General features: G+C 58.4%; 64 protein-coding genes, 3 tRNA genes and 1 other RNA gene (1 of these 68 cut by a window edge). 16 read left to right on the top strand and 52 right to left on the bottom strand.

Features of this window, described 5'->3' with window-relative positions:
* On the bottom strand, positions 1-437 hold the 5' portion of the coding sequence (locus ACTRWH_RS16115; RefSeq protein ID WP_036206731.1) for an RDD family protein. The gene continues 103 nt to the left of window position 1, outside the view; 437 of the gene's 540 nt are visible here — the first part of the coding sequence; it begins with the start codon at positions 435-437; the stop codon falls past the left edge of the window.
* A gap of 130 nt (positions 438-567) precedes the next feature.
* On the opposite strand from ACTRWH_RS16115, the gene alaS reads away from it, so the two are divergent.
* The 6 genes from alaS to ACTRWH_RS16085 all read left to right on the top strand — a co-directional run bounded on the left by alaS (position 568) and on the right by ACTRWH_RS16085 (position 5404).
* Positions 568-3198 (top strand): alanine--tRNA ligase, encoded by a 2631-nt coding sequence (gene alaS / locus ACTRWH_RS16110; RefSeq protein ID WP_075195260.1) that lies wholly within the window; start codon positions 568-570, stop codon positions 3196-3198.
* A 103-nt stretch (positions 3199-3301) separates the two neighbouring features.
* The gene (locus tag ACTRWH_RS16105; RefSeq protein WP_075195259.1) at positions 3302-4537 is read left to right on the top strand and encodes an aspartate kinase; all 1236 of its coding nucleotides are present in this window, start codon (positions 3302-3304) and stop codon (positions 4535-4537) included.
* A gap of 184 nt (positions 4538-4721) precedes the next feature.
* Positions 4722-4919, top strand: a complete 198-nt coding sequence (gene csrA / locus ACTRWH_RS16100; RefSeq protein WP_007155535.1) for a carbon storage regulator CsrA — start codon at positions 4722-4724, stop codon at positions 4917-4919.
* 149 nt (positions 4920-5068) lie between these two features.
* Positions 5069-5159, top strand: a tRNA-Ser gene (locus ACTRWH_RS16095).
* Between the two features lie 51 nt (positions 5160-5210).
* Positions 5211-5287, top strand: a tRNA-Arg gene (locus ACTRWH_RS16090).
* A 40-nt stretch (positions 5288-5327) separates the two neighbouring features.
* A tRNA-Arg gene (locus tag ACTRWH_RS16085) sits at positions 5328-5404 on the top strand.
* Between the two features lie 43 nt (positions 5405-5447).
* Here the strand turns inward: ACTRWH_RS16085 and ACTRWH_RS16080 are convergent.
* Positions 5448-5984, bottom strand: coding sequence for a DUF2058 domain-containing protein (locus tag ACTRWH_RS16080; RefSeq protein WP_036206740.1), 537 nt, complete (start codon positions 5982-5984; stop codon positions 5448-5450).
* Between the two features lie 115 nt (positions 5985-6099).
* Here ACTRWH_RS16080 and dbpA point away from each other — a divergent pair, with 115 nt between their 5' ends.
* The 4 genes from dbpA (at position 6100) to ACTRWH_RS16060 (ending at position 11129) form a co-directional block, all read left to right on the top strand.
* A complete protein-coding gene (gene dbpA, locus ACTRWH_RS16075; protein WP_462826635.1) occupies positions 6100-7473 on the top strand; it encodes an ATP-dependent RNA helicase DbpA in 1374 nt (457 codons plus the stop codon).
* Between the two features lie 223 nt (positions 7474-7696).
* On the top strand, positions 7697-7948 hold the full coding sequence (locus tag ACTRWH_RS16070) for an OadG family protein (RefSeq protein WP_036206745.1): 252 nt from the start codon (positions 7697-7699) through the stop codon (positions 7946-7948).
* A gap of 42 nt (positions 7949-7990) precedes the next feature.
* Positions 7991-9781 (top strand): sodium-extruding oxaloacetate decarboxylase subunit alpha, encoded by a 1791-nt coding sequence (oadA, locus tag ACTRWH_RS16065; RefSeq protein WP_075195257.1) that lies wholly within the window; start codon positions 7991-7993, stop codon positions 9779-9781.
* A 13-nt stretch (positions 9782-9794) separates the two neighbouring features.
* A complete protein-coding gene (locus ACTRWH_RS16060) occupies positions 9795-11129 on the top strand; it encodes a sodium ion-translocating decarboxylase subunit beta (RefSeq protein WP_369810904.1) in 1335 nt (444 codons plus the stop codon).
* An 80-nt stretch (positions 11130-11209) separates the two neighbouring features.
* On the opposite strand, the gene ACTRWH_RS16055 is transcribed toward ACTRWH_RS16060, so the two are convergent.
* The 49 genes from ACTRWH_RS16055 to ACTRWH_RS15815 all read right to left on the bottom strand — a co-directional run bounded on the left by ACTRWH_RS16055 (position 11210) and on the right by ACTRWH_RS15815 (position 50069).
* On the bottom strand, positions 11210-14329 hold the full coding sequence (locus tag ACTRWH_RS16055; RefSeq protein WP_462826634.1) for an error-prone DNA polymerase: 3120 nt from the start codon (positions 14327-14329) through the stop codon (positions 11210-11212).
* Positions 14329-15747, bottom strand: a complete 1419-nt coding sequence (locus ACTRWH_RS16050) for a Y-family DNA polymerase (RefSeq protein ID WP_462826633.1) — start codon at positions 15745-15747, stop codon at positions 14329-14331. Before ACTRWH_RS16050 ends, ACTRWH_RS16055 begins: the two co-directional genes overlap by 1 nt.
* An 8-nt stretch (positions 15748-15755) precedes the next feature.
* A complete protein-coding gene (gene imuA / locus ACTRWH_RS16045) occupies positions 15756-16445 on the bottom strand; it encodes a translesion DNA synthesis-associated protein ImuA (protein WP_151981891.1) in 690 nt (229 codons plus the stop codon).
* Between the two features lie 194 nt (positions 16446-16639).
* Positions 16640-18517, bottom strand: a complete 1878-nt coding sequence (locus ACTRWH_RS16040; RefSeq protein ID WP_288074583.1) for an SGNH/GDSL hydrolase family protein — start codon at positions 18515-18517, stop codon at positions 16640-16642.
* A 2-nt stretch (positions 18518-18519) separates the two neighbouring features.
* On the bottom strand, positions 18520-19113 hold the full coding sequence (locus tag ACTRWH_RS16035; RefSeq protein WP_288074582.1) for a YmfQ family protein: 594 nt from the start codon (positions 19111-19113) through the stop codon (positions 18520-18522).
* Positions 19101-20162, bottom strand: a complete 1062-nt coding sequence (locus tag ACTRWH_RS16030) for a baseplate J/gp47 family protein (RefSeq protein WP_288074581.1) — start codon at positions 20160-20162, stop codon at positions 19101-19103. The genes ACTRWH_RS16035 and ACTRWH_RS16030 overlap by 13 nt, the downstream gene beginning before the upstream one ends.
* Entirely contained in the window at positions 20163-20612 is a 450-nt protein-coding gene (locus ACTRWH_RS16025; protein WP_288074580.1) for a phage GP46 family protein, read from the bottom strand.
* Positions 20609-21331, bottom strand: coding sequence for a phage baseplate assembly protein V (locus ACTRWH_RS16020; RefSeq protein ID WP_462826632.1), 723 nt, complete (start codon positions 21329-21331; stop codon positions 20609-20611). Before ACTRWH_RS16020 ends, ACTRWH_RS16025 begins: the two co-directional genes overlap by 4 nt.
* Positions 21328-22368 carry a phage baseplate assembly protein gene (locus ACTRWH_RS16015; protein ID WP_462826631.1) on the bottom strand — a complete coding sequence of 347 codons (1041 nt, stop codon included), beginning with the start codon at positions 22366-22368 and terminating at the stop codon, positions 21328-21330. The genes ACTRWH_RS16020 and ACTRWH_RS16015 overlap by 4 nt, the downstream gene beginning before the upstream one ends.
* Positions 22369-22510: 142 nt before the next feature.
* Complete coding sequence (locus ACTRWH_RS16010; RefSeq protein WP_462826630.1) at positions 22511-23674, bottom strand: DNA circularization N-terminal domain-containing protein; 1164 nt, start codon at positions 23672-23674, stop codon at positions 22511-22513.
* A 33-nt stretch (positions 23675-23707) separates the two neighbouring features.
* The gene (locus tag ACTRWH_RS16005) at positions 23708-25537 is read right to left on the bottom strand and encodes a phage tail tape measure protein (protein ID WP_462826629.1); all 1830 of its coding nucleotides are present in this window, start codon (positions 25535-25537) and stop codon (positions 23708-23710) included.
* Positions 25538-25644: 107 nt separating this feature from the next.
* Positions 25645-26025: a phage tail assembly protein gene (locus tag ACTRWH_RS16000; protein WP_462826628.1), complete on the bottom strand. Its 381-nt coding sequence runs from the start codon at positions 26023-26025 to the stop codon at positions 25645-25647.
* Positions 26025-26378, bottom strand: a complete 354-nt coding sequence (locus ACTRWH_RS15995) for a phage tail tube protein (protein ID WP_462826627.1) — start codon at positions 26376-26378, stop codon at positions 26025-26027. Before ACTRWH_RS15995 ends, ACTRWH_RS16000 begins: the two co-directional genes overlap by 1 nt.
* A gap of 48 nt (positions 26379-26426) precedes the next feature.
* Positions 26427-27917 carry a phage tail sheath subtilisin-like domain-containing protein gene (locus ACTRWH_RS15990; RefSeq protein ID WP_462826626.1) on the bottom strand — a complete coding sequence of 497 codons (1491 nt, stop codon included), beginning with the start codon at positions 27915-27917 and terminating at the stop codon, positions 26427-26429.
* A gap of 3 nt (positions 27918-27920) precedes the next feature.
* Positions 27921-28133 (bottom strand): DUF2635 domain-containing protein, encoded by a 213-nt coding sequence (locus tag ACTRWH_RS15985; RefSeq protein WP_462826625.1) that lies wholly within the window; start codon positions 28131-28133, stop codon positions 27921-27923.
* 5 nt (positions 28134-28138) lie between these two features.
* Complete coding sequence (locus ACTRWH_RS15980; RefSeq protein ID WP_462826624.1) at positions 28139-28675, bottom strand: phage protein Gp37; 537 nt, start codon at positions 28673-28675, stop codon at positions 28139-28141.
* A complete protein-coding gene (locus ACTRWH_RS15975) occupies positions 28672-29133 on the bottom strand; it encodes a phage virion morphogenesis protein (RefSeq protein ID WP_462826623.1) in 462 nt (153 codons plus the stop codon). The genes ACTRWH_RS15980 and ACTRWH_RS15975 overlap by 4 nt, the downstream gene beginning before the upstream one ends.
* Positions 29130-29546 (bottom strand): phage protein Gp36 family protein, encoded by a 417-nt coding sequence (locus ACTRWH_RS15970; RefSeq protein ID WP_462826622.1) that lies wholly within the window; start codon positions 29544-29546, stop codon positions 29130-29132. The genes ACTRWH_RS15975 and ACTRWH_RS15970 overlap by 4 nt, the downstream gene beginning before the upstream one ends.
* Position 29547: 1 nt before the next feature.
* The gene (locus ACTRWH_RS15965) at positions 29548-30039 is read right to left on the bottom strand and encodes a hypothetical protein (protein ID WP_462826621.1); all 492 of its coding nucleotides are present in this window, start codon (positions 30037-30039) and stop codon (positions 29548-29550) included.
* 84 nt (positions 30040-30123) lie between these two features.
* A complete protein-coding gene (locus ACTRWH_RS15960) occupies positions 30124-31044 on the bottom strand; it encodes a Mu-like prophage major head subunit gpT family protein (RefSeq protein WP_462826620.1) in 921 nt (306 codons plus the stop codon).
* 11 nt (positions 31045-31055) lie between these two features.
* Positions 31056-31457, bottom strand: coding sequence for a hypothetical protein (locus ACTRWH_RS15955; protein WP_462826619.1), 402 nt, complete (start codon positions 31455-31457; stop codon positions 31056-31058).
* On the bottom strand, positions 31457-32476 hold the full coding sequence (locus ACTRWH_RS15950; protein ID WP_462826618.1) for a phage protease: 1020 nt from the start codon (positions 32474-32476) through the stop codon (positions 31457-31459). The genes ACTRWH_RS15955 and ACTRWH_RS15950 overlap by 1 nt, the downstream gene beginning before the upstream one ends.
* Positions 32477-32749: 273 nt before the next feature.
* Positions 32750-34024 (bottom strand): phage minor head protein, encoded by a 1275-nt coding sequence (locus ACTRWH_RS15945; RefSeq protein ID WP_462826617.1) that lies wholly within the window; start codon positions 34022-34024, stop codon positions 32750-32752.
* Positions 34024-35592 (bottom strand): phage portal protein family protein, encoded by a 1569-nt coding sequence (locus tag ACTRWH_RS15940; protein ID WP_462826616.1) that lies wholly within the window; start codon positions 35590-35592, stop codon positions 34024-34026. The genes ACTRWH_RS15945 and ACTRWH_RS15940 overlap by 1 nt, the downstream gene beginning before the upstream one ends.
* A complete protein-coding gene (locus ACTRWH_RS15935) occupies positions 35592-37106 on the bottom strand; it encodes a hypothetical protein (protein ID WP_462826615.1) in 1515 nt (504 codons plus the stop codon). The genes ACTRWH_RS15940 and ACTRWH_RS15935 overlap by 1 nt, the downstream gene beginning before the upstream one ends.
* Positions 37103-37654 carry a phage protein Gp27 family protein gene (locus tag ACTRWH_RS15930; protein ID WP_462826614.1) on the bottom strand — a complete coding sequence of 184 codons (552 nt, stop codon included), beginning with the start codon at positions 37652-37654 and terminating at the stop codon, positions 37103-37105. Before ACTRWH_RS15930 ends, ACTRWH_RS15935 begins: the two co-directional genes overlap by 4 nt.
* A 3-nt stretch (positions 37655-37657) precedes the next feature.
* Positions 37658-37957 carry a VpaChn25_0724 family phage protein gene (locus tag ACTRWH_RS15925; protein WP_462826613.1) on the bottom strand — a complete coding sequence of 100 codons (300 nt, stop codon included), beginning with the start codon at positions 37955-37957 and terminating at the stop codon, positions 37658-37660.
* Positions 37954-38340, bottom strand: coding sequence for a hypothetical protein (locus ACTRWH_RS15920; RefSeq protein WP_462826612.1), 387 nt, complete (start codon positions 38338-38340; stop codon positions 37954-37956). Before ACTRWH_RS15920 ends, ACTRWH_RS15925 begins: the two co-directional genes overlap by 4 nt.
* Entirely contained in the window at positions 38340-38564 is a 225-nt protein-coding gene (locus tag ACTRWH_RS15915; protein WP_462826611.1) for a TraR/DksA C4-type zinc finger protein, read from the bottom strand. Before ACTRWH_RS15915 ends, ACTRWH_RS15920 begins: the two co-directional genes overlap by 1 nt.
* Positions 38565-38569: 5 nt before the next feature.
* Positions 38570-38884: a hypothetical protein gene (locus tag ACTRWH_RS15910; protein WP_462826610.1), complete on the bottom strand. Its 315-nt coding sequence runs from the start codon at positions 38882-38884 to the stop codon at positions 38570-38572.
* On the bottom strand, positions 38881-39267 hold the full coding sequence (locus ACTRWH_RS15905) for a hypothetical protein (RefSeq protein WP_462826608.1): 387 nt from the start codon (positions 39265-39267) through the stop codon (positions 38881-38883). Before ACTRWH_RS15905 ends, ACTRWH_RS15910 begins: the two co-directional genes overlap by 4 nt.
* The gene (locus ACTRWH_RS15900) at positions 39255-39887 is read right to left on the bottom strand and encodes a transglycosylase SLT domain-containing protein (RefSeq protein ID WP_462826607.1); all 633 of its coding nucleotides are present in this window, start codon (positions 39885-39887) and stop codon (positions 39255-39257) included. The genes ACTRWH_RS15905 and ACTRWH_RS15900 overlap by 13 nt, the downstream gene beginning before the upstream one ends.
* Positions 39888-39889: 2 nt before the next feature.
* Positions 39890-40192 (bottom strand): putative holin, encoded by a 303-nt coding sequence (locus tag ACTRWH_RS15895; RefSeq protein WP_462826606.1) that lies wholly within the window; start codon positions 40190-40192, stop codon positions 39890-39892.
* 147 nt (positions 40193-40339) lie between these two features.
* On the bottom strand, positions 40340-40543 hold the full coding sequence (locus ACTRWH_RS15890; RefSeq protein WP_462826605.1) for a hypothetical protein: 204 nt from the start codon (positions 40541-40543) through the stop codon (positions 40340-40342).
* 297 nt (positions 40544-40840) lie between these two features.
* Positions 40841-41557: a GDSL-type esterase/lipase family protein gene (locus ACTRWH_RS15885; RefSeq protein WP_462826604.1), complete on the bottom strand. Its 717-nt coding sequence runs from the start codon at positions 41555-41557 to the stop codon at positions 40841-40843.
* 61 nt (positions 41558-41618) lie between these two features.
* Positions 41619-42014 (bottom strand): Mor transcription activator family protein, encoded by a 396-nt coding sequence (locus tag ACTRWH_RS15880; protein ID WP_462826603.1) that lies wholly within the window; start codon positions 42012-42014, stop codon positions 41619-41621.
* Position 42015: 1 nt separating this feature from the next.
* Positions 42016-42531 carry a hypothetical protein gene (locus tag ACTRWH_RS15875; protein WP_462826602.1) on the bottom strand — a complete coding sequence of 172 codons (516 nt, stop codon included), beginning with the start codon at positions 42529-42531 and terminating at the stop codon, positions 42016-42018.
* A complete protein-coding gene (locus ACTRWH_RS15870; RefSeq protein ID WP_462826601.1) occupies positions 42528-43127 on the bottom strand; it encodes a phage protein GemA/Gp16 family protein in 600 nt (199 codons plus the stop codon). The genes ACTRWH_RS15875 and ACTRWH_RS15870 overlap by 4 nt, the downstream gene beginning before the upstream one ends.
* A 436-nt stretch (positions 43128-43563) precedes the next feature.
* Complete coding sequence (locus ACTRWH_RS15865) at positions 43564-43977, bottom strand: hypothetical protein (protein ID WP_462826600.1); 414 nt, start codon at positions 43975-43977, stop codon at positions 43564-43566.
* Positions 43974-44318: a DUF4031 domain-containing protein gene (locus tag ACTRWH_RS15860; RefSeq protein WP_462826599.1), complete on the bottom strand. Its 345-nt coding sequence runs from the start codon at positions 44316-44318 to the stop codon at positions 43974-43976. Before ACTRWH_RS15860 ends, ACTRWH_RS15865 begins: the two co-directional genes overlap by 4 nt.
* Positions 44319-44508: 190 nt before the next feature.
* Positions 44509-44571, bottom strand: an RNA gene (locus ACTRWH_RS15855) — hammerhead ribozyme type II.
* On the bottom strand, positions 44570-44818 hold the full coding sequence (locus ACTRWH_RS15850) for a hypothetical protein (protein ID WP_462826598.1): 249 nt from the start codon (positions 44816-44818) through the stop codon (positions 44570-44572). The genes ACTRWH_RS15855 and ACTRWH_RS15850 overlap by 2 nt, the downstream gene beginning before the upstream one ends.
* A gap of 115 nt (positions 44819-44933) precedes the next feature.
* Positions 44934-45155, bottom strand: a complete 222-nt coding sequence (locus ACTRWH_RS15845; protein WP_462826597.1) for a hypothetical protein — start codon at positions 45153-45155, stop codon at positions 44934-44936.
* An 11-nt stretch (positions 45156-45166) separates the two neighbouring features.
* Positions 45167-45781 carry a DUF3164 family protein gene (locus tag ACTRWH_RS15840; RefSeq protein WP_462826596.1) on the bottom strand — a complete coding sequence of 205 codons (615 nt, stop codon included), beginning with the start codon at positions 45779-45781 and terminating at the stop codon, positions 45167-45169.
* A 17-nt stretch (positions 45782-45798) separates the two neighbouring features.
* On the bottom strand, positions 45799-46146 hold the full coding sequence (locus tag ACTRWH_RS15835; RefSeq protein ID WP_462826595.1) for a hypothetical protein: 348 nt from the start codon (positions 46144-46146) through the stop codon (positions 45799-45801).
* Between the two features lie 5 nt (positions 46147-46151).
* Positions 46152-47108 (bottom strand): AAA family ATPase, encoded by a 957-nt coding sequence (locus tag ACTRWH_RS15830; RefSeq protein WP_462826594.1) that lies wholly within the window; start codon positions 47106-47108, stop codon positions 46152-46154.
* Positions 47109-47186: 78 nt separating this feature from the next.
* Entirely contained in the window at positions 47187-49157 is a 1971-nt protein-coding gene (locus ACTRWH_RS15825; RefSeq protein ID WP_462826593.1) for a transposase domain-containing protein, read from the bottom strand.
* A complete protein-coding gene (locus tag ACTRWH_RS15820) occupies positions 49154-49639 on the bottom strand; it encodes a MerR family transcriptional regulator (protein WP_462826592.1) in 486 nt (161 codons plus the stop codon). The genes ACTRWH_RS15825 and ACTRWH_RS15820 overlap by 4 nt, the downstream gene beginning before the upstream one ends.
* A 106-nt stretch (positions 49640-49745) precedes the next feature.
* Positions 49746-50069 (bottom strand): helix-turn-helix domain-containing protein, encoded by a 324-nt coding sequence (locus tag ACTRWH_RS15815; protein ID WP_462826591.1) that lies wholly within the window; start codon positions 50067-50069, stop codon positions 49746-49748.
* 170 nt (positions 50070-50239) lie between these two features.
* Here ACTRWH_RS15815 and ACTRWH_RS15810 point away from each other — a divergent pair, with 170 nt between their 5' ends.
* Genes ACTRWH_RS15810 through ACTRWH_RS15795 form a run of 4 tightly spaced genes read left to right on the top strand, consistent with a single transcriptional unit; the run spans position 50240 to position 51950 of the window.
* Positions 50240-50719 carry a helix-turn-helix domain-containing protein gene (locus ACTRWH_RS15810; RefSeq protein WP_462826590.1) on the top strand — a complete coding sequence of 160 codons (480 nt, stop codon included), beginning with the start codon at positions 50240-50242 and terminating at the stop codon, positions 50717-50719.
* Positions 50720-50739: 20 nt separating this feature from the next.
* Entirely contained in the window at positions 50740-51294 is a 555-nt protein-coding gene (locus tag ACTRWH_RS15805) for a hypothetical protein (RefSeq protein ID WP_462826589.1), read from the top strand.
* A 1-nt stretch (position 51295) separates the two neighbouring features.
* Positions 51296-51643, top strand: a complete 348-nt coding sequence (locus tag ACTRWH_RS15800; protein WP_126810284.1) for a 4a-hydroxytetrahydrobiopterin dehydratase — start codon at positions 51296-51298, stop codon at positions 51641-51643.
* 31 nt (positions 51644-51674) lie between these two features.
* The gene (locus tag ACTRWH_RS15795; protein ID WP_041336773.1) at positions 51675-51950 is read left to right on the top strand and encodes a YrhK family protein; all 276 of its coding nucleotides are present in this window, start codon (positions 51675-51677) and stop codon (positions 51948-51950) included.
* On the opposite strand, the gene ACTRWH_RS15790 is transcribed toward ACTRWH_RS15795, so the two are convergent.
* Complete coding sequence (locus ACTRWH_RS15790) at positions 51947-52939, bottom strand: integron integrase (protein ID WP_051946894.1); 993 nt, start codon at positions 52937-52939, stop codon at positions 51947-51949. The two genes, ACTRWH_RS15795 and ACTRWH_RS15790, sit on opposite strands and share 4 nt — an antisense overlap.
* A gap of 369 nt (positions 52940-53308) precedes the next feature.
* Here ACTRWH_RS15790 and ACTRWH_RS15785 point away from each other — a divergent pair, with 369 nt between their 5' ends.
* A complete protein-coding gene (locus ACTRWH_RS15785) occupies positions 53309-53677 on the top strand; it encodes a bleomycin resistance protein (protein ID WP_076921755.1) in 369 nt (122 codons plus the stop codon).
* 72 nt (positions 53678-53749) lie between these two features.
* A complete protein-coding gene (locus ACTRWH_RS15780; RefSeq protein ID WP_062383255.1) occupies positions 53750-54214 on the top strand; it encodes a hypothetical protein in 465 nt (154 codons plus the stop codon).
* Positions 54215-54286: the final 72 nt, after the last annotated feature.

Here is a 54286-nt window from a genome sequence, read left to right as displayed (position 1 = left end):
GGGATAGTCACGAAGAGAGTCGCTGCGTTCAGGTAATAGGCGCCCAGCAGCGCGACGAACAGGATAGCCGCCGCGGCCACGTATCGCTTCAGGGCCTGTGTCCAGGACACGGACGTGCCGTCCAGGTTTTCAATGCGAATACGCCACACCTGCATGCCGAGTGTCTGGCCGTTTTTGGTCCAGAAGTATCCAAAGAACAGATACAGCGCCAGGAACAGCACAAATGTGAGCAGTGGGTCTGCCTTCAGAGTCCCCGCTTCCGCCATGGCTTCATATTGGTCCCACCCGGTGACCCAACCCGCTACAAGGGTGTACATCCAGGTAGTTACCAGTAGCACCGCTATGCTGATCAACGAATCGTAAATCACCGCCATCAGTCGCTTGATGAATGCAGCGGGAGGAAGGAGTTCCTCAGCGGTATGAAAGCGGCGGGGCATGGCTTCTCCTGTGATGTTTCACGTTTTTCCTGTTCTCGGCGTGTGCTAGAGTAGCGGATTTGCAAGCGCATGTAAGTATGTGTCTTTAAACGCGGACCCGCACGGGTTTATAGAAGGGTATCAAAGGGCTATGAAAACCGCAGAGTTGCGACAGGCGTTTCTCGATTACTTCAAACAGCAGGGCCACACCATTGTGCCGAGCAGTTCACTGGTACCGGCTGACGACCCGACCTTGTTGTTTACCAACGCGGGAATGAACCAGTTCAAAGACGTGTTCCTGGGGCGCGAAGCACGCGATTACAGCCGGGCGACAACCACGCAGAAGTGCGTGCGTGCAGGTGGTAAACACAATGACCTTGAGAACGTAGGCTATACAGCGCGCCACCATACCTTTTTCGAAATGTTGGGTAACTTTAGCTTTGGCGACTACTTCAAGCGTGAAGCCATCAATTTTGCCTGGACCTTCCTGACCGGCGACGACTGGCTGAAGCTGCCAAAGGAAAAACTGTGGGTCACCGTTTACGCGTCCGACGACGAAGCCTTTGATATCTGGAATCAGGAAGTTGGTGTTCCGGCAGATCGAATCGTGCGGATTGGCGACAACAAGGGCGCCCCATACGCATCTGACAACTTCTGGCAAATGGGCGATACCGGTCCCTGTGGTCCCTGTACCGAAATCTTTTACGACCACGGTCCTGATGTGGATGGTGGTCCTCCCGGTAGCCCGGAAGAAGACGGTGACCGCTACATCGAAATCTGGAACGTGGTGTTCATGCAGTACAACCGCCAGGCGGACGGTGAGATGCTGCCCCTGCCCAAGCCCTCCGTGGATACCGGTATGGGTCTGGAACGCATCACCGCGGTGCTGCAGGGCGTTCACAGCAACTACGAAATTGACCTGATGCAGGACCTGCTCAATGCAGCCTCCGACATCCTTGGCGGCGTTGAAACCACAGAAGCGTCGCTACGCGTAGTGGCGGATCACATCCGCTCCTGTGCCTTCCTGATCTCTGACGGTGTCATGCCGTCCAACGAAGGGCGTGGTTTCGTACTGCGCCGTATCATTCGCCGGGCTGCGCGCCATGGCAACAAACTGGGTGCCACGCAGCCTTTCTTCCACAAGCTGACTGGCGCTTTGGTTGAGCTGATGGGCGGTGCCTTCCCGCAACTGGTCAGCAGCCGCAAGCAGATTGAAAAGGTGCTGCTGCAGGAAGAGGAACAGTTTGCCAAGACTCTGGACAAAGGCCTGCGCCTGCTTGAACAGGACATTGCGGCGCTCAAGAGTTCCGAAATTCCGGGCGAAACCATCTTTACCCTGTACGACACCTACGGTTTCCCGGTTGACCTGACCAACGACATTGCCCGTGAGCGTGGCCTGACCCTGGACTACGATGGCTACGAGAAAGCCATGGAGCGCCAGCGCGAGCGTGCCCGCGCGGCGAGCAAATTCGGCATGGATTACAATGCAGCCGGTTTGAACATTGAAGGGTCTACCGAGTTTACCGGTTACGAACATATCGACGGCCACGAAACCATTCGCACCGTGATAGTGGGTGGTGAAGAGAAAACGGCCCAAGCCGGCGATGAAGCGGTTCTGGTGCTGGAACGCACGCCGTTTTACGCGGAGTCAGGCGGTCAGGTGGGCGATACCGGCCTGCTGACCTGGAGCGGTGGCCGCTTCAAGGTGACCGACACCCAGAAAGAGGGCAGCAATCACCTGCATATCGGTACCGTGATTGAAGGCGAGTTGTTCCCGGGGCTGGAAGTGGATGCCCGCATCGACCACGCTCGTCGAGAGCGGACCAAGAAGAACCACTCCGCAACCCACCTGATGCATGCCGCGCTCCGTAATGTGCTGGGTGAGCACGTTACACAAAAAGGCTCGCTGGTAGATCCTGACAAACTGCGGTTCGACTTCTCCCACTTTGAGGCGGTAACACCGGAACAGTTGCGGGAAATCGAGCGTCAGGTTAATGAGCAAATATTGGGTAACACCCCGGTTGAGACCGAAATCACCGATATGGAACAGGCCCAGGCCAAAGGTGCCATGGCGCTGTTCGGTGAAAAGTATGGCGATACCGTCCGAGTCCTGAGCATGGGCTCGGACGCATACTCCGTGGAACTGTGCGGTGGCACCCATGTGGCGCGTACCGGCGACATCGGGCTGTTCCGTATTACATCGGAGAGCGGTATTTCATCGGGCGTTCGCCGTATCGAAGCCGTCACTGGGTTTGGCGCTCTGGAATGGGTTGAGGAGACCGAGCAAACCCTGCGGGAAGCTGCAAAGCTGGTCAAAGGTTCGCGTGAGTCTCTGGTCGAGAAAGTTCAGCAGACGCTGGATCGTAATCGACAGCTGGAGAAAGACATCAATGCTCTCCAGGCGAAGCTGGCAAGCTCTGCTGGTAGCGATCTGGCCAGTTCTGCCGTGGATGTGGCTGGCCTTAAAGTGGTGGCCTCTGAAATGGAAGGCGCGGATCGCAAAGCGCTGATGGAAACCGCCGACCAACTCAAGAACAAGCTGGGCGAGGGTGTTGTGGTGCTGGCCAGTGTTGAAGACGGCAAAGTGACACTGGTGGCCGGTGTCACCAAATCGGCGACTGGCAGGATCAAGGCCGGAGATTTGATGAAGCATCTGGCGGCTCAGGTTGACGGTAAAGGTGGCGGTCGTCCAGATATGGCCCAGGGTGGCGGAAACGACCCATCAAAACTGGCGGATGCCCTGGCAGGTGTTCCTGCCTGGGTTGAGAAAAATATTGCATAGATAACTGTATCCAAAATGGGCAGGTGTATATAATCTCGCCCATTTGGTCGTCTGAGGTGGGGCGCTGCCCCGCTGTCTGTCCACGTTTGGTATCGGGAAAGAAATGGCGCTCTTGGTTCAAAAATTCGGTGGCACTTCGGTGGGCACCACAGAACGGATTGAAGCGGTTGCAGAAAAGGTATGCCGCTTCCGCAAGGAAGGTCATGACGTGGTGGTTGTGGTATCTGCCATGAGTGGGGAAACCAACCGTCTTATTGGTCTGGCCAACGACATCATGGAAGAGCCCACGCCCCGGGAAATGGACGTGCTGGTCTCGACCGGGGAGCAGGTGACCATTGCTCTGTTGTCCATGGCGTTGCAAAAGCGCGGCTGTGATGCGCGCTCTTATACCGGTGCCCAGGTTCGAATTCTGACCGACAGCAGCCATACCAAGGCGCGCATCAAGCAGATTGACGAGCAGCGCATGCGGGAAGACCTCAACGCCGGTCGTGTGGTTGTGGTTGCCGGTTTCCAGGGCATTGACGAGAACGGCAGCATTACCACCCTTGGTCGTGGCGGGTCCGATACTACTGCTGTTGCTCTCGCTGCGGCATTGAAGGCTGACGAGTGTCAGATCTACACTGATGTAGACGGTGTCTATACCACTGACCCACGGGTAGTGGACAGCGCGCGCCGGCTGGAGCGAATTACGTTTGAAGAAATGATTGAGATGGCCAGCTTGGGCTCCAAGATTCTTCAGATTCGCTCGGTGGAATTTGCAGGCAAATACAATGTTCCTTTAAGGGTGCTCTCCAGCTTTGAGGAAGGCGAAGGTACCCTGATTACACTTGAGGATGAAAACGCCATGGAACAACCGGTTGTCTCCGGCATAGCCTTTAACCGTGATGAAGCCAAACTGACGATCGCCGGTGTGCCGGATACCCCGGGCAGCGCCCTGCGTATACTTCAGCCGATCAGCGATGCCAACATTGAAGTCGACATGATCGTACAGAACGTGGGTGCGGATAACCGCACGGATTTCACCTTCACCGTGCATCGCAACGACTTCAAGCGTGGCCAGGCCATTCTGCAGCGGGTGTCCGACGAACTGGGTGCCCGTGAAGTTAGCGGCGACAGCAAGATTGCGAAGGTCAGTATTGTGGGTGTGGGTATGCGGTCTCATGCCGGCGTTGCAACTAAAATGTTTGCAGCACTGTCTAATGAAGGAATCAATATCCTGATGATCTCCACGTCTGAGATTAAAATCTCCGTGGTGATTGACGAAAAATATCTTGAGCTGGCCGTTCGGGCACTGCATAGTGCGTTCGAACTGGACAAGCCCGGGGTAGAGGAAGCCTGAAAATACGCGAACATAAAAGCCGGTTCGCATTGGTTTTCCGAAAAAAGGGCATCATTTGCAGGCTTTTGCTTTTATAAGTACGTATAAGTGATTGTGCGGCTTTTGATTGGCAAGTGATCCCACTATAAAAGTAAGCAGTATACATTTGTCGGAACAGGTAGCTCTGGATAAGGGAGTAAAGGACATGTTGATATTGACCCGCCGTGTTGGCGAAACCCTGATGGTCGGTGATGAAATCACCGTAACCGTCCTTGGGGTGAAGGGGAACCAGGTTCGCATTGGTGTAAACGCCCCCAAAGAAGTGGCGGTTCACCGCGAAGAAATCTATCAGCGAATTCAGAGCGAGAAAGGCTCTGAAGAGCCGGAGCCCGGCAACAGCTGAGAGTGACAAAAAGCCGTTCGAGGGAAACCCGAACGGCTTTTTTGTGTCTCCCGAACGGCTTTTCTGAACCTATGGGAGCGCGGTTCGAAAAAACTCGTGTCAACCCTATGAAATCAGAAAAATTATGGTAGTATACGCCCCGTTCTCAAGGAGAGGTGGGTGAGTGGCTGAAACCAGCTCCCTGCTAAGGAGCCATACGCATTGCGCGTATCGAGGGTTCGAATCCCTCCCTCTCCGCCATTTCTTTTCGGAGAAGAAAGAGAACATTGCTGAATCTGGAAGTATGAATGCGCGGCTGTAGCTCAGCTGGATAGAGTACCTGGCTACGAACCAGGCGGTCGGAGGTTCGAATCCTCCCAGCCGCGCCACTTATACCAAGTTCGCCATTTTCAGTAGGCACTGTTTTTAGCGGCTGTAGCTCAGCTGGATAGAGTACCTGGCTACGAACCAGGCGGTCGGAGGTTCGAATCCTCCCAGCCGCGCCATATTAAACAAAAAGCCCCGCCGAGAGCGGGGCTTTTTGTTGCCTTACCACATTAGATCGTCGGGGATCTCATATCCGGCATAAGGGTCATCATCCCCCTGATCGTCACTCTTGCGGTCATGCAACACCACCACGGCACTTTCGTCCCGCTCCATGATCTTGCGGGCTACGCCCTCGGCTACCACTTCGTAGGCGTCGTTCACGAAGACAATAGCCAGCCTTCCCCGTGACAGTTGATCCACCATGGTGTCGTCCACAAAGAGCTTCTTGATTTTCTTGTCGTGGACAAACTGATAAGAGGTCTCACCCCGCGAGCGATCAAGACGATTGGTTTCCACCAGTTGCCTGATCTGGGCCTGGATGGCCTTTTTCTCAGCCTGCTTCTGGCGCTCAAGGTTTAATTGCCGATCCCGTTCTGCTTTCTCTTCCCGTGCCTGGCGGGCACGAATTTCCGCTTCATTGACCTCAACCGCTCCCTTGGGCTGTTGTTTGCGCTTTTTATGCTTCTCGTTGCGAATGGCTTTGGCCTTTTTCTCGTCGGCCAGGCCGGCTTTCAACAACTGATCCTGTAGTGATGGCATGAACGGCTCCGTGAGTGTCTGCAATTTCTGGTAAACTTGGCCCCAAGTATACGCCCGCAGCGCTGCTGGTCGAACCCATCCTTTATTTATCCATTTGCCCCCGGGAATTTCTTTTATGCCGTCATTCAGTCAGTTGGGCCTTTCCGAGCCAATGCTCGCGAACCTGTCGAGGCTTGGCTTTGAAAATCCGACACCGATTCAGTCCGGCGCCTTGCCTCATGCTATGGCAGGTAAGGACTTGATCGCCATGGCGCAGACCGGAAGCGGCAAGACGGCGGCGTTTGGCATTGGCCTGGTGGAAAGGCTGAATCCGCGACGCTTTTCGGTGCAGGGGCTGGTACTTTGTCCCACACGTGAACTGGCGGACCAGGTGTCGAAGTCGCTGCGTGAGCTGGCAAGGGCCCGTGACAACGTAAAGATTCTGTCACTGTGTGGTGGCGTGGCTATCGGCCCCCAGATTGGCTCCCTCAGCCACGGCGCTCATATTGTGGTGGGTACTCCAGGGCGCATTCAGGATCATTTACGAAAGGGCACTCTGAAGCTGGACCAGCTCACAACCCTCATCCTGGATGAGGCGGACCGGATGCTGGATATGGGATTCCAGGACGCGGTGGAAGACATCATCAGCCAGGCGCCCGCAAAACGGCAGACCCTGATGTTCTCGGCGACGTGGCCCGAGAATATCCGCAAGTTGAGCGAGCAATATCAGCATACGCCGGCTGACGTCAGGATTGAGAGTCAGGCTGTTGAATCCGATATTACCGAGCGATTCTACGAGATCGCGCCCGGACAGCAAGTCCAGGCCGTCGCGGCGCTATTGTCGTTACACCAACCAACGTCCTGCATTGCCTTCTGCACCACGAAACAGCAATGTGATGATGTCGCCAATGAGCTGAACGGCCTCGGGTTTGCGGCGCTTCCGCTTCACGGTGATCTGGAGCAGAGGGATCGTGACAGTGTTCTGGTTCGTTTCGGCAACCAGAGCTGTTCCGTGCTCGTGGCGACCGATGTGGCGGCCCGCGGTCTGGATATAAAATCTTTGCCGTTAGTGGTTAATGTGGAGCCGGCCAGGGACCCGGAAGTACATACTCACCGAGTCGGTCGAACCGGCCGGGCCGGGGAGCAGGGGCTGGCGGTCACCTTCTGCACCCCGTCGCAGGCCCATAAGATTAACCGGCTGGAATCCGGGCGTAAGCAAGCCGTGACCTGGGGGGATACAGACAAGCTGCTGAAAACTGCGTTGCAGCCGCTGGAGCCGACGATGAGAACCCTGTGTATAGCGGGTGGGCGCAAAGACAAAGTCCGGCCAGGAGATGTGCTTGGTGCGCTGACCGGTGAGGCTGGGCTGCCCGGGGCCGTTGTAGGCAAGATCGATCTATTCGATTTTCAGTGTTTTGTGGCAGTGGAGAAGGCATCAGCCGCCACGGCCCTGAAAAGGTTGGAGCAGGGGCGTATAAAGGGCCGGAAAATGCGTGTGCGGTATGCATGAATGAGAATGATTTTTGCCCACTCCAGGCCCGTCAGTACGGGCCAGAGAGCTCGGAAACCACCTATTGAAACCGCCAATTAGGTTGCTCAGTGAGTCGGAAAACGGTAAATTACGCGGGATTTTGCCCCCCGAACTGTCCGAATGGCTGGTAAAACCACGCTCCTGGCGAGGCCTGGCCAAGGGCTCGGGAAAATCAACAACTCAATACAGGTAGCTATTTGTTATGAGTGAGCTAATGTCACAAGCCATCGATCTGATGGTCGCAGGCATGGGGTTTGTCTTCGTATTCCTGATCATATTGGTGTTTGCAACCCTGCTCATGTCAAAACTGGTCCATCGGTTCGGCCCGCCTGAACCCGTTGCTCCGGCCCGTACTCCACGTGCAAGGCCTTCGGCGCCATCGTCGGTCGATCCTGACACCGCTGAAGCGATTAAAAAAGCGATTGCACAATACCGGTCACGCCACAAGAAGTGACCTGGCAGATAGATTAGAACCTTTAAACAGAAGGCTGACACGATGACTGACACAAAGAAACCGCTGGGGATTACGGACGTTATCCTGCGTGACGCCCACCAGTCCCTGCTTGCCACCCGCATGCGGCTTGACGACATGCTGCCCATTGCCGAGAAACTCGACAAGGTTGGTTTCTGGTCTTTGGAATCCTGGGGCGGAGCTACCTTCGACTCCTGCATCCGTTACCTAGGCGAAGACCCCTGGGAGCGCATCCGTGAACTGAAAAAGGCCATGCCTAACACCCAACAGCAAATGCTGCTGCGTGGCCAGAACCTGCTGGGTTACCGTCATTACGCCGATGATGTGGTCGACCGTTTCTGTGAGCGTGCCGCCGAGAACGGCGTAGACGTGTTCCGGATTTTCGACGCCATGAACGATCCGCGTAACCTGGACCGTGCGATCAAGGCCGTTCGTAAGACTGGCAAGCATGCCCAGGGCACCATCGCCTACACCACCAGCCCCGTGCACACCATCGAAATGTGGGTTGAAATGGCGAAAGAAGTGGCCGACATGGGCGCGGACTCCATCGCCATCAAGGACATGGCCGGTATCCTTAAGCCTTACGTAGCTTTTGATCTGGTCAGCCGTCTGAAGAAAGAGCTGGATATTCCCATCCATATGCAGTGCCACGCCACCACCGGCATGTCTACCGCCACCGCCATCAAGGCCGCGGAAGCCGGTATCGATAACGTGGACACCGCCATTTCCTCCATGAGCATGACCTACGGCCACTCGCCCACCGAGGCGGTTGTTGCCATTCTGGAAGGCACAGATCGTGACACCGGCCTGGACTTGACCCTGCTTGAGGAAATCGCCAGCTATTTCCGTCAGGTGCGTAAGAAGTACGCGAAATTTGAAGGCAGCCTGCGTGGCACCGATTCCCGCATCCTGATTGCTCAGGTACCGGGCGGCATGCTGACCAACATGGAAAACCAGCTGCGAGAGCAGAACGCGAGCGACAAGTTCGACGAAGTTCTGGATGAAATTCCCAAGGTTCGCGAAGACCTGGGCTTCATTCCGCTGGTCACTCCGACTTCCCAGATCGTGGGTACCCAGGCGGTACTGAACGTTCTGACCGGTGAGCGTTACAAGTCCATCTCCAAGGAAACCTCCGCCATCCTCAAGGGCGAGTACGGCGCTGCGCCGGCGGCCATGAATAAGGAGCTGCAGGAGCGCGTTCTGGATGGCAAGGAAGTGATGACCTGTCGTCCGGCCGATGTGCTTGAGCCTGAAATGGACAAGCTGACCGACGAGCTGAAGAAGCTGGCGGAAGAGAAGGGCATCAAGCTGGCCGACAATGTTGAGGACGACGTGCTGACCTACGCACTGTTCCCGCAGATTGGCCTGAAGTTCCTGGAAAACCGTAACAACCCGGATGCATTTGAGCCGGTTCCGACCGCTGAAGACGCAGCACCTGCCAAGAAAGCTGAAGGCCCGGAAACCTACACGGTCGATGTTAATGGCAAGAAGTATGTTGTTGCGGTGTCCGAAGGCGGTGAAATCAGCCAGATTCAGGGTGAAGGCGGTGCTGCATCCGCACCTGCTGCTTCCTCTTCCGCGCCTGCACCGGCTGCGGGTGAAGGCGAGCCTCTGGTCGCGCCTCTGGGCGGCAATATCTTCAAGGTTCTGGTATCTCCCGGCGACGCCGTGGAAGAGGGCGATGTGCTGATCATTCTCGAAGCCATGAAAATGGAAACCGAGGTTCGGGCACCGAAAGCCGGTACCATCGGCGAAGTCTTCATCAAGGTCGGTGATGCCGTCTCCCCTGATGATGAAATGCTGACAATCGCATAAGGGCCAGCATTCCATGGATAAATTAATGACACTCTGGACAGGTAGTGGCCTGTTCAATATGGAACTTGGCCAGGTGATCATGATCGCCATCGGCCTTCTTCTTCTGTTCCTTGCGATTCGCAAGGGGTTCGAGCCGCTGCTGCTGGTACCCATCGGGTTCGGCGGTATTCTGGCGAATATTCCGGAGGCAGGGCTTGCCCTGACTGCGGCGGAGAACGCGATTCATTTCGCCCTGAAGAGCGACACTACGCAGGTGCTGGCCGCACTGGCTGCGCCGCTGGATGTTGCTTATCAGGCCGGCCAGGCTATTACCCCTGAGCTGAAAGAAGCCTTCAAGGTGGCGGTCAAAGAGGCCAGCTACTCCGACATGGCGATGGCAAATGCCATTGCCCAGGACTTCGGCTATGGCAATGGCATGCTGTATAACTTCTATTCTGTGGTTATCGGTAGCACCATTGGTCCGCTGGTGATTTTCATGGGTGTCGGCGCAATGACGGACTTTGGCCCGCTATTGGCGAACCCCAAGACAATGCTGCTTGGCGCTGCAGCCCAGTTCGGTATATTCGGAACCGTTTTGGGTGCTGCATTGCTCGATTGGCTGGGTATCCTGGACTTCACCATCCTTGAAGCCGCCGCAGTCGGTATTATCGGTGGTGCGGACGGTCCTACCTCCATTTATGTGTCCAGTGTTCTGGCGCCGCACCTGCTCGGGGCGATTGCAGTTTCGGCTTACGCTTATATGGCGATGGTGCCGATGATTCAGCCGCCGATCATGAAGGCGCTGACCAGCCAGAAAGAGCGGGCCATCAAGATGTCCCAGCTCCGCCCGGTGAGCAAGAAAGAGAAAATCGTGTTCCCGCTGGTGGTACTGATTGCGGTGGTTCTGTTCCTGCCGGACGCTGCGCCGCTTCTGGGTATGTTCTGCTTTGGTAACCTGATGCGCGAGTGTGGCGTGGTCGAGCGCCTGAGCGATACTGCCCAGAACGCACTGATCAATATCACAACGATTTTCCTGGGCCTGTCGGTTGGCTCCAAGCTGATGGCTGACAAGTTCCTGGATGCGCAGACGCTGGGTATCCTGGGCCTGGGTATTGTGGCCTTTGCTGTGGGTACTGCGTGTGGTGTTCTGATGGCGAAGCTGATGAACCGCTTCACCAAGGAAGCTATCAACCCGCTGATTGGTTCCGCTGGTGTGTCTGCGGTGCCGATGGCTGCAAGGGTATCCAACAAGGTCGGCCTTGAGGCCAACCCGCAGAACTTCCTGCTGATGCACGCTATGGGGCCAAACGTGGCCGGTGTTATCGGCTCTGCGGTGGCTGCAGGTGTGATGATCAAGCTGCTTAGCTGATTGTTTCACTTCAGCACCTGAGAGAAGGCCCCGCTTTTGCGGGGCTTTCTTGTTTTAGTCGCCTCCGCAATGGTGCTTCATCAATGAAAATCCCGGGAATTAACCGGTAACGTCTGAATCAGATGGCTCAAATCCGACAGCCTTCCTGCCATCACGTGAACAATATCGCCTTCTCTTTCCAGAATCCCTTTCACATGTAACAACCGGGCCGTTATCAACGGCTTGCGCTGCCGCCGTGCGGTTTCCAGCCAGACCACCACGTTTACGTTTCCGGTTTCGTCTTCCAGGGTAACGAAGGTGACGCCGGAGGCGGAGCCGGGGCGTTGGCGGCCTGTGACAAGGCCAGCAACCTGAACCGGTCGGCCAGGCTGGATATTCTTGAGTTGTTCAGCGTTGAGACAGAACTTCAGGTGCCCCTGTTCCCGGAGCAGGGCCAGGGGATGGCGCTGCAAGGTCAGGCCCTGGCTGGCGTAGTCGGCCAGTACATTCTGGCCTTCCGTGGGTTCGGGCAACTGGTAACAGTGTTCTGGCTGGTAATGAGCCGCTGTCTCTTTGGCAAAGAGCTCCGCGGGCTGTTCGTGCTCAAGCAGTTGCCAGTAAGCCTGATGGCGATTAGTGGTAAACGTTGGCATGGCGTTAGCGCCTGCGAGCCGTTCCATGTCGCGTTGGTTCAGGCCGGCCAGGTGACGTAGTTCGGCGGTGGACCGGTAACCTTCAGCCGGGCGATTGTTGTAAAGGCGCTCGGCGCCGCTGGCAGAGAGGCCCTGTATGAGCCTGAGCCCCAGACGTAAATGACGATTGGGCGGCTCCAGGGTGTGATTCCATTGGCTGTGGTTTACATCCGGTGGTAGCACGGTGACGTCATGACGACGGGCGTCCTGGACCAGTTGGGACGGTGAGTAGAATCCCATGGGTTGGCTGTTGAGCAGGGCGCAGTAGAAAGCGGCTGGGTAGTGGCGTTTAATCCAGGAGGACACATACACCAGCAGCGCAAAACTGGCGGCATGGGATTCGGGAAAACCGTAACCACCGAACCCGCAGATTTGCAGGTATAACCGTTCGGCGAAATCGGCATCGTGGCCGCGTTCCAGCATGCCGTTGATCAACTTGTCCCGAAATGGCGTCAGGTCGCCGTGAGACTTCCAGGCAGCCATCGCACGGCGGAGTTGGTCGGCTTCACCGGCAGAGAAGCCAGCGGCCACCATGGCCAGCTTGATCACCTGCTCCTGGAAAATAGGCACACCCAGGGTGCGCTCCAGAACGTTCCGTACAGCGTCGTTGGGATAGTCCACCGGCTCCAGGCCATGCTTGCGACGCAGATAGGGGTGAACCATGTCACCCTGGATAGGGCCGGGGCGGACGATGGCCACCTCGATCACCAGATCGTAGTACTTTTCCGGTTTCAGACGCGGCAACATGTTGATCTGGGCACGGGATTCCACCTGGAAAACACCGATGCTGTCGCCTTTTTGCAACATGGCATAGGTGGCGGGATCTTCCAGGGGAATATCCTGCATGGAAAAAGGAGCACCCTTTTCCTCACTGATCAGATCCAGGGCCTTGCGGATGGCCGTGAGCATGCCCAGGGCAAGCACGTCCACTTTCATCAGGCCCAGGCTTTCCAGGTCGTCCTTGTCCCACTGTATGACGGTACGGTCCGCCATGGCGGCGTTCTCCACCGGTACCAACTCGGCCAATGGCCCGGCACTGATGACAAAACCACCGACATGCTGGGACAGGTGGCGGGGGAAGCCCAACAGGGTATTCACCAGGGTAAAGAACTGGTCGGCCACTTTCGGGTTGCGGGTGAGGTGTTTGTCGAGAATCTGCTGGCGCCAGTTGCTGGCCTTGTCCCGCCAATCGATGCCTTCCAAAAGCTGTTCCACCATGGCGGGATCAAAACCCAGGGCTTTGCCCACATCCCGGATGGCGCTGCGCGGCCGGTAGCGGATCACTGTGGCGGCCAGGGCTGCGCGTTCCCGGCTGTAGCGCCGGTAGATGTACTGGATAACTTCTTCCCGCCGTTCATGCTCGAAATCCACATCAATATCGGGTGGTTCACCGCGATCCTTTGATATGAAACGCTCGAACAGCAACTCCACACGGGCCGGGTTGACCTCGGTGATGCCCAGGCAATAGCACACGGCAGAGTTGGCAGCCGACCCGCGGCCCTGGCACAGGATGCCTTTGCTGCGGGCGAAGGCGACTATATCCTGAATAGTGAGGAAGTAGTGCTCGTACTTCATCTCTGATATCAGGCCTAGTTCCTTGCGTATCAGCCTCTGAACGCTTGGTGGCGTGCCGTTTGGGTATCGCCGGCGTTCACCGTCGTGGGTCAGTTGTTTCAGGTAGGCCGCTGGCGATGTTCCGGCCGGCACCAGGTCCGGTGGGTATTCGTACCGCAAGCTACCCGGTTCGAAAGTACATTGCTCTGCAATCACCAGGGTTTCCCTGAGCCAGGCTTCCGGAAACAGGCGATCAAGAACCGGTAATGGTCGAAGGTAGCGCTCCCCGTTCTGGAACAGGCAATGGCCGGCGTTCTCCAGGTTGGTGTGGTTGCGCAGGGCCGTGAGCACATCCTGCAACGGTTGCCGCTCGCGACTGTGCATGTGCACCTCTCCGGTGGCGGCTATCGGACAACGCAGGTGGCCTGCCAGCCAGCGTGCCCGTGCCAGTTGCTGCTCCTCTCCGGATTCAAGAGTGCGGGCTGCGGCTATCCAGAGATTCGGCTCAAACAGGCGCTGAAGCCACTCACCACAGGCCAGGGCCTGGTCTGCATCTGCAACAGTGGGTGAGGGTGGCAGCCACAGGCACACACAATCGTCCAGGGAATGGGTCTCGATATCCCGGAAGAATAACCGGTACTGGCCTTTCTCCGCTTGCCGTCGGCCAGTGGTGATCAACTGGCAAAGCTGACCATAACCCTTACGGGTGCGGGCCAGCAGGATGAAGCGGGGAGTAACCGCTCCGGGTGGGGCATCGTCAAGTTCAAACCAGCTGCCGGTGATCAGCTTTACCGGGCTGTCTTTCAGTGCGGCCCAGGCCCGAGGAATGCCAGCCACTGAGCACGCATCTGTGATGGCCAGTGCAGAGTAGCCCAGTTCCAGTGCTTGCTCGGCCAGTTCATGGGGATGTGAGGCCCCGGTCAGGAAGGTGAAATTGCTGAAGCAGAAGAGTTCGGCATAGCTGAAGTTGTCCATCAGCCAAACCAGCCATGCACAAACCAGCCATCCCGCACATCCCGGAACACCCAGGCAAGCTGGCCGGTGGACAGCTCGGCAATGTAATAATCCCGGTGAACCCGCTGGCCATCCCACCAACCTCCACTGATCCGTTCCGGGCCCGAAAACCACATGGTCGGAGCTTCGGCCAGCGGTTGTGGCCCTTTGAGTAACCATAAAGGACGACGGGGTAACTGGTCGGGAGAAGGGAGGCGGGTATGATTTTTCCGCTGCACTTCGGAGGCCGACCAGGCCCGTTCGGGCCGGTGATCCGCCTGCGGCGATAACTGCCGTAATGAATGTCCGCCAAGCCGTGCCTGCAGACGGCTGATCAGGGTGTGCCAGGCTTCGTTCAGATCCTGCGTTTCACCCAGAAGATCCTGGCCAGAGGCCGCTTCCCGCCCCAGGAAGCGTTTAACGGACAGCACTAATGAGACCACCGGAGCCCTTAACGGGTGCTGCTCAAACCGTAGGCGGATAAGATTCAGAAATGCTTCGGCCCGATGCTCGGGGCCGGAGGTGCGAACCCGAATGCGGGTAGGCTCCTCATGCCGGTGCTGCAGGACCAGCAGCAGGCTGTCGGTATCCTGCTGTCGCCAGCACAGGTCTTCCTCGAGTTCTGACAGAATGCGCTGCAGGGGGAACAGCAGGCCCTGGGACTGCTCAATCTCCTGCACAAAATCCGCCTGCTGGCGAAAGGTGTGGGGCGGTTGCCAGGGTGTTTGTGGGTCCGCGCGGTTACCTTGGATTTTCTGCACATACGCGAGGGTTTCCGGCGACAGACGGCGGGCCAGTTCACTGGCAGGCAGTGCGAAGACCTCATCCAGGGTGTTCAGGCCGAGCCGTTGCAGACGGGTACAGGTTTTGTCATCGAACTCTGCCGTCAGCAGGGGCATCTGCCCCAGTGTACGCAGGATATGGCCTTTGTCCGCCGTGCACTCGCCCTTGCCGGCCCGGGCAATCAGTCGGGCGGCCAGTGGTGTGTGGCCGATGGCTGTCCAGGCGTTAAGCTGGCGTTCCTCCAGCCCCTGTTCCACCGTTTGCCAGACGGCTGCCAGCCCACCGTAAAGCCGTTGCAGGCTGCCCACTTCCGCCAACAGGCCATTCGGGGGTACCAATACGATATGAGCCGCGTACCGGTATAGCCAGCGCGCCTGGTCTTCCAGTATCCGGGCTTCCTGTTGGTGGTCCGCCCTGAGCATACGCAGCTCCGGAACCAGGCTGATAGCGGTTTTCAGGCGCATGCCAGCGCGTACTCCCTGGGCATAAGCTTCCGGGCAGGCCTGGATAATCTTCTGGCCGGAGCCTTCCACAACAGCCAGCGCCCCCTGGTTTTCGCGGGAGCGGCGAATATGATCCAGCAACAGGTGAGGAAAATGCAGGTACAGCCAGAGCATGATACGCCTTACCCGGTCTTGCCGGCCCAGGGGCCCTGGACCACCCGGGGGGCTTCCCGGAAGGCCAGATCCGCCCGGTGAGACATGGCTACGGAGCAACATTGGCCGGGCCAACTGCCGCGACGTTTCAGAACATTGACCTTGAGCGCCTGTTGACTTCCTGCCGTCAGATCCAGGCGTAGCGCCGCCGGGGAGTTCTGTTCGGCATGACGCCGTTCGCGGAACAGCACGCACACATTGCTGCCGGCCTCCGCAGCCAGTTGCAAGCGCCGTATGTCACGGGCAGCCAGTTTTCCGGGCCAGGCCATCACCAAGCCGGTGACCGGTGAACGCAGGCAGTTTTCCAGTGTCCACAGGAAGTCGCCATCGTCTTCGGTGTTGATCAGTATGACCTGATCCAGATTGACCCCTTCGCGGGCCAGGGCAGGGGCGTAGGGTGTATGGGGAGGGTTCAGCCAGAAGACGGTCTTACCTGCCTGAGAAAGCCGTTGCATCAGGGGGAGCAGCAGGTGCAGCTCACCAATGCCGGGCTCATCCAGCAGGCACTCACTCAACGCCCCACGGGGCCAGCCAACACCGCCGAGCTGGTTGTCCAGCACCTGGTAACCGGTTGGCTCCGTTGGCCGACCAGTGCGGGTATGGTGCTGACCCTGCCACACACGGTCGTCCTGCATCAGCGTATTCAGAATCTCGCTCATGGAAAGTTCTCTATATACTGTTTAAATATACAGTATTCTGAAAAAGACAGGATTTCAAGCAGTGGGTTGATAATGTGGCGGAACGAATGTAGCGCGCCAAAAGACGTGGGACAGAAGAACAAAATAAATGAGACATGGCAGGTGAGGAGAATCAGAGTACACGCCTTACGCTCCGCCACTAGAATCTCAAAGAGTTATTGTATCTCGATCAGCGGTGCAATTTGCTCTCCAATGTACTGCCCTATAAGCGTATAACCAGAAACGTTGGGGTGAATCTGATCCAACGTGAAAGACAGGGCCGCATATATCTCGCCGGGCTCACGAATTCCACTTTCCATAATGTCGACAAAAATATCAGCCGACCTGAAGTTGCTGTACTTCCGGTTCCAGTAGTCGAAGTACTCCGCGCTAAACGGATAGTTGCCAGAGCGCGTGTTAGGCACTACGCACCCCAGGTTGACAACCAAGGCGGCGGTGTTCTTAGCACGAGCTAAAGTCTGGCCGATGTTGTCGTTGCGCGTGCCGTAAGAAATATTGGCTCCGAAGTCGTTATGTGCCGACCCGTTGATGAACACTTTAGCCCCGTCAACTAGCGCCTCGTCAACGCGATTTACTATGTCCGTGGAAGTCTCGCTGCCCACGCCGTGGTTAGCCACAAAATTGTTGCGAAGCGTCGGGAAGCTGGATTTCAAGCTGGCTCTAAGGTGCGACTGCCACGAACTCTGGTAGTTGTCCACGCCTGCATAGAACGAAGGGTCGGGGTCGTAGCCATTATGACCCGCACAAACACTATCACCAATTGAAGTAAAGTTGGGGCGGCTTGCCTGCAGGTATTGGATGAAGGCCGTCCCGCTATAAGCGGTGCTGTCGGTTCTGACGGCCAGCTCGGTTATCGGGCTCTGGGTCGTTCCGTCATGAACTGCTGCCGAACCAAGCAAAACAAGATCGGCGCCGTTATCGTCGTAAACGCTGACATACGCCGAACCCGTCGAGGTGGCTTTGAACCAGTCGATTACGAACTTAAAATCGCCTGTGAAGTCTTGACCCGTAAGAAGCACGCTAGATGAAACAATGGTGCCCCCAGCATCTCGGGTGATTATGGACAGGGTACCGGCCTCTCGGCTTTCTGTGTCGCCGTTGTAATTAAAAAACAGTATGGCGTTGCCGCCATCTTCGTAGTTCAGGCGAACCGACGTCCAGTTTGTCGTGACATCGGAGCGAACAGACCCGTAACAAACAAGCGTTTCGTTACCCACGGCACGAATGGGCAAGTAAACCGAAGAACCGGCGCCGGTTAGCTCCAGTTCGCCCGTGCCTAATGACAGGCTGCCCGTATCGCCACTGAACGGAGAGATCGAATCGCCGTTGCTGATCCCATAAGCGTTTTCGTCCAACTGAACACTGAAACCGCCTGAAGGACCAGACCCCGTCAAGGAAACCCAAGGCTGCCAAACGCCGGCGGAGTTTCGAGAGCGAACTGCTAGATCGCTAGATTCCAGCGCGAAATTGAGCTGAGAGGCGCCGCTGGTTTCTCGTTCAACATGGATGACAGTGCCGGGCTCGTAGTAAACATTTGTGGAACCTGCGGGAACTTTATAGAAACCTGTTTCATCCACATCATTAAAATCGGTACCGCTGTTGGGTTCGATCGCTAGACTGGCCTCATAGCCCCATTGCCGCACCCAAGCACCTGATTCGCCGTCCTCTCCGTCAGGAGCTTTGTATATCTCCGGCTCACTCACGACTTCAGCTGAAAGGTCCTGGGAATCAAATGCCCAAATAGCAGGCTCATTGCCCGCCTGGCTTACATGCCACCCGTCAACCGGTGAAGAAATCGCTGTCATTGCCGCGACACTATCAACAGCAATGACGCGACCAGAAAGAAGATCCGCCAACTGAAATGGGTCCTGTTTATCTAGCTCTCGACCTCCCGCCTCGATAGCATTAGCGATTTCTTCCTGGACCGCATTGAGCCACTCAGCTGAAACAACCGTTGCGCGAGCGCCTTCTGAAGGATCGCCCTCGGTGAACTTGTTGTCATTCGTAGCTCCTGGACCATCAATACGAAACATTTTTATTCCCCATAACTGAAGTTAACAACGGTATGCGCTGGCTTGAGTTGCTCTACTGGGCACTCCAACTGGTCTTCGCCCCAGCTGCGCACTGGTTCGCCGGCGGCGCTTTGGCCGGCGCTGAATTCGACTACGGCGGTTTCCGTCGCATTTACCATCCAGTGGTGAAGCCATTCATCGTTGGTCAGGCTATCGCCTGCAGCTGAGAATCCTGCCCTGAAGGGACGGTATTCGGTGATCGTTACCTGGTAGCCGAGGCTTTCGGCCAGCTCGATGAAATAGGCCGGGCTGGCCCCACCTACTCGGATGAGTTTGCCGTGGGCTGCCAGCCGTCGTTCCTGGATAGTTTCGGGCAAGGTGTCGCACGGGCCCGGCAGATCCAGGAGGCGCTCCCAGTCAGTGAGCAGTTCATTGGTGCTTTCTGGATTGCCTTCTTTGACCAGTTCGTGGAGACGACTGTCCAGGCGGGAATACTCTTCCGCCAGAGCCTGCAGCAACTGCTGCCAATTGCTATCCGATTGCTCCGGAAGGGCCTTGCCGGGCGGAGCCAGTGACGTCAGCTGATTGCGGTACTGGTCAGCACTTAGGCGGTCCATGTGAACACCCCTGGCGTCGCGATTTCATTGGTTTGGTGAGTGACATTAACCGCCGGGCTAACAAGAGTGTGTCGGCTCTCACCAGCAGCCACGTAGATGATCCCGTTCAGCTGACTGAGGTAGATGGTGGCGCCTGGTTCTGGATCACGGCGGAGGTAGTCCCGAACGGCCAGTTCGACCCGGTCACGGACGATCTGGGTATCCGGGACGATCGTTATTTCTAGGTCCAGCGGTACCGCTACCGGCGCGATCACATAAGGCACCGATGCCACCGGCCGCACTGATTCGATGTATGCCAGTACTGCGTCGACAACCTCAGTTGTCGGTGTACCATCGGCCGTGGCCTCATCGGTCATGATCCGGGTGGTGACGGATCCGTTCTCCAGTTCGTTGGGATAGACCCACGCCCGGGTAACGTCCGGGTGGCCCTCCAGTGCCCACTGGATGTAATCATCTTTGCTGCCGCCATGCGGCGGACGCTGTATGCGGGCCAGGAGTCGCTCACGCAGCCGCTCTTCCGTCTCCGGGTTGGTACCTCCGGTCAGGCCTTCAGCACCAACAGTAGCGGTACCTTCAACGCCTGAGGGGCTACTGACCAACTCCAGCTCGGTGCCGGCGTCCTGGTTGCCGTCTTCTCCAGTCTCTGCGGCCGTCACTGAAACCGTGGCGGTACCGCCGGCGATGGTTACCGCTTCATCGGTCAGGTACTCGGCGCCGCTCTTGGCCTGCAGGCGGGTGTCCTGGGGAATGACGACATCATCATTGCCTGCAAAGGTCACATCGCCAGTAGCCGCTGTTGGGTCGACTGCTGGCACGCGCCAGATACGTGCCCAGCGCTGCAGGTATTCGGACTCAGCGGTGTCTGGGAACAGCTGGGTGGCAAGGAAATCCAGGTAACCATAAAGCCCGTGGATGCCGCCGGCCTCGATGTCGGCCAACACGCCGAGCAGGGAGCGCCGGAGTTCCGGCTGAGCGCCAGGCAGACGTGCGCGGATATCGGCACGGATGCGCTCCTGGAGTTCACTCAGTGACGGACGTTCAAACGGCATTTAAAGGCTCTCCCAAAGGTTGTTAAAGCGCTCTTCAATGGCTTGGCCATTGGTGCGGATAATTCGGATCTTCAAACCCAGGCGATCGGTGGCCACCGTTTCTGCTCCCACCTCGATGCTGTTGGCGATTCCGTCTTCGCGGAGCCATTCCAGGGATTCGGCGGCGTAGGTTTCTGCCCGGCGCCGAACCTCGGCCAGGTTCTTCTCACGAGAGAGGAGCCACAGGCGGGATCCAAAGCGATCGCCACCGGCCCGGGCCAGCATGTCTGCCCACCAGCCGCGCCGATCATCACTGCCGTCTGGTAGGACATCGCCGGGATTCGCTCGCCGATCGGTGAGCAGGGACAGGACCACAGCAGTGCGTAGGCCGTCGTCTGCGACCAGGTCGCCATTGTTCAATTGGATGTCGATGCGGCCGTCAAAGCCTGGCTGAAGTGCGATATCGGTCATTGCGCCGGCCCCGTGGTTCCGCCTGAATCACCAGGGTGGGTGTGACCTTTCAGGGAAATGGTGTCTGCCGTGACATCGCCCCCCGTAACGCCGAGGTTGCCGGCAACCGAAGCGCCGGAGCCGCCGCTGACTGCCATTCCGCCTTGTCCTACGATTGCCCCTTGCACAGTCAGTGCACCGGTGATGGTGACCTGTGGCGTGTCCAGGGTGACCGTCTGAGTCGCGGCCACCGTGGCGTTATCACACTGGCCAGTAATCTGCGGCGCAGTGGCCGCAATCTTGGTGGCGGCATCGACGTTGACGGATCCGCCGGCGGTCACGTTGGCGTTGTTGCCCACAACCACTTCCAGGTCCTGGCCGACGTTCACCTTCACGATGCGGCCGCGCTTCATGTGGATGTAATCCCCCTCGTCGGTGTAGAGGGCCACCTCGCCGTTCTGCAGGTTCTTCATCCGGTACCGGCGATCGTCCACCGCGATGGCCACCAGGTGGCCACGGGATCCGCCGACGGCCAGGGCGATCGCCTCGGCACCGTCCAGCGGCCGGCAGGTGAAACCGTATTGCTGGAACCGTTCCATTGCGGCTGCCTCACCGGCCAGCAGGTCCAGCTGCACCACCTGGAGCTTGCGGCCGTCGTCAGACAGCCGCACAACACCCCGGGAAACGATCAGGCGCAGGCGGCGCCAGACGGGAGCCAGCAGGCGGACGATGTCTCTCATCCCCATACAGATTCCTCCTCTTCCGGCTCCGGCTCTGCGGTCAGATCCCAGGCAGATGGCGGAACCACCTGGGCCTCGGCGCGCTCACCCTGGCCATCCAGCACAAGCTGAACGCCTTCAATGATCATGTCGTCCTGGATGCCCAGCCAACGGTCGCGCACGGACACCTCAAAGCCAGGCGTCCACAGACCGCTATCATGTCGCCAGCCGGCCACGGTGTAGGTCAGCCCACGGCCACGGCCGCGACGGCGGCGGGTTTCGGTTTCGGCTCGCTGCCGGCAGCCGGCCTTATCGACTGGCGTATCGGCAACGATCACCTGGGTGCGAAATCGGATAACGGGGTCGGTGGCCGTGCCTTCCGGGCTGGAGGCCTGTTCACCTGAAAGCAGGTCATCACCAGGTTGTTGGCCCTGGACGATGATCTCGGAGAAACGGTCACGAACCGAGAAGCGGCCGGAACCCTTGCGGATGTTCTCACCCAGGGCCAACGCTGTGTCGATGCGGCCACGGGGTGGCTTGGTAATCACCAGGCGGCCCTGGGGATCACACACAAAGATCACCGCCCGGTACCGGCCCATTTGTTCCAGGGCTTCGTAAAACGGCTGGCCAGCCTCAACGGCGGGTGCCTTTATGGGCGCACCGGTATCTGCCTCCACCACCACCTCAATACCGAACGGCTCGGCCAGCTCACGGGCAATGGCTTCCAGCTTGCGGGGTTTGCTCCAGGTCTTGCGCCGTGCGGAACAGTCCACCAGGTCGGCGGTCTTTGACCGGCCGCTGACCACCAGGCTGTGCTGATTGCCATCGTAGGCGGGAAGTACTTCATCGACGTAGCCGGTGATCACCAGATCGTCATCGATAAACACCTGGCATTCAGCGCCGCTGCGGACCGGTGCGGGCTCCGCGGATTCGCTCCACTTTTCAGTCAGGGAAAGCTCGAAACGGTCCGCCACCTGGTTGAGGCCACGGCGAATATTCACGGAGGTCCAGCCGCCGTGTCGATTACCGTCAATGAGAAGTTCAACCAGTGAAGACATAAGGCCCGCTTGCATATGACCCCCGGCGCGGGCTGGTCGCCGGGGGCCTTCAAAAAACTCTGGTAATCAGCCCGTAGAGTAGGTTTAATGGTGGCCTGATCACGCAGTAGCCTTGGGCCTGAAGCCCTTCAGCCTTGTTTCCTTACTCCCCCAGTACTTCCAACGCCTCACCCGCCGGTACCCGGCCCGGGTGTGCTACCCGATTGCGGCTGATAATTGCATCGGCCCGGCTTGCGTCCCCGTAGAGTTTCTGTGCCACCACCAGGGCTGGCAGGGGCTGCTGCAGGGTCACCGATCGCAGGCGGGGAAGCTGGGCCCCGCGCTGCTCCAGATCCCGGACAACCGCCGCACGCACGGCCGTTAGGCTTGCATAGACGTCATTGGCAGGGATGTTGTCCGAGGTCAGCTGCAGCTCGATGCCGGCCGTGATGGTGTCCCTGGCGGCAATGGCATCATCCGCTGCCAGCCAGTCCGTGGCGGCTGCCACTTGAGCAGACTGTAGAACGGCCGCACGGCGCACCAGGTTGTTGCCGGCACGGATGGCCGCCATCTGCAGCTGACGCGGTACCGGATCCAGTGGGGACGTCACGGGCGGTTCGTCGCCGGCACTGAACAGGTCATCGTAAACACCCAGGGCGCGGCCCGGCTCGTTCACCAGGTCACGAACCGTGGCAATGCTTTCCAGAATCTGGGCGCCCAGCTCGGCCGGGCTGCGGATCAGTTCCGATATCGGGCGGGTGACATCGCCCACGGTGCTTTCGATGCCACGCAGGGCGTTCTGAAGGCCGGTCTCGATGGCAGCCACCCGATCGGTGGCCAGCTCCAGCACGTTGAAGTTTTCCTCGAAGTCATCCAGGGCAGCCTGTTCAGCCTCGGCAACGGTACGTTGCACCTGGCGTTGAGTATCCTGGGTGACACGAGGCAGACGCGGCTCGTCATCAGCACGAACGACAGTGAACGATACACGGGCGATACCGCCTTCGCGGGTGCTCTCGCGGATCCGCATTCCACCAACCAGGACCACCTGGTGTGTGCCGTAGTACGGATGCACCAGCTCACCTGCACCTGGTGTTTCGGCTGCGTCGACAAGGCGTTGCCGGGACAGATCGTAATCCGGGCCGATCAGAAACCCTTCAATCTGCCATTCGCGTTTGTTGCGGCCGAGATCTTCCGCGTAGGGCTGGTCCCGCAGTGGATACTCGTGGACCTCAACACGCCTGCCCGGTACCTGGCTTGTGCGTTCCAGGTAAATCTCTATGCCGCGAAAGGTGGCGACGGCTTCGCCGATACGATCAGACCAAGGCATGGGAACCTCTTTGCTTATGTTGTGCGGTGGACATCAAGGCATCACGTAGGACATGCCGAGGTCGACATCCATGTCAGGACCGTTGTCACCCCGCGCGGGCGTGACAGAAGTAACTCGGCCTTCCTGGTTAACCTCTATTTTCAGGGTGCCGGCATCCCGTCTGTCGTTGTATTCGACAGCCCTCTGAGCCTCATCATTACCGAAGAATGCAAGCGTCCTGGCGACTGCCTCACCAATCGAATCGCCAATCTTCCTTCCAGTTTCCGTGCCGTCGATCAGCGTCTTGTTGATCAAAGTTCCCACGCCGTAGCCAGCGGCTCCTGCAGCACCAACCGCCAGGCCGGCAGTACCGATCGCGCCCGCGCCAAGCGCACCTATAGAACCAACAGGGGCACGGCCCAGGTTCCGCATGGGGTTGAAGATCCGCCGAGAGCGAGCAGCTGCGCCGCCACCGCGTGGGCCACGCCTGCCACTTCCAGACGGGCCGCCCATGCCTGGGTTATTAACAACGTAAACAGGAATCGGGGAGACGCCAGAAACGGCGCCTCCGAGTGCTCCGCCAACACCTCCACGGCCACGTCCTAGCACCTTCCTACCGGCACTCAAATAGTCGGAGCCAAGCTTTCCGAGGAACCGCCCACCGATTGCAACACCAAGGCCTCCAAGCGCGATGCCGCCAATCTTGAGCCAACGGTCCACCGTTTCCTGGTCCAGGCTATTAAGTGCGTCTGCCGCCGACTGCACAGCGCCAGTCATGTTGTCGTCTGCAAAATTGGTCCAGGCCGAGGTGAGGTTTCTCATAGCGCCGGCCATGGTGTCTGCAGCCCTGGCTGAATCATTCATGGTGGTGGCGCCATCACCCTGAACTTCCATAAATTTCGCCAGGCTGCTCACAGAGCCTGTGCGCTGGAATTCCCCGGCAGCGGCGTTAAATGCCCGCATCGCTTCAGCATCGAACACTGAAGAAAGCCGAGTGGTTCGACCGTCCACCGCCTGGATAATTTCCACCATCAGTTCGTTGATGGGTCGTAACACCTGGCGGCCTTTCTCCAGTTCCTTCGGGTCGAATATCTGGATGCCACCTTTCTGAAGCGCCTTGACCTTGTCAGCGTTCTGAAGTGTCCGGAGCAACGCCTCAAACGCCGTAGCAGCCATTTCAGATGAGCCGGTACCCATGCGGATAACCTGCAGGGCCGCGCCCATTTCCCTGATCGCGCCGGCACCTTCTCGGCCCATGGCGGTGTAGGCTGTGACCACCCGGGGGCCGAGAGATGCAAGGTTCTGCAGGGTGAAAGCACCTTGCTTACCTTGCTGGTTGAGCGTGTCCAGCACGCGGAGGATCTCGCCCGAATCCCTGATATCCATCTTCTGGAATTCGGCCATGATTTCGCCGATGTTCTGGCCGGCCGCGCCAGTGGCCGAGATGGCCAGGCCGATGTTGCGGATGTTCTCCTGAGCGAATTCCAGGTCACCGGTTTTTTCAACGATGGATTCGATGGCGCTGGTGATCTGGGAAGGATCAACGCGTATATCCGGGGCCCGGGCCGTCTCGAAAATCTTGCGGCGCAGGCCTTCCATTTCCTCTTCAGACTTTTGGGCCTGGATGCCCAGCCGAGTGAAGCGCTCTTCCATGCGGCTGAGCGAACGCAGCGTGCCGATGCCAGCAGCACCGGTTATCAGGGCGGTATAGCGGTTACCCATGGCATCCAAGCCGCGCCCGACCATCTGGGCGGACCTGCGCACTCGGCCCAAGTGACGCTCACTGGTGCGGCTGAACGACCCCACGGCCCTGCCGTAGCGTTCGGCCCGTTGTTCAAAATTGCCGGTTAGGTTGAGGGCGACACTGGCCTTCATTTCACTCATGGGATTCGCTCGCGATGTTGAGGGTGGTAATCAGGCGGCGAAGGGGCAGGCGGTCAATGTCGTGCGGGGCCCAGCCAACGGCCCGGGCGACCCGCACAGTTACGCGTTCAAGATTCGGCCTGGCCCTTATCAGTTCGCCCCCGCTGCGCCACCTCGCGGGACGCGATGGAGGTGATGACCGCCTGTTCCAGTTTGCTGCACTCTTCGTGCAACAGCTCCAGGTCCACCGGGTGCAGCTTGCGCATCTCGCCCAGCGAAAGCGGGCCTTCCACATCCCCGATTTTGGCGATCTGCCGACGCAGCGTGTGAATGCCCACGGCGCTGGGGCTGGCCACCAGCTGAGGACCTTCCTCGGTGGCCACCACGCGCTCCGAATCTGCCTGAGCGTCGAAGATATCCCCGGCGGTCAGCTCTCGGATGGTGGCGGTTTTAAAGGTCTTCTCGCCAACCACCAGGCCCATCTCCAGTTCCACGGTTACTTCAGCCATTACACACGCTCCAGTGCCAGGCCGGACATCTCAAGCTGCACCGATCCGTTACCAACGTCCAATGGGGTTGGCGAGGTGGTGAATGCACCACGCAACATCCATGTCTGACCGGTGTCGGTCTCCAGGAGGATGGTTGCTTCGGTCAGGCTTGACAGACGCACGATGTCGGTGTCTGCCGTGTGGTGCACCACCACGCTCAGGGTGGGCGCGACCGGGTTCTCGGTATAGCCCACCGGTTTGCGGCCGTTCATCTTGGCTTCACGCTCGAACCCGCCCGGGTTGAGGGTGCCCTTGCCGTCGGTCAGCAGCTCTTCACCACCTTCCCGGATATTAACGTTGCCGGTGATCTTCATAACGGGTTTACTCCTGTCTCAAACCGGTTTTATGGAGCCCTTAAAGGCTCACTTCCGGAACTGTGTCTGCATGGCGTGGATGCGGTACTGGCCAACCAGCTTGGGTGAATCGATGACGTTCAACCGGCCTGGGTTCTCCGTGTCGATCGCAGCATCCAGGGATTCGGCATAGCCTTCGTAATCCTGTGCCCAACCACGGCTGAGGAAATCCCGGTACAGGCTCAGCAGCTCCGCCTTGGCCACGTTGGGCGTGACGATCGGTTGGCCCGCACCAAAGTTACCGGCATCCGCGTCTTCTGCCAGCTTGTGCCGTGGGAAGCGCTGCAGGATGCGGGCGCGCTGGTCGTATCGGATCCGCTCCAGGGTTTCGGCCACGTTGATGTCCAGGTAAGAGTCGCTCGGCACGCCGCTGTCGGTTTCCTGGAAGGTGGTCACCTGGCGCTCGATGCTCACGGTACCGTCATTGGCCACCTTGAAGGTAGCGATGCCGTCGTACAGCAGCAAGTTGCGCTCGGTGTCGGTGAAGCGATCGGCTTCCTTCGGGCCCAGGATCAGCGGCAATTGAAGTGTCTGCAGCGGCCGGGCGGGATCCGTGGCCAACGCCTGGCCGGCAACGGCCGCGTTCACCGCGCACCACAACCAGGTGGGACTGACTGCTTTGCCGGTTCCCATCACGGTGAGGTGCGGGCTGTTGTGGTTGCCACCGAAGGTGCCAGTCTCGCCGTGGGTACCACGGAAAGCGGCGAAAGCGCGGCCGCCGATCTGGCGCATGGGGCCGAAGCGATCATCCAGTTCATCCTTGAGCGCTGTCAGGTTCGCCGTGTCCGTGTAGGGGCAGGCAATCCAGTTGTACTGCTCGGGGCCCAGGGCTGCGATGGCGTCGACCAGGTCCGGGTTGCTCGCGCCACCGGTCATTTCTGTGATGGTGGGCGTGACACCGGCAATGCGGTCCTCGCCCAGGGCGGCAAAGCGGATATCGATATCGTCACCCGTTTCACCGGCCCAGCGACATTCCAGGTCCACTTCGGAGGCCACCGTGGCGTTGACGGTGGCGGTTACTGGCAAACGGCTGTCGGCGTTGATGGCATCGACCAGGGCCTGGGCGATGCCATCGCCATCGTCACCCACGGCCACGCCGATACGAACGCGATACCCAGCAAGGTAAAGAACCATCGCGCCAGCGGCGCTTGCACTACCTGCCAGGGCAATCTTGCCGGTTGACTTTACACCGCCGGAGCCTTCCTCCACATCGTCCAGCGGCAGTGCCCAGGTTTCCAGGTACGGCTGAGCGTTGAGGGAATGGCGCAGCATTTCGGCCAACATGGAGCCACGGCCGTAATAGCGCTCGGCCTGTTCGGCGTTGGTAACACGCTCCAGTTCCAGGGCTTCGCGCTCTCCCGAGTCCAGGCGCTGGCCAATCACCAGGAGGCGGCCCTGAAAGGCCGAGTTGCCAGCCAGGCGGTCATCGAATTCGATGTACACACCAGGCACCCGCAAGGCAGCGGGGATTTGGTTGAAGATACCGGCACTGATGGACATACCTTATGCCTCCTTTGTGTCAGTGGATTTGGCTTTCGCCTTCGGCTTGCGCGGCGGCTGGGCCGCAACCACGTCCTGGTCCCTCAGGCGGCGGCGCCAGAATGAATTCAACGTCACCTGGCCACCGTCCGCTGGCAGCGGCTTGCCGTTCTCCTGGCGGATGCGCAGGCCTTCACGGGGTTTCACGTAGATGGTTTCTTTTTTCAAAGCGCTCAAAGTCATTACTCCTGGGGCAGTTCAACCCGGTCTTCGGCGACCGGGCCGTCACCCACTTCATGGGTGGCGGTGTAAAAGGTGAAGTCCGCCAGTTCGGCGATGTCGGCGGTGCGCAGGCTGATGCCTTGCTGCCAGCTCACGGCCCACAAGGCGATGCCGTGGCGGTCGAGCTGGCCGCTGTACAGGTTCTCGGCGGCCACGCGGGTAGGGTTCTGTGTGTTGTCGAGATTCCAGGTGTTCTTCCGTACCAGGCGTAACAGCGCCTCGGAGAAGTCCAGGGCAGCCACATCCCGGGTAGCCTGGGGCGTGTCCCGCGTAACCAGGTAAGCTACCCAGCGCACCTCTGCAATGTTGGTGGGGCCATCTGCGATGGCCGGTACCGAGACGGCCGCAACCAACACGGCCGGGGCCTGCTTGCTCCAGCGAGTCAGTTCTTTAAGGTCAAAGCGGCCGCCGTGAGCCTCGACGGTGTAAAGATCCGGCAGTGCGGTCTTGATGGCGTTAACGATCGCGTCCCGCGTCAGCTTTATGTCGCCGCTCATGCTGCCTCCAGGTGTTTGTCCAGCCAGCGATCGGCTACCGCTTCAATCTCGTCAAGGTTGTCCGGAGAGAAGCCGAGGGACTGCCTGGCGGGAATGGCGGCTGGCCCGGGGGCCATGTCTGGCGTGCCGCCAAAGTTGTGGATGGCGAAATACACCAGGTTGGAACCGATCAGGGCTTCGTCGCCCTCAATCTCGCTGGTTACGCTGTCGATCAGGTCGCCTTCACCTTCCAGTAAAGAATGACCACCGTGGCGGGTGGCGGCATAGTCCGCGCTCCAGGCCTGCCAGGGTTCGCCGTCCGGCGATTCCTTGTCTTCGCTGATCCGCCGGCGCGTCTGGCTTTCTGCCACACCTGCCAGCTGCTCCAGCAGTTCCTTCCGGTTAACGTCGCCCAGCCGGTTAATGCGTTCTTGCAGCCGGGCAACGCTGGCCAGGCTGAACTGAAGGCTGATGCTCATGTCAGCCTCCTGTCACGGCCCCAGCGCCGGGTGCGTGAGGTGATCTGTGGCTTGATGCTCACCGGGCTCTGCTCCTGGATGCCCAGGCTGACTTCGCCCTTGGCGATCCGGCGCAGCAAGGAAATGGCATTGTCGTAGCGTCCGCGCCGGTGTTCGGTGGCGGTGTCCGCCTCCGGTGACAGCACGTGAAAGGCGATGTCTACAGCCAGCTTGGTGAGGATGCGCGGCACCTTGGGCAGCGGCAGCTTGTACTGCTGGCCCACGTAGGTGTCGATCTCGGCGTCTGCATCCAGCAGGGCCTTGTCGACAACGTCCGTATCCATCTGGCCGTCCCGGTCCCGATCGGACGCCACGAGAACGGCGTCGTTACCGAAGCGGTCGATCAGATCCTGGAGCGTGGCGTAGACAGCCATATCAGTCTTCCTGGCCTACCGGGCGAACGGCCAGGCGCGGCTCTTCCATGATGGCCTTGAGCTGCTCTTCGGTCAGCTTGCGAACATCGAGGACCTGCTCCCGTGGGCTAAACTCGAAGCCGGCACGGCGGAACCGGGGCGTCATCGCCTTCACCGCGATGCGCTTGACCTCTTCTGCCTCGCTCGGTGTTTGCGTCTCCGGGCTTGCCTGGTTCTCCGGTTGCGCTTGCGGATGCTGGGTGTTGTCATTGTCGCCCCCGTTATCCGCCGGCGTGGCCTGCTCACTGCCTGCTGTGTCCTTGACCTCGGTGTTTTCCTTCACCTCGGTGCTGTCCTTAACGGCGGCGCCGTCCTTCACCTGGTTGGTGTCCTGAGCCGCGTCTGCAGCCTGGGTCTGTGTGTTGTCCTTCCCGGGCGCCGTACCCTCGGCAGCCTTGGTGGCTGTCTTGGTGGACTCGGTGGTCTTCGTTGTGCTGGTTTTTTTGGCAGCCATAACGGTGCCCTCCCAATGCTTGTTCGGTTTTAAAAATGGCCAGGCACAGGCCCGGCCATTTTCAGGTCACGTTAAGCCCAGGCCTTAGCCCGCGCCGGTGGAGCCGTACACCATTTGCCAGAAGCTGAAGCCAGCCGCGCCGCGCGCTTCGGCGCCATAGCGGAACTTCTTCTGCATGAAGACGCTTTCGCTTTCCATGTTGGTCTGGGAAACGAACACAGGCTTCTTGCGTTCCTGGAAGATGTAGGGCTTGACTGGCTTAGTGGTATCCATCAGGAACCAGGCCGTGTCGGAGGTCAGGCGAGACGACACCACCACTTCCGCCGCGTTGCGGTAAGGGTTCGGCTTGCCGTCCTCCAGGCGCTCCACGCTCATCAAAGCGTTGGCCGTATCTTCGAGAGCCGGCGGCACCAGCAGGATGTTAGGTTTGATGTTGAGCGGGCGCTCTTCGTCATCCTTCATCTTGCGCAGGGCGGTACGGGCCGCACCGAAACTTGCTTGAGCCGCAGCCAGAGTGGCGAAGCTCAGTGCCGCCGTTCCTTTGTTGGACACGCTGACGGTAGTGCCGTCTTTCTTCTTCACCGGATGATCGGTGTCAACGAATGGCTGGCCGTCGTAACCCAGCTCAACAAAGCTCAGGTTCACCACCTCGTACACCAGTTCATCTGGCAAGTGGGCGGCACTGTAGCCGGCCATTTCGGCTTCCGGCCCATAGATGCCCAGGGTGTCGTCCTCGATGTCGTTGCGGTCCACCTCGATGGTGGCCTCAAAGTCATCGTTGATGATGGTGTAGCCCTGGCCTTTGAGCTGTTTAACCACCTTCTCACCCGCCCACTTGCGCATGGCCGGGAACCGCTCCATCCACTTGTAGCGGTTTTCGGAGGAGGTCGAGGTCACCAGCATGGCGATCTTGTTCCACTCCGGCTCGGCGGCCTGGAGGGCGCGGTTGTACGTGGTCTTCAGGTTGAAGAACACGCCATCGAGTGCACTTTTATTAACAATCACTGATGCTCTCCTTACTCGACCCAGACGCCAGCAGACTCGACAGCCAGAACGGTACCGGACTCTGAGCGAGTGCCAGTGCCATCCGTGCCGGCGACGGTCTCGTCGTCCAGGATGTAACAGGGTTGACCGACCAGGCTCTGGTCGACGGGATCGGCGTCATCGTTCTTGAACAGGAACGCCTTATTGCGGCGGACCAGACACGTCTCGTCGCCATCGGCACCATCGCTATTGTCGACATGGGCATCCGCCCGGCCGATGTAGGTCAGGGTTGTGGCTTCAGAGCCCGGCACCAGATAGCCGGTGGCGTTCACGGCCACCTGGGCCCCCAGGAAGATTTCCACCCCGGCCGCGACCGCGTACGGCATTACCTCACCGTCGCGAACCGGGGTCATACGATCTTGAGTAAGCGCCATTAGTTCACCTCTCCGTATTTCTTGAGGTCCTCTTCAGAGTTGCCCATCATGCCGGCAATCTTGAGGGTCTCTGCGTTGAGCGCCTTGTCAGCGCCAGGCACCTTGCGGTCACCCAGGCCGGAGTCGCCGGTAATGGCCGGGGAGCTTTCAACAAATGTCTTGAAACGCTCCAGGCCACCTTCGCTGCGGCACTGTGCCTTGTGGTAGTCCACGGTGGCCGGTGCGATCTTGCCGTCTTCCAGGGCCTGGTTGATGGCTGTCTCGATCGCCTCGTCCTCGCGCTCCTTCTTCAGGGTGTTCAGCGTTTGCTCCGCATTGGCAGCGCGCTGCTGGGCCTGGTCGAAGTCGGCACGAGGCACGTACTTGTCGAGACTCGGGTTGGCCTCCCGATTTTTCGCGGTGTCCAGGTCGGCCTGGATTTGATTGAGGGCGGCAATAGCCTGCGCCTCAGTCGCATCCTCTGGCAGACCCAGCTTTTTAAGCAGATCTTTCCACACGGGGAATTCCTCCTGGTGGGTTTGCTGGTTCAGAGCGGTTAGCTCCAGGTTGGGTTGATTGGTCAGGCCCGCGCTGGTCAGCCGAACGATCTGGTTTTCATCGCGGGTAAACAGAAAGACTGGGGATAGGTAGCGGTATTCCTTGCGCTGCAGCTGGGCGGTGGCCTTCTCGGTCCATTCCACGCGGCCCCAAACGGCACCGTCACGTACTGCCAATTCCTTGACCCAGCCGGCAGCCGGGGCGTCCTGGCCATTCGGGGCGCGGTGCTCTGTCGCGTGCTCCCAGTCGATGACCAGGTCCATGTTGCGGCTATCAAACTCGCTTACGAGGGCCTGGGGGTTTCTGTTGCGCCAGGCGCGGCCGTCACGGCCCATCACCACTTCACCGGCGGGCAACAGCTCTACCCACTCCGGGACTTCGCCGGCCGGCAGCTCAACGTTCAGCGCCAGGCGTTGGCCCGGTGTCGGTTCGGTGTTCAGGGCCTTGGCAAGGCCGGAGCGGAGTGCGTTTGTTTTTTCCATGCCGCCAGACTAGCGACAGCCCATGGCGGATACGGGCCTGAAGGGCTTCAGGGGGATAATCAATCAGGAGGGGGAGCGAAAACGGAACCAGGGCGGTACCGGTGGAAACAGGTTATCGGACTCGGCCACTGGTTGGCAATCGCCACAACCGCATTTAACGCCCATTTAAAAACGACGAACGGGGTTTGACCCCGGCCATGGTAGCTCTATGCCAGTTAGCGGCCTTCTGGCGCTTCTGAGGGCGTTCTACGGCGTGAACAAAAGTTGACCAGATCAGGGCTGTTCCGAGGCTCGAATCACCTGGCCACGGCTGCGGGCCTGTTCCAGGTCTTCATCGGTGGCCCCACGGTAGTCGGTGAGGTATAGGCGCTGGCTGTCACCGCTGCGCCGGACTGTTGCCAGCCACCAAGGATTACCGGTGTCGCCCTCACGGCTTCGGAACACCGACAGGCGTTCATTGTCCTGGGCGATCAGTATACCCCGGTTGATCACGTCCGGCAGCTGCCGGTAATCCTCAACGGCCAGGCTGTCCGGATCTGGCAGGCGACCAGGTGCCAGGCGTACCACTTGCGTGTCCGCACCCAGGGCTGTCTGCGCCCGGCGCTCGATGACGCCGGCGGGTAGCTCGCCGTCCGGGCGGCGCACCCAGTCGGTGAGTATGGGGCTGTCCATCACGTCTCTTGTGGTCGCCTGGGCCAGGCGTTGGTCTGCTGTATCCAGCTTGCCAGTCATGCGGTCCCGGAGTACACGCACGCGATCCTGCCCCGGGTTGGTGGCCCAGGCCGGATGTAGGCCCTGGTCCACCTGGATGATCTCCCCGGTGCGCTGATTGGTGAAGCTGACCGTGCGGGTGGGCGGTGGCTCACGGCGCACTGGCATGGTTCGGCGTTGGCGCCGGCCGGTGGGCAGGCCGGTTTCCGGGTCTGTCTCCAGCTCCGCCTGTGGGTCCTGGATGCCTTCGCGTTCCATGCGTTCTGCTTCAACCTCAGACACCTGGCGTACCCGGCACTTGCAGCCGTAGCCATTGGGCGTCATGTGGTCGCGCCACCAGGGGTGGTCCACCGGCAACAGAGTACCCGCCCAGGACACGTGCTCTTCCCGGTGGTTCTCGCTGGGGCCCAGCTCATAGAGCAGGAAGGGCTGGGTTTCCTTGGTGCGCTGGATGCGCTGCCACTGGCCGGCCGATCGGGCGCTGCGCAGGTTGGATTGGTAGATGGTTTTCAGCCGGCGGGGTGAGCCCAGCTGCACGCGGCGGCGCTCGCCGGTGCTCGGGTCGATCTCATCCTTGATGCCCCACCAGCCTTTCTCCTGGAGCTTGGGCTTCAGTTCCCGGGAGAAATCCCGGAACGTCTTACCCTCGGCCAGCGCTTCGTCCAGACCGGCGCGGACATCGTCCAGGATGTCCATCTTCATGGCCTTGGCTACGGTGAACGAATGGGCGTGTTCCTGGCCCCACACATCCTGGAAGTCAAAACCAACGCGCAGATCCTTGTCGCGGAAATACGCCAGGGCGTCACGCGGTACCGGGCCGGCCTTAAAGTTGGCCATCAGTCATCCCTCGCATCGCCCAGGCCCCGGGCCTTGAAGGTGCTGGAGGCCAGACGGCGGACCAATTCGGTCTCGTCCATCTCGTCGAGTACTTCACCCAGGCGTGCCAGGAAGTCTTCCTCGTTTCCGCCTTCCTCGGTCACGCGCTGCGCCAGGCGTTCGATCGGGTCGATCAGCGGTGCGAGCTGCACTTCCCAGTCATCCTCCGCCTCGGCGATTGCATCAAAGTCCGGCTCGCTTTCGTTGACCACGGATTCGCGGTTTTGAGCGGTCTTTAAAGACTGGTTACTGGCAGATTGAACGGTACTTAACACCTGCTGTTCGGGCATCAGGATGTCGGCATCCTTTGCGGGATCCGGCAGACCCAGTTTGTCGGAGATCACCGAGCTTTCCACTTTCAGGCCGAGCGGTACCAGATCTTTCAATGCTGCAACGAGCTGCTTGAGATCTTCCGGCTCCGGCACATGGATACGCACGTTGGGGTACCGGCGCTGCACGCCGTAGTTCAGGTCGATAAACGGCTTGACCAGGTCGCGGTTAAGGCTCACGCCCAGGTGGCGTGCATCGGCCCGTTGGATGTCTTCCCGCACGTCGTTGTGCACGGTGGCCTGTGCCTGGCTGGAGCCGTCATCCGTGGTCATGGTCTGGCCCAGCACAGCCTTGCTGGTCTGTTTGTCGATCCACTCGGCCAGGCCCTTGAACAGATCGGCACCGCCCTGGGTGTTGGCGATTTCCTGGAATTCGATCTTCATGCCTTCGGGCAGGATGGCGGCCGCATCAGAGCCCAGGTTGGCCACGGCCGCCCGGAGGATGTCCACTTCCTCCGACTTGGCGCTGTCGTTGTAACGACCCAGGCGCAGGGGCATTCCGAACACCTCGGCGAATGCCAGCCAGTCGGTGAGCGTGTAGCTCTTCGCCATGTATGACACCGCCACCAGGCGGGCCAAGCCACCGCGCAGGGGGATGCCCGCCTTCAGTCTGGGGCGGTGCACGATGAACTTGTACGGGGCCAGCGGCACACCCTGGGCCACGTTGTCCGGATCGATCAGCCGCAGCTCTCGCCCGGTGGCCTGGTCGAAACGGAAGAAACGCGGATCTCGCCACACGTATTCCCGTGGCCACCACTGGCCACCCTTGGTGTTCCACATGATTTCGGCGACTGAATAGCCCTTGCCCAGGGCGTCCAGCAGATCTTCAATCAGATCCCCGAACACGGCATCCCGCACCAGGTCACGCACCGCATCTGCCAGGCGCACGTCTGCCGGCTCATCACTGGCTGATTCCACCACCACGTCCAGGCCGCTGACCGCCCGCTTGCGGGTGCCAAGCACCGAGGCGTAGTGCGGTTCGCGCTCTTCCATTTCCTCGGCCAGGGTGAGGTAGTCGTGGCCATCGTTGTTTTCGGCCGCCCGCAGGATCATTCCCAGGCGGTCCGGTGTCAGGTGGCTGGCAATGCCGTTGTGCCACACCTGGCGTACACCGGTCAGCGAGGGCGCGGCCAATTCCTTCTTCAGTTCGGCCTTCCGGATCGGACGGCCGTGTGCGTCCACAATGGATGATTCGGCCATTACAGCAGTCCTCCTCGGTTACGGAACCCGGCGGTGGCACGCACCGGCCGGTGGTGTTTGTGGTCAGGGCCGGAGCGGATGGCCTCGTAGCCGTACTCCAGGGCGCCCTGTTGGAAGCTGGCGTAATACGCCATGGCCAGAGCGATGGCCGTGTCACCGTGGCGTTTCTTGTCATCGCCGGTCTTAGCGTCGGGCAGTTTGGGGATACCCTTGATCACCTGTAGGGCTCGCAAGTCATCGAGCACGTCGCTGTCGCGGGGGATCTCTATGCCGTCATCTTCAAAGGCGGCCTTGAATTTGGGCATGGTCTCCAGGTACCAGGACTGCGAGAGCATCACCGCTTCGACACGTTGAGAGCCGTATTCATACTGCGCCTGTTCCGCCAAGTACTGGCCATTGCCCCGGGCGTCCAGGGCGCCGTATTGAAGATTCGGCAGCCGGTCGACGATGTAGAACAGGATCTGTTCCTGTTGCTTAAAGGGCACATTGCGCAGCTCCACCAGGAACGGCACGCAGCGCTTCAGCTGCTGGGTGACTTCCATCGGCGCGATGCTGGTCAGGTCGCCACTGCGGCCGAAGTCCTCGCCAAAGCAGTGGCGGCTTTCCGGGTTCAGCGATTCCAGCAGCGGGAGCAACACGCTCTCGCACCAGTCGTGCACCTCGGCCTTGCGCAGATGTTCCGGCCAGGCGTTGAATTCGACCGTGCCTTCGTACCGCACCACGGGGGCTTCCACCATGCGGGCCTCAATCAGGGCCCGGGAGATGTAGGCGCCGCCGCCGGATTTCGGAACACAGTAGTATTCCTCAAGGGCGTCCTCGCGGGTGGCGGTGTCCTTCAGCAGGTTCTCTTTCCACTGTTTCTCGGCGACCGCGCTCCATTCCTTTCCGCGCACCTGGCAGATGCGTTTATACAGCCCCTGGTCACAGGCGTCGTCCAGGGTGAGCCGGTGCACGCTGTAGCGTTTCTTGCCGGCCCGGCTGTCCTGGATCAGTTCGTTAAAGAGGTTTTCCACCCCGTTGTGGGTGCTGATCAGGCGCACCTTGGCGCCCCACATGGTCAGCGCCAGAGCGGCCTTGAGCACTTCGGCCAGCTCCGCATGGAAAGCGGCCTCGTCGATGGTGACGTTACCCTGGCGGCCCCGCAGGTTGCTGGGCCGGCTGGACAGCGCCTGGATCTTGAAGCCGCTGGCGAAGTGGATATTGAACGTGAGGATGTCCTTGTCGTCGTCTTTCAGAACCTCCTCTTGGACGGTGGAGGCGGCCTTATTGAAGGCCCGCGCCCACATCGCGCAGGCGTCGATGAATTCGATGGCCATCTCTTTGTTAGAGCCAACGTAGAAATGGTTGGTACCGTCAGCGGCCTTGGAGGCGCTGGCCGTCAGCACGGCGTCTGCCGCTTCGCCCCAGGTCAGGCCGGTGCGCCGGCTCTTCTCGGCGATCTTGAGTTCTGAATCGTCTTCAATCCAGGCCTTTTGGTACGGCAGTAGAACAGAGTCCGGCAGTGCGGTGGTCATCGGGCAATCCCCAGGATGTCACGCTTGATTGCGTCGATGGACTCGCGGGTCATGCCCTGGCTGGCCATGCTGGTTTCCGCCGCGTCGGCCGCTTCCTTGGCCACTTCCTGTCGCAGTTCCCGGGCCCACTTCTTCTGCCCGAGGGACACCCGGCCGATATCGGCCAGGGCACGAGTCACACTGCTCAGGTGTTTGGCGGCCTTCTCCGGTTCGTGCTCGGCCTTGCGCATGGCGATGGTGATGCGTAGCAGCTGGTCCTGCACGATCCGAGCGGTGGCGTCGATCAAATGGCCGCTCTCGTCTTCGTTCTCGGCGGTCATCGCCTTGGCCAGCTCCGTGGTTTTGCGCACGTCGCCCATAGCTTCCTCGAACTCTTCCTGGAGGCCACGGCCGTAGCGGTGAACAGCGGATTTCGAGAACTTGAAGCCGCGCTCTTCCAGCCAGTCGGTCAGGCCGTCGTAATCCTGGAAGCCGGTGTTGACCAGCCGTTCGTTCAGCTCCTCCCGGAGATCCTGGGGCAGATCGTAAATCTTTGAGCGCGGCGGCATGGCTTACACTCCCGGCTGAGGGCGGGCGATGCCTGGCACGCGGGCCCGGCCTTCGGCGACGTCGACGCCCCGGCTGGTGGAGGTGACAATCCAGCCTGCACGGGGCTGCTGACAGATCACCAGACCCTGTTCTTCCAGCCACGCCAGATCGGTGTGCAACTGGTCCTTGCTGATCATGTGGCCATAATTGCCGGCCAGTTCATCGTTCAGGCTGTACTCGTTGGTGGTGAACTGGTTGCGCCGTGACAGGATGCGGAGAATCCCCAGACGGCGGCCTTCGGTTTGAAAGTCCTGGTAGCTCATTTAGGCTGGTCTCCCTTGGCGTTAAGAAGGTAGCTGTTGACCATCGACAGCTGGTGTGACAAAGCCCGCATCTGGCCGCTGACGCCCGAGAGATCCTCTGCCACATCATTCAAACGGTCATAGACCTTCGAAAGGTCATGATGCGTGGGGGCGCCATCCATGCGGCTTTCGAATACATCCTGCCGGCGCTCGCAGCGGACCACCCGTTCTTCCAGGTGGTCGTATGTGGCTTCCATGTCGCCCCGTACGGTATTGATTGCACTGGCATTGGCTTTGGACTTGTTACTTATGTGGGTGTAAGCAAACAGCGCCACTAGGCCAACAATCTGGATGAAGCCCATCCAGAACCGAGCAGCGTCGTAATCAAACTGCGACAAATCCATCACTTCCCCCTGCGGTCATGGTCGGTTTGGCACTCTACACAACGCACGGCATTAGGGTTTGCCTGCAGGCGCGCAACGCTCAGGTGATCGTGGCAACCAAGGCAAAGGCGCTGGCCATGAGACTCCAGCGGTGCTTCCAGGTGACACTGCAGGGCCTGCTCAACACCGGCCCGCGTCAGGCGCTCCGTCAGCGCCTGGGCTTGCTCGTACACTTTCTCATCCATCGCCACTACTGATCCTCACGTTCTGAATCGGCGGTATTTGGTTGGTGCTGTTCTTTACAACGTTCGTTTCGCTGCCTGGCTGCAGCCAGTTTTTCCCAGCCTCGGGAGCCCCAGCGGTGCAGGCGGGCCAGGTAATCGCTCACATGTCGCTGGCTGTAGTCGCCGGTTGGTCGCACGGGTTGTGGCTCGGGCTCTACCATGCCTTGCTTCAGGTCACAGACGATGGGAGCCGGCATACGCTCAGGCGCAGGGATCCGCTCGGGCGTGGTTCCGCAACCGGTCAGGACAAACGCCAATGCCAACAACGAAAGGATTTTCATGGCAGATCCTCCAGTGTCTGTCGTAGCACTGGGGCCACCGGCCCGTCTTCGCTTTCCGGGGCGGCCGATATCTTCTTAAGCAATGCCTCATAGGCGGCGTCCTGCTCTTCCAGGCGGTACTCCAGTTCACGCCGTGCCGCCTCCGAGGCTCTGGCGTCTTCACGCAACTGGTCCAATGCCTGCTTTCGTCGCTCGGCCTCGGCCTGCCATTGGCTCACGCTGGTGCGCAGGTCGATTGATTCTCCGCGCGCTTCGGCCAGGCGCTCTTCCAGCCGGCCGGTTTGCCAGTCGTGCCACAACCAGCCACCGCCCAAAGCCAACAAGGCGGCCAACGTGCCACCTCCCAGCCAGCGCATAACCACACTGCCGATTATCTTGAACATGGATCACCCCCTTGCCAGCCAGCCCTGGTGTAGAGCGGTGTCAGTTCCAGGAGTATTCGCCGTGGGTAATGGCGGTTCTCCCGCTTTGCCCAGTCGGCGCGATTGGTGAAGTGCTCAACGTGGTTCCACCAGAGATCAGGGTTGTGACCGGCGGCCTTGGCCAGTCGCCGGTCACGGCTTACCCACCCTGGGCCACCGTTGTAGCCACTGAGGGTGAAAGCCCAGAGGTCGCATTCAGGCATGTCGCGCGCGTACCACGGCTTTACGCGCTCCATAATGTGAAGGTCATAGCGGACCATCGCTCGCATCGCCCAGCCGGGGGAATAGGGCGCGGCCTGGCCAAGGTCGGGATATATTTCAGAGATCCAGGTGGCAGTGGCTGGCATGAACTGCGCCATACCCTGGGCACCCACCGGGCTGTCGACGCCGGGGCGCCATCCGCTTTCCTGGTGTATCTGTGCTGCGTGGACGGCTACGGAGCCATCCAACCCACGCTCCTGTTGCACTATGCGGGTCAGCTCACGCTGGTAACGCTCGGCGGTATCCGGCACCTGCTGGGCATTCGCCGGGGCGCATGACAACAGCAGCATTGGCAGCATTAACACCAGGAACAGACGCACGTTCAGACCCCCAACCCAAGGGCAAGGATGGCTGCGGCCATGATGAGTGATCGGCGGATCATGCTGCCGATGATCAGTAACGCCGTCTCAAGGTCTTCGTGCCTGATATCACCGGGACGGCCGTAGTAAAAGATCGTGCGGTCAATCCAGTAGCCGAGGTAGGCACCGGCTGACAGCTTGGTCAGGCTCCAGAGCAGAACGCCAAGTTGGTGTGGGTACAGGAAGCCGACGATGGCAGCCATCACGATGGTGAAGATCAGCCAGGGGCCAGCGCGGAATTTGTCGAGAAAGGTTTGTTTATCCATGGCCGCAGATTAGCGGCGGGAAGGGTCAGGTTTAGGCCTGAAGCCCTTCAGGGGCGGCGGCCCACCCCTGAAAGACGAATGTCCAAAGATTACTCAGGACGCCAGCACATGGCAAGCACTACAGATTGAGCAGCGTTTATCCAGCGCCTAATCCGGGTGTAAAACGCGGTCAACATCTTCCAACACTCGTTCAGTATCCCGGTCCAGAATGTTGAGCAGCACGGTGAACTTGTCGCGGTCTACCGCGTGCAGGTCGCTGCCTGGTGTAACCAGATCGGTCACTGCACTCCGGCCTGCTTGCAGCTCGCGCAGCTGGTCCATCAGTTCCCGAAGGGTTGGGTTCTTTGGCATAGACTTCTCCTGTGATTGACGGTTTGAAAAGAGGATAGTGCGTTTTTTCAGAATCGGAATGGGGAATATTCTAGGCCCTTCCAATGCCCGAATTTCGCGCCGTATCCATCTCTCTTTCGGTATTTCAAAAATTAGGATACAGCCGATTTTCAAACTGCAACCCCAGGAGTAGACATTTGGGAATGTGAAAATTGAGGTTTTTGAGGATTTCCTGCGGCGGCTTTCTGAACTATTAGGAACTGATAATTTTCTTGCGCGCGTAGGAAAGTATTCGTTTAACGTTTCAAAGCAGAAAACCTAAATACTGGATCGCAAGGTGTCTTTAAGATGTTCGATCCAAATAGAGTTTCCCTCCGAACTCAAGTGCACACCGTCGCCAATGTGGAATTGGTCCGCAAGATTGCGCTCTGAGTCGATAAGATCATCACCTGCGTCGACAAAATATCTATTATCTTCGTCCTCCACAAAAACACTCAGCTGCTCGTTCAAAGAATCAATTCTTTGGTTCCATCCCTCTCTCTCTGGCCCCTTCTGTTGCTCATCAATTGGAAGCACAGCGCTAAAAATCAATGGGATTGAGTCGGGCACAGCCTCTGATATCTCACCCATGTTAGAGATTATTTCCTCGTTAGATCTCCGCCTCATGTCATTGATCCCGGCTGCAACAACTACTGCGGCTGATTCGTTGATGGAAAGATATTCAGGAATTCGCTTCAATACGCCAAGTGTAGTGTCACTGCCGATCCCGTAGTTTACTGACGGAACGGCGACTGCCGAGACTGGCAAGCCCTGGGTAAGACTATCACCTATAAAGATTACCGATCCCTCGGGTACGTTACTGTCCATGCGTGAATGGTAAGTCAGCATTCGGTGGTAGTGGTCGGTTATCTCGTTCTGCGTGAAACCAAAATCGTATTTTCGGTCCACCTTCTCTAGGAAATCACTTTTCAAAAGGACTAGCGCTAAGGCGATATGGATTGCAAGAAAGTAAAGACGATATATTCCTGATTTCACAATTACTTATCCTTTGTTTAGGGAAGGCGCAATTGTCAACCTTCAAAAACGTGGGTTCAAGTTATTCCACCGAAAACATATCTGTCTGCCGATCGTCAGGCACACCTTCAGACAGGATCTCCCAAACCCGGCGCTCGGTGAGCCGGTACCGGCGAGCCAGCACCCGGGCAGAATCGCCGTCCGCGTGTTCCTGGCGCATGTTCTGGTTGCGCACAGCCATGATCGCAGCCTTGGCGTTGGGCACGTCCAGGCGCTCCTGGGCGTAGTGGTGGGAGAGCTTGCGGGCGATATCCAATCCCAGCAGCTCTGCCAGCGGGTGGTCCTCCGGCATCTTGGTAGGCACTGTCAGCCGCACGCCACCGTATTCGCTGACGAGGCTTTGCGCTGCCTGCAGCCCGATCACGTCGACCAGTTCGCACAGGGAGGGCGGCAAGTAGTCGGTGTCCCAGGTGGTCATGTCAAACTCCGGTTTTCCGGTTGGTGGTGAACTGGTCCGGGTCGATGCCCCGCTTTATCAAGTCACGGCGCCAGGCGGCCTGCGCCTGCTCCGGTGTTTCTTCCAGGCCCTGCTTCTTTTCAATCACGTTTGGCCGGTGGTTGTCGGCCTCGGCCGCTGGCTTCCGGGCTTCGGGTGCCACGGTGGCCAGTACCTGCTTCAGATAGTTGTGATTCTTAAGGGGCTGGACCTGTCCTCTGGTGCGCTTGTCGTGAATACTGCGAATGGTGTCCTGCAGGGCGGCGACCAGGCTGTCACGGTCTGCCAGCTCCAAGGTTTCCTGGGCAAGCCGCAGCGCACGGGCATTGCTGAGATCCGACTTGGCCGGACGGAACAGGCCCAGGTATTGGACCAGTGGCCGGGCCAGTGGGCGGCCGAGCCCAGCCAATACACCAAGCAGCTCACTGCCGGCGTCGTCCTGGATCAACGCTTCCAGCTGGATGTGGCTATGGCAGATGGGGCAGCGGCCTAGCTTCATTGGCTGTTACCCTCCCGGTGCGCTTCCAGCCAAGCATCCGGCATCATGTAGTGATTACACAGGCGGACCAGGACCTTCCGGGTTCTGTGCCAGTTCTGAGGCAACTCAGGGTGCAACCTGTCGATATCGTCGAGCGACATCGCCCGTGCCTTCATGGCCGTTTCCAGTGAGCCCAGCAGCCGGCGCTTCTCCAGTTCCACGTCCAGGGCAGCGATCAGCCCACGCAGGTGTTCTGGCTTCTTCAGCCAGGCCACCTTGGGAATGCCGGTTTGCTGCTTTGCGATCGCATCGGCATAGCTCCACGGCGCTCTCATCTCGGCGAGCAGGGCCTCCACTTTCTGGAGCATGGGCTCCCGGCCCAGGTTGTGGGGTGTGCCTGGGTGCTGCGCCACACGCTTCTTTGGTCGGGCCTTGAAGCCGCGATCCTTCATGTGCTGAAGCACCTTGTACAGCTCCGCCACATTGCAGTCCGAGCAGGAACGCTTGCCACCGGTAACCGTGGCCAGCATCTGGCGGTAGGTGTCTTCGTCCAGGGCCAGTTGCTTGCGGGCGATGTGGATCTGGGCCTGGACCTTTTTGCGGTTGTCGTGTTTCACACTTAATCTCCGTTTCCATGTTGCACTGCGTTGCACCAGCCGCCGCATGGCTTGCCTTCTTGGCCCTGCTCGTGGCAGACAAAGAGCGCTCGACTCTCGACAGCAGCCTTGAAATCCCGCCGCGTGTGAAGGCTCACAGACGCTTCACTGCCTTTTTGGGCTGCGCACCCGGAACACATTGGCACCGCTTGGCCTTTGGCTTCTTCGAGCTGCTGACCAGTCAGCTGCCTCAAAGGTTTAGGCGTATAGCTCAGGCAAGTTACGCCAGCGCCAGGATCAGTAACCCAGCCGCCCTGGGGCCATTCCCCGCCTTCCTTCATTTCGATCATTCCCTCGACAACTTGGCAACCGCCTGCATTTGCGCAATGGCCGCATAGCATCACCCAGATTTCTGGCCATTCATCCACTGTCGGTTCATAGGGTGCGCGCTGAGACCTCACAGTTGGCCCTCCTCGGTCTGGTCCAGGATCTCCAGATCCGGGAAGTTCTTTTTCAGGTGCCTCACTAGGCTCTTCGGCGTGTTCCAGTAAGGCATGAAGGCGCACGTTTTCAGGGCTGTCATTTCGTCGGCCCGTTTTTTGCCAAACACCCTCCTAAGATTTTTGTACTGACTTAGCTTGTAGACTCGGTGACGGTACGGCCGCCAGAATCGACCTTCTGGGTGCTTCGGTTCGCCATCAGCGGTGGCTGTAGTCCATTCGCCCTTGATCCATCCATCAACGTAAACCTCTACAACCAAACGTTCCTTGTGGAGCGTCTTAACGAACTTCAGTTGGTGGCCATCGGCGACAGCGGCGGCGTGGCAAAAGACGCCCGACAGACTTTCTTCGAGTGTTTCCCACTTACTCATGCTCTCGCTCCAGCGCTTTTGGTTTCTCTGTGTTTCTGGCGATATCGAGCCCACCAATCGCGGGCATCGTTCGGGGCTCCACAGTGGCCCTCAACCTTCTGCCTCCGGCACATGCTGGAAAGCTCGACCATTGAGACCTCTACCGCTCCGGCTTCAACGGCCAGCGCCCTCTTGCTCAGCGCAATATCGTAGTGGTCACCTTGGTACCACCGTTTCTCAACCCCGATCCTCGCAGCCATGGCATGCAGTTCCTCGGAGGTGTCTGCAATCATGTGGCTCATCTTCATTCGGCCGTAGCGCCCCAGGGCGTGCTTGTACATATCGTCGACGTAGACCGTCATACTCTCGCTCCCGCCCTCCGGGCCTGCCTGGATGGCAGCTGCGCATAGCAGGCCTTGCAGGGCTGCTGTGTCTTTCCATTTTTGGTGTAGAAGAACTCGGCGTCATCCGGCCAGAACTCGTCACACTTGGTGCAGCGCCGTTCGGTGCCTAGCTCTGTGGTCTGTGTCCTGGGGCCCATAGCTCCCTCCGGTTCGGCTGCTCATCAGTGCCAGGCAACCACGCCTGGCAGACGCCCCGCAGGGCGTTTCGCTTATCCGCGTTTCTTTCGGTGTGTTATTTCTTCCGTTACATTGAAGTGATCACGGATGGCGTCTTTGATGGCGCTGAGGCCAACGACAGCCAATGCTTGAACCGCTGTAGGGTCTTGATCCATCTTCTCGCCGTGGAAGTCGAGGCCGATATCGAACCCTTCCGGGCCTGTCGTAATCGTTATAGTGGCCTTAGTGCCCATCTCATCCTTCATGCTCTGATTGGTGTCCGTTTCATCATGGTCAGCCATAACTAAATCCTCTTTATCTCAAGTAACCGGAAAGCGTTCGCGCCAGACTCGACAATCAGCCAGTCGGTTGGCCGCTCCTTTCGCTCTCTCGCAAACTTCGCCTCGTAGTAGTTCACTAGTCGCGCTCCTGAACCGCCGTTATCTGGTAATTGAGAAGAACGGGTACCTCGAAACCAACCGGAAGAATCAGTGGACAATCTCCCTGCCGGTATCTCATCACTCGCGTTCCCTTCCAGATATCGTTTTGAAAAGGGCGGCATTCGACGACTATTCCATCGTTGTCTATGTCCCACTCCAGGAAGTCCTGGCCGTGGTCCTCGATATGAAGCGTTTTCATTGCTCGCCCCCCTAAAGCGCGGCCACGTCCAGCGAGATCTGGCGGTAAGCGCCATCCTCGCCCTGGCGTTCATAGAAGCGCAGGTAGCTCTTGCTGCCGGTCACCTGGATGGAATCCATGATCGCCTGCATGGCTTGCTGCCATTTTTCGTTCTTGATGTTCAGGCTGCGCAGGCCGAGCACGCGTGCGGTACTGATCTTGCCGGCGCTGTCGGTTTGAAAGGCATGCTCCACAAGCGCCTGCACCTCGGAGCTGCTGCCGGCGGTCCATTCATGGATGCACTGGTCAATCAACTCCTTTGCCACCTGCAGGCGCTCGTCGAACGCCAGGTGATCTGCTACGGCGCGGACGATTCGGTACTGGCCATCGAATGATGTCAGGGTGACGTTGCCTTTCTTGCCGCCGTAGTTGGTGTCGTACTCCATGGCGCTTAGCTCCAGAAAGGCCTCCACCTCACTGGCGATTTTCGCTTTCGTATCACGCATGATTTCCTGCAAAGACTCGACCCTGCCGATGACTTTCTGCACGACGTCATCACGCAGCCGGTCGATATCCTTGATTTGTTCCACGGGCACCAGGTGACCCTTGGCGTTGCGGCGGAACTGGTCCTGGTTGTTGGCTTGCATGTTCATAGGGCTCTGCCTCATGTGGTTTGTGGTTTGGTCGGTTGCAGCGAGCGATTACGGCAGCTCGCAATGCCACGGCGTTTAGGGTGGCGCTTGTGGTGCAGCGGCTCGAAAGGCCGCACGTTGTTCCGTGGCAGGCCGTCCAGCTGCTGGGCAATTTCCTCCGCTTGCTCCTGGAGGACTTCTTGACGGATCAGCCGCACACGCACCTTCGTCTGCGCCGGCGTGAGGGGGAATGGAGCACCCAGCAGGTGCTCGTACCTGGCCGGATCCGCCAGATACTGATCCAGCGTGACTCCGTGCTTGTGCATCAGGTGCGCCGCGTAAACGTCGGCGTGGTGTTCCAGGTAGGCAGTTGGGTGCATGCGGCTCACAGGTCACCTCCAAGGTCAGTCCAGGCATCGCGGATAATCTGTAGGCTCAGGGGCTCGCCCACGTTGTTGGCAAACAGGGTGGCAAGGCGCAGCGTTTGGCTCAGGCCACGCAGTGCGCCGGGGCGCTTACCAATGGCCAGGCAGAACTTGCGGCTTTGTTTGTCGGTGATGCCCCAGGCATCCAGGATGGCGGCGATATCGGCATCCTGTGGCTTGCTCAGGCGAACCCGCTTGGATACGCGGCTGAACAGCTGGGCAAAGCCGATCGCCCGGGTACCACCGGTCAGCTGGGCATAGACGATTTCATTGCCAGACAGGCAGATGCCCACGCCGGTGGCGTCGTGAATGGCGCGGATGGAGTCCAGGGCGCGGTGGCACAGGTGCTGCGCCTCGTCGATAACGATCAGGCCACGAGTCCCCTGGACACGCTCAATGATGTTGCTCTCAACAACGTGGACGGCACCGGTGGTGCGCAGGTTGAGGGACTGGGCAATCCGGGTGAGGATCGGGCCCGGCCGTGCCACGGTCGGTGTGGCAGTGACCAGCCAGACGTTGGGTGCCTGGTTCTGATAGGTGCGGATGGCAGTGGTCTTGCCGATGCCGGCACCGCCGTACACAACACTGATAGAGCCCGCCATCTGGGCAAAGCTCAGCGCGGACATCACGGAGGATGCGCTGGGAGTGCGCACCCAGCCAGCGTCCGCCGGCAGCTTGCCTTCCAGCTCTGCCTCGGACTCGCGGGAGTCCAACCAACGCTGAATGGCCTGTTCGATCTTTTCGTTATCGCCCAGGTAAGTGCCCTTTAACCACTGGTTAAGGCGGGCAGCGTTGATGTTGGTCAGCTTGGAAACCGAGGCCTGGGTCAAGCTCTCATCGGCAATGATCTGTTCGACGGCATCCGCCAGGGCTTCGTTGCGTTTGGCTTTCATGTTTTTTCGCTGCTCTCGTGTCATGTGTTATCCTTGCCTTGCTTTGAAAGTGATTGGCCTTTTGGCCACTTTGAGCCCGGGAGTTGCCGCTCCCGGGTTTTTTCATGCCTCGCCTTTGAACTTCTTCAGGTGTCTCTCCATCGCGTCGTTGAATCCGTACTTGTCCGCCGGTGACTGGTAGGGCTGGTCGACGATGTCACTGCCTGCCACTGCCTTCTGAACCCGGCCAAAGTCGCCCCGGCGCACGTTGCTTTGGTCCTCCGGTGCCGAGTCTTCCGGCTCCGGCAGGTACTCCGTGGCTTCCAGAACGCTCATGCGCTTCTCGGCCTTGGCAGCCTGCTTGCTGGCCTTGCTGCGGCGTTTGTTCTCGCGGTTCCACTCGCGGCCGGCGCTGGTATCGCCAAAGCCAGCAGCGTGCAGACACTCCGCTTCACCCAGGTAGCGGCCGTCATTGCGGTACACGTGCACTGCGTTGTGGAGGCTGTCTGGATCGAACCGGACAACCACTCGCTCGCCGGCGTAATCCACCAGGAAGTCCGCGCCATAGCGGTTCTTGCCGTTCGGGCCGTTGCCGATCGTGAGGCTGACACTGGCGTCCCGCTGGACGAGGACTGACTCGGCCTGCATCAGCCAGAGCCGGCGCTGTGCGGCCGTGGCACGGCGGATGTGCTCGGCATTGCGCTGGTAGCTGTCCTCGAAGGCCTGTTTGAAGGAATGCACGCCGGCGCATATCTCTGTGCGGCGCTTCTCCTTTTCGTTCCACTGGGTGATGGCCTGGCGTAGGGTCTTCACGAACACATCCCAGTCCACGGCCTTCTCGCCGTAGTTGTCAGGCTTGGCGGTAACGTTGGGGCCGGTGTAGGCGCCCTCGAATTTCGGGTGCTTGTCGACGTAGTCACCCAAACCACCGACACCGAAAGCGCGCTCCACTGGCTTGGCCTGGCCCCAGCCCTTTCCGGCGACTACCGATGTCCAGTGCACCTTGATGCCGAGTTGCGGCAGCAGGCCCAATGGGTCGGTTTCCTTGACCTTAAAGCGGTACCGGTTGCTGACGCCGCCTGTCAGCCACTTGTTGGCGGCGGCGCGGGTGTTGTCGATGGTGACGTGCTCGGGGATTCCGTACTGCTCGATGACATCGCCCAGGGCTAGGCGGATCATGTCCGTGTTTTCGCTCTGGTCAGTGCGGAAGCCAACGATTTGCCGGCTGTAGATGTCCTGCCAGAACCAGGTCTTTGGCCGGCCAATCTCGCCATTCGGCATGCGCACGAATACGTTGTGCTGGTAGCCGTCGCCGTTGATCCAGAACAGCGCGTGTATGTCCCGCACGGTTCGTTTCATGGAGGGGTACAACCGGAGCAGCGCGTTCTCGCCCTCACGCTCCAGCACCCGGATGTGGCGGGGTATGTCCTTCACGCGGCGGTTTATGGTGCGCAGCGGTGGCCAGTCCCAGCCCTCGGCCTTGGCCGCCTGTTCTGTCAGCTCATAACAGTGGGCAACGGTGCGTTGCTCGGGTGCCAGGTACAGGGCCTTGAAGTGGTCCCATGCCCGTTCGTCGCAGGCGGCACGGGGGCGACCTGGTTTGTAGGACGGTGCCAGTGCGGCCAACCGGTCCTCCGGCTCCACGGAGTTGGCGATCTGCAACCAGCGGTAGAGCGTGGCCCGTGACTCCCGGTAAGTGATCATCGCCTGGTGGATCGCCTGGGTTTTGCTGGCGCCGTTGTCCTGCAGGCGCTCGATGGACTCAATGACCACCAGGCGATGCTGCGCGGCTTCCTTCATGGTGTTGGGTGCCGCTTCGTACAGATCCCAGAGCTCCTCTCGGCCAGTGGTTTTGGTGGCCTTTTCTGGCTTGATTTTGGTGGCGGCCTTGGCGCTGGAGCCGAATTTCTTTAGGACGGCCGCCTGGGTTTCGAGGGGCAGCGAAGAGAACGCATATTCACGGCCACCGCCCTGTGCCCGGCGCTGGCGACTCTTCCAGCCGTCACGCTTGGCTCGACGAACTACTGCACTGTGAGTGCCAGGCATACCACTCAGCCCAGCCAACTCTTTCGCCGTAAACCAGTCTTGGCTCATTCGTCACCTCCAACAAACAAGCCCAGCTCTGGTGCCGGCGCTTTTTCGACGTTACAACGATGTCCAGCCAACTGGCCCATGGCAGTGGTCAGGCCGGCCATCACTTCCTCACTTTCCAGGTTCCCTTTGTAGAACTGAGCCAGCAGAGTTACCGCGTCATTCAAGGTGGACTGAAGGGTTAACAAGTCGTCCTGGCTGGCAGGCTGTCCGGCAGGGATATCAATCAGCAGCTTCTGCGCGGAGGTCCCAATGTACTGGGTGATAAAGGTTGCTCCGCAGGCGTGTTCAAAGGGCCGGATCATCACGGCTGGCATGCGGCCATTTTCCAGCCATTTATAGAGGGTGTACTTAGAGGCCATGCCCATCAGGTCGGCCACCCGGTCAACCGACAGGTTCTTTTTCTCACGGCCATGCTCCAGGCAAAGCTCCATGGCATGCCTGAGTGACGTTGGGTTTACCCGTTTCCAATTCCGACGGCGCATTAGAAAACCTCTTGATTACCTGTTCCAAACAAAGCCTGCTGTTGGCCTAGCTGCCTCAACATCCACGTGCCTAAACTGGCGATAACTGAGCACCTTAGGAGGCGCGTTATGCAGCCTGTGATTTGCACTGTTTTGACCGTGGGTTTAATACACCTTGCAAGGTGCTATCCTTTGCCTTTGGTTGGGTGTAGTTCTGTGTGTACCTGGTGGGCCAGATGGTCTCAGGATCGACACCGATGGCCGTCGCGATCAGTCGCTCACCTTTTGGCCAAGGCCGGTCTAAGGCGTGAGCCAGCGTTGTGGGCGATGAGTAATCATGGTGGATTGCCAGCTTGCGAAGACTCCATCCGGCCTTGTGCAGTGCGGCGACGATATCGGCGCGGTGCCAGTTCTCTGGTGCCGCTTTTTTAGGCTCAATTTGTTTGTTCATGTGCTAACGCCCTTGCAGGATTTTTTTGCCTGTGAGTTTTGAACATGAACAAATAATAGTGCTCTATAGAGATCATTGCAAGCACAGGAAGCACGTCAATGTTCTATTTTGATGCTTTTTGGTGATCGTATGATTCTTTTTTTAGCCTTATCAGGGACTTGGGGGCAAGTATGACGCGTCAACCTTCTACAGCTTCTGAGGTCAATGTTCCAGGCTGGAACATTGACGCATTCAGTGAGCGACTTAGGCAGGCCTTAAATGGGAAAACGCCGTACTCTTTAGAGCGCGAAACGGGAATCGCTCAGAGTCTGATTAGGAAATATTTGAGCGGGAAGTCTGTTCCGGGAACGGACAAGCTAGTGGCGCTGTCTGTGGCGGCCAATGTGTCAGTTACTTGGCTTGCCACCGGTGAACGCGAAGCAAATGCAGATACTGTCAGCCACCAGGAGCTATTGCGTGAGGTGGATCTAAGCTCTCTGGAAGAAGTGACGATGAAAGTCCTGCAGCTCCTGGATGAGCGCAGGCCCGATCTGTCGCCGAAGGCATGCGCACGCATCGTGCGCTTGGTTTACGAGTTTTACTTGAGGCAGGGAGAGCCTATGGACGAAGCCAGTCTAAACAATGTGATAGAGCTGGCTGCATTTCGCTGATAGGCATTTTGAGGGGCAACATGATTGATGATCTTCTGAAACAAATTGGAGATGTAATTGAGGAGGACGGATCCAGCCAGGACAAAAACAAGTCTGGCGTAAATATAAGCGTAGGCAACGACAGCACTGTGGTGATAGGGAACGGAAACAGCAACATAGGTCGGCGAGAGAGCGACCACCAGCAAGGGCAGGGCGAAAACACCAGGTGTTATGGAAGAAGGGAGTCAGACCACGCGATCCGCGACGAACTGAGGCAACTCCGATCCCAGGTTAGAGACCTGGTTCAGTTGATCACCAAGTTGTTTTTAAAGAATGGTTCGGAAAGTTTTAAAGACGATTTACCCGACCCCGGGGCTTGTCTCAATTCTATTGACCTGACACCCTCAAAGAGTCCGGGCGTCTCATTTTGCGAGCGCATGGCTTCGGTGCCCCTGGTTAAGCCCAAACGCCGCACCACGCCTCGCTCCATCTCACATTGTCCCATTCAATCCCATTTTATCCCGGATGTCTCATACTTAATGGCTGCACACAACGAACCCACGCTTAGTAGTACAGCCATCAACCATGGAGGTTGAAATGAGTGAACTGACGAAACAAAGCTGTGAAGCCTGCAGCGCAGATGCTCCCACAGTCACTGCCGATCAGAAGCAAGCCCTGGGTAAAGATGTACCCGACTGGCAGGAGATTGAGCTGGACGGGGAAGAACAGTTACAGCGAGAGTTCAAGCTCAAGAATTTTGCCCAGGCCCAGGCGTTTACCAACAAGGTGGGTGACCTGGCCGAAGAGGAAGGGCACCATCCCGCCATCCTTCTGGAATATGGCAAGGTCACCGTACGCTGGTGGACTCATAAAATCGGTGGCTTGCACAAAAACGATTACATCATGGCGGCGCGCACCGACGTAGCCTACAAAGACATGCAATAATTCACCAAACCCACCGGAAACAGGATGTGTAATGGCTGAAGACCGTACAGATAACCCACTAACCTTTCGGTTAGGCCATGAAGAACTGGTTATACGGCGCCGTTACGAAGTGCTCAGCATCATCAATGATTTCCTGATCGCCATCTGGTTTCTGGTGGGCAGCGTCCTGTTTCTGTTTCCCGAACACGAGAAGGCGGCCATCTGGCTGTTCATTATTGGCAGTTTCCAATTCCTGATTCGCCCCACCATTCGCCTGATCGGGCATATCCACGTACAGCGCATTCCGGAAAGCCGCTGGGAAAGTTAGAAAGCGTCGTCTATCGGGCTGCGAACTCCAAAGCCTCCTTTACGAACCACATGTGTGTAGATTTCAGTGGTGCGCACGTCGGCGTGACCCAGCAGCTTCTGAATAGTGCGAATATCGTATCCGTTTTCCAGTAGGCGAGTGGCAAAGCTATGGCGAAACGCGTGGCTGTTTGCCTGCTTGTATACTCCCGCCTCACGAATAGCTAAACCGATGGCCCGTTGAACACCGCGATCCAGAAGATGGTGCCGGCGTAAGACGCCGCTACGCGGATCCATGGATAACTTGGCGGCTGGAAACAGATATTGCCAGGCAGGTTCTTTGCCTCCGCTGGGGTATTTTTGATTCAGAGAAAAGGGCATATAGACTTCGCCATGACCGCCGGCCAGGTCTTTCTTGTGCTGAACCAAGCAAGCGTCAATTTGCAGGGTTAATGGCTCTGCCAATGAGTCCGGGAGCAAGGTTGTTCTGTCCTTATTGCCTTTTCCACTGCGCACGATGATTTGCTGCATCCCGAAATCCACATCTTTCACTCTAAGTCTCAAGGCTTCGTTGATTCGCAGGCCGGAGCCATACATCAGGCGCGCAACCAACTGAGGAGCGCCTTCCAGGCCGTTGATAACGGCTTTGGCTTCATCATGGGTAAAAACGGTGGGTAAGCGTCTGGGTTTTCGTGCCATTTCAAACGATAGTTCATCCAGGGGCTGCTCCAGAAACTCGCGGAACAGAAACACGAGGGCATTCAGCGCAGTCCGCTGGGTACTGACACTGTTGTTACGCTGCACCGCAAGGTGCGATAGAAATTGTTCCACCTCTTTTGCCGAACACGCGGAAGGATGCTGCATACCATGAAAACGGATGAAGCGCTTGATCCAGTGGCAGTACGTCTGTTCAGTCTTGTAGGCCATATTTCGGCTACGAATCAGTGTGCGCAGCTGATCCATAAAGCGGGTAGGGTTGTCTGGCAACTTTGGTGGGACATCCAAAATCATCGGCTCAGCCTCCATGCTGTTTGTTTATACAGTATCTTAGGACTGATTTCGGGTTATTTCACGATGAAAAGCGGAGATATACGACAATTGTCGCAAAACTTCGTAAATTTCGTACCAATGAGCTGACAACTCTATGAAAGATATGGAATAGTCGTTGAGGATCTATTTCAGATAAGCGAACAGGCGTACTGGGTGAAACTTGACAATTGACGCTTATTTTTCAGACTGGTCAGTTGTTGAATGTTTTAATTTATTGAAAATAAAAGAAAATTATGGTCGGTGACATCTAGGGTGTATGGAAATAGGTGCGTTTTTGGTAGATGTCATTTGTCGTTGAATTAGCTGTTATGTCCTAATGGAGGTGAAGCAATGAAACTAGGGAAAGGAATACCTCAACTGCCATCGGGGAACATAGAAGCCACTGCGGAATTCTTTCAAATTAAACTTGGCTTCAACGTAGAAGCAATATTCCCAGATCATGGGCACCTGATTCTGACTAGAGATGATGCTGAAATTCATTTTTGGAGTGCAGAAAACGAAGCTCATGCCCGAACCATTGGTTCTGATAGTAGTTGTTATATTAGGGTCGAAAATGTTTCAGAACTTTATGAAGAGCTTAAGGAACGAGAAGCTCCTTTCCGTTATGAGTTAACTGAGCAGCCGTGGGGTATGGTGGAAATGCAGATCGATGACCCCTACGGCAATGCAATTCGGTTTGGTGAGCCTGTCGTTAAATAGCGACATAACAATCACAGGCAGTCGACGCGAAAAAGCCCGCGCAACTGCTGCAAGCGTTAGAAGTATTGAGATATGAGTGAAATTGAATTTTTGTGTTTTAATCAAGTGAATCCAGAAGACTTCATGGCAGTCGTCAATGAGGATTCTCTGAGAACACATTTAATCGATCATCCATATTTTGATGCAGCCAGCCTTCAAGAGTGGATGGGAGATAAAATTAAAGTGGATGCGATAGAGGGTTGTCGTATTCGGGCAGTTTATATAGGTGGGGTTTTAGCTGGTTGGTGTGGAATTCAGCCAGATGATAATGGTTTTGAATTAGCTGTTGTTATCTCACAAAAATTCTGGGGTTTTGGCATTCCAATTTTTAAAGTGCTCATGTGTTGGGCAAATGAGTTAGGGCATAAAGAAATACTATTTCATTTACTTGAAAGTAGGCCTGAGTACAAGGCACTAAATAAAATGGCCACTAAAGTTCATAAAACAGAACAATTAGGTCGGTATTTTACAACTTACCATATTCCAGTAGGTAAATAATGAGCGAAAAAACTTCTAACAAGTGCGTGCACGGGATGTCAAAAAGCTGCGCTTTTCGCCACCCGTGACGCA

The organism is Marinobacter sp. G5_S1_61_S3 (assembly GCF_054968585.1).
The sequence above is the reverse complement of the archived record's forward strand: the minus strand, read 5'-3'. Positions and strand labels throughout refer to the sequence as shown.

Bases quoted from the DNA above. Each gene is read 5' to 3' on its own strand.
- ACTRWH_RS15910 (WP_462826610.1), bottom strand. From the start codon at position 38,884: ATGAAAATCCTTTCGTTGTTGGCATTGGCGTTTGTCCTGACCGGTTGC.
- ACTRWH_RS16070 (WP_036206745.1), top strand. From the start codon at position 7,697: ATGAGTGAGCTAATGTCACAAGCCATCGATCTGATGGTCGCAGGCATG.
- ACTRWH_RS16055 (WP_462826634.1), bottom strand. From the start codon at position 14,329: ATGGACAACTTCAGCTATGCCGAACTCTTCTGCTTCAGCAATTTCACC.
- ACTRWH_RS16015 (WP_462826631.1), bottom strand. From the start codon at position 22,368: ATGTCTTCACTGGTTGAACTTCTCATTGACGGTAATCGACACGGCGGC.
- ACTRWH_RS15835 (WP_462826595.1), bottom strand. From the start codon at position 46,146: ATGCACCCAACTGCCTACCTGGAACACCACGCCGACGTTTACGCGGCG.
- ACTRWH_RS15890 (WP_462826605.1), bottom strand. From the start codon at position 40,543: ATGCCAAAGAACCCAACCCTTCGGGAACTGATGGACCAGCTGCGCGAG.
- ACTRWH_RS16010 (WP_462826630.1), bottom strand. From the start codon at position 23,674: ATGCCTTGGTCTGATCGTATCGGCGAAGCCGTCGCCACCTTTCGCGGC.
- ACTRWH_RS15830 (WP_462826594.1), bottom strand. From the start codon at position 47,108: ATGACACGAGAGCAGCGAAAAAACATGAAAGCCAAACGCAACGAAGCC.
- ACTRWH_RS16060 (WP_369810904.1), top strand. From the start codon at position 9,795: ATGGATAAATTAATGACACTCTGGACAGGTAGTGGCCTGTTCAATATG.
- ACTRWH_RS15905 (WP_462826608.1), bottom strand. From the start codon at position 39,267: ATGTTCAAGATAATCGGCAGTGTGGTTATGCGCTGGCTGGGAGGTGGC.
- ACTRWH_RS15785 (WP_076921755.1), top strand. From the start codon at position 53,309: ATGAAACTAGGGAAAGGAATACCTCAACTGCCATCGGGGAACATAGAA.
- ACTRWH_RS15935 (WP_462826615.1), bottom strand. From the start codon at position 37,106: ATGACCACCGCACTGCCGGACTCTGTTCTACTGCCGTACCAAAAGGCC.
- ACTRWH_RS15990 (WP_462826626.1), bottom strand. From the start codon at position 27,917: ATGTCCATCAGTGCCGGTATCTTCAACCAAATCCCCGCTGCCTTGCGG.
- ACTRWH_RS15925 (WP_462826613.1), bottom strand. From the start codon at position 37,957: ATGAGCTACCAGGACTTTCAAACCGAAGGCCGCCGTCTGGGGATTCTC.
- ACTRWH_RS16020 (WP_462826632.1), bottom strand. From the start codon at position 21,331: ATGAGAGACATCGTCCGCCTGCTGGCTCCCGTCTGGCGCCGCCTGCGC.
- ACTRWH_RS15995 (WP_462826627.1), bottom strand. From the start codon at position 26,378: ATGAAGATCACCGGCAACGTTAATATCCGGGAAGGTGGTGAAGAGCTG.
- ACTRWH_RS15790 (WP_051946894.1), bottom strand. From the start codon at position 52,939: ATGATTTTGGATGTCCCACCAAAGTTGCCAGACAACCCTACCCGCTTT.
- ACTRWH_RS15920 (WP_462826612.1), bottom strand. From the start codon at position 38,340: ATGGATTTGTCGCAGTTTGATTACGACGCTGCTCGGTTCTGGATGGGC.
- ACTRWH_RS15810 (WP_462826590.1), top strand. From the start codon at position 50,240: ATGACGCGTCAACCTTCTACAGCTTCTGAGGTCAATGTTCCAGGCTGG.
- ACTRWH_RS15875 (WP_462826602.1), bottom strand. From the start codon at position 42,531: ATGAAGCTAGGCCGCTGCCCCATCTGCCATAGCCACATCCAGCTGGAA.
- ACTRWH_RS15970 (WP_462826622.1), bottom strand. From the start codon at position 29,546: ATGGCTGTCTACGCCACGCTCCAGGATCTGATCGACCGCTTCGGTAAC.
- alaS (WP_075195260.1), top strand. From the start codon at position 568: ATGAAAACCGCAGAGTTGCGACAGGCGTTTCTCGATTACTTCAAACAG.
- dbpA (WP_462826635.1), top strand. From the start codon at position 6,100: ATGCCGTCATTCAGTCAGTTGGGCCTTTCCGAGCCAATGCTCGCGAAC.
- ACTRWH_RS15795 (WP_041336773.1), top strand. From the start codon at position 51,675: ATGGCTGAAGACCGTACAGATAACCCACTAACCTTTCGGTTAGGCCAT.
- ACTRWH_RS15965 (WP_462826621.1), bottom strand. From the start codon at position 30,039: ATGGCTGCCAAAAAAACCAGCACAACGAAGACCACCGAGTCCACCAAG.
- ACTRWH_RS16000 (WP_462826628.1), bottom strand. From the start codon at position 26,025: ATGGCTGAAGTAACCGTGGAACTGGAGATGGGCCTGGTGGTTGGCGAG.
- ACTRWH_RS16080 (WP_036206740.1), bottom strand. From the start codon at position 5,984: ATGCCATCACTACAGGATCAGTTGTTGAAAGCCGGCCTGGCCGACGAG.
- ACTRWH_RS15825 (WP_462826593.1), bottom strand. From the start codon at position 49,157: ATGAGCCAAGACTGGTTTACGGCGAAAGAGTTGGCTGGGCTGAGTGGT.
- ACTRWH_RS16105 (WP_075195259.1), top strand. From the start codon at position 3,302: ATGGCGCTCTTGGTTCAAAAATTCGGTGGCACTTCGGTGGGCACCACA.
- csrA (WP_007155535.1), top strand. From the start codon at position 4,722: ATGTTGATATTGACCCGCCGTGTTGGCGAAACCCTGATGGTCGGTGAT.
- ACTRWH_RS15940 (WP_462826616.1), bottom strand. From the start codon at position 35,592: ATGGCCGAATCATCCATTGTGGACGCACACGGCCGTCCGATCCGGAAG.
- ACTRWH_RS16030 (WP_288074581.1), bottom strand. From the start codon at position 20,162: ATGCCGTTTGAACGTCCGTCACTGAGTGAACTCCAGGAGCGCATCCGT.
- ACTRWH_RS15780 (WP_062383255.1), top strand. From the start codon at position 53,750: ATGAGTGAAATTGAATTTTTGTGTTTTAATCAAGTGAATCCAGAAGAC.
- ACTRWH_RS16040 (WP_288074583.1), bottom strand. From the start codon at position 18,517: ATGTTTCGTATTGATGGTCCAGGAGCTACGAATGACAACAAGTTCACC.
- oadA (WP_075195257.1), top strand. From the start codon at position 7,991: ATGACTGACACAAAGAAACCGCTGGGGATTACGGACGTTATCCTGCGT.
- ACTRWH_RS15865 (WP_462826600.1), bottom strand. From the start codon at position 43,977: ATGAGTAAGTGGGAAACACTCGAAGAAAGTCTGTCGGGCGTCTTTTGC.
- ACTRWH_RS15860 (WP_462826599.1), bottom strand. From the start codon at position 44,318: ATGACGGTCTACGTCGACGATATGTACAAGCACGCCCTGGGGCGCTAC.
- ACTRWH_RS16035 (WP_288074582.1), bottom strand. From the start codon at position 19,113: ATGGACCGCCTAAGTGCTGACCAGTACCGCAATCAGCTGACGTCACTG.
- ACTRWH_RS15820 (WP_462826592.1), bottom strand. From the start codon at position 49,639: ATGCGCCGTCGGAATTGGAAACGGGTAAACCCAACGTCACTCAGGCAT.
- ACTRWH_RS15975 (WP_462826623.1), bottom strand. From the start codon at position 29,133: ATGAGCATCAGCCTTCAGTTCAGCCTGGCCAGCGTTGCCCGGCTGCAA.
- ACTRWH_RS15840 (WP_462826596.1), bottom strand. From the start codon at position 45,781: ATGCAAGCCAACAACCAGGACCAGTTCCGCCGCAACGCCAAGGGTCAC.
- ACTRWH_RS15950 (WP_462826618.1), bottom strand. From the start codon at position 32,476: ATGGAAAAAACAAACGCACTCCGCTCCGGCCTTGCCAAGGCCCTGAAC.
- ACTRWH_RS16025 (WP_288074580.1), bottom strand. From the start codon at position 20,612: ATGACCGATATCGCACTTCAGCCAGGCTTTGACGGCCGCATCGACATC.
- ACTRWH_RS15955 (WP_462826619.1), bottom strand. From the start codon at position 31,457: ATGGCGCTTACTCAAGATCGTATGACCCCGGTTCGCGACGGTGAGGTA.
- ACTRWH_RS15805 (WP_462826589.1), top strand. From the start codon at position 50,740: ATGATTGATGATCTTCTGAAACAAATTGGAGATGTAATTGAGGAGGAC.
- ACTRWH_RS15845 (WP_462826597.1), bottom strand. From the start codon at position 45,155: ATGAAAACGCTTCATATCGAGGACCACGGCCAGGACTTCCTGGAGTGG.
- ACTRWH_RS15915 (WP_462826611.1), bottom strand. From the start codon at position 38,564: ATGGATGAGAAAGTGTACGAGCAAGCCCAGGCGCTGACGGAGCGCCTG.
- ACTRWH_RS15930 (WP_462826614.1), bottom strand. From the start codon at position 37,654: ATGCCGCCGCGCTCAAAGATTTACGATCTGCCCCAGGATCTCCGGGAG.
- ACTRWH_RS16005 (WP_462826629.1), bottom strand. From the start codon at position 25,537: ATGAGTGAAATGAAGGCCAGTGTCGCCCTCAACCTAACCGGCAATTTT.
- ACTRWH_RS15800 (WP_126810284.1), top strand. From the start codon at position 51,296: ATGAGTGAACTGACGAAACAAAGCTGTGAAGCCTGCAGCGCAGATGCT.
- ACTRWH_RS15850 (WP_462826598.1), bottom strand. From the start codon at position 44,818: ATGGCTGACCATGATGAAACGGACACCAATCAGAGCATGAAGGATGAG.
- ACTRWH_RS15895 (WP_462826606.1), bottom strand. From the start codon at position 40,192: ATGGATAAACAAACCTTTCTCGACAAATTCCGCGCTGGCCCCTGGCTG.
- ACTRWH_RS15945 (WP_462826617.1), bottom strand. From the start codon at position 34,024: ATGGCCAACTTTAAGGCCGGCCCGGTACCGCGTGACGCCCTGGCGTAT.
- ACTRWH_RS15980 (WP_462826624.1), bottom strand. From the start codon at position 28,675: ATGAGCGGCGACATAAAGCTGACGCGGGACGCGATCGTTAACGCCATC.
- ACTRWH_RS15815 (WP_462826591.1), bottom strand. From the start codon at position 50,069: ATGAACAAACAAATTGAGCCTAAAAAAGCGGCACCAGAGAACTGGCAC.
- ACTRWH_RS16050 (WP_462826633.1), bottom strand. From the start codon at position 15,747: ATGCTCTGGCTGTACCTGCATTTTCCTCACCTGTTGCTGGATCATATT.
- ACTRWH_RS15880 (WP_462826603.1), bottom strand. From the start codon at position 42,014: ATGACCACCTGGGACACCGACTACTTGCCGCCCTCCCTGTGCGAACTG.
- imuA (WP_151981891.1), bottom strand. From the start codon at position 16,445: ATGAGCGAGATTCTGAATACGCTGATGCAGGACGACCGTGTGTGGCAG.